Origin of the sequence: Devosia geojensis (genome assembly GCF_000969415.1) — a bacterium.
Taxonomy (GTDB): Bacteria; Pseudomonadota; Alphaproteobacteria; order Rhizobiales; family Devosiaceae; genus Devosia; species Devosia geojensis.
In genome coordinates this window covers 1-50,167 of record NZ_JZEX01000105.1, presented here as the reverse complement: position 1 = coordinate 50,167, position 50,167 = coordinate 1, and the positions used below count along the sequence as shown (strand labels likewise).

The 50,167-nt window shown below is 66.7% G+C and carries 48 protein-coding genes; 14 read left to right on the top strand and 34 right to left on the bottom strand.

What is annotated here, in order from left to right; all coding sequences use genetic code 11:
- Nucleotides 1–42 precede the first annotated feature (42 nt).
- From VE25_RS10310 to VE25_RS10295, 4 genes are all read right to left on the bottom strand, one after another.
- Nucleotides 43–441 (bottom strand): YciI family protein, encoded by a 399-nt coding sequence (locus VE25_RS10310; RefSeq protein ID WP_046108537.1) that lies wholly within the window; start codon nucleotides 439–441, stop codon nucleotides 43–45.
- A gap of 64 nt (nucleotides 442–505) precedes the next feature.
- Nucleotides 506–1,237 carry a copper homeostasis protein CutC gene (locus VE25_RS10305; RefSeq protein ID WP_046108536.1) on the bottom strand — a complete coding sequence of 244 codons (732 nt, stop codon included), beginning with the start codon at nucleotides 1,235–1,237 and terminating at the stop codon, nucleotides 506–508.
- Nucleotides 1,234–2,148 (bottom strand): ROK family protein, encoded by a 915-nt coding sequence (locus VE25_RS10300; RefSeq protein ID WP_046108535.1) that lies wholly within the window; start codon nucleotides 2,146–2,148, stop codon nucleotides 1,234–1,236. Before VE25_RS10300 ends, VE25_RS10305 begins: the two co-directional genes overlap by 4 nt.
- Before the next feature lie 8 nt (nucleotides 2,149–2,156).
- Nucleotides 2,157–3,308, bottom strand: coding sequence for an ROK family transcriptional regulator (locus VE25_RS10295; RefSeq protein WP_046108534.1), 1,152 nt, complete (start codon nucleotides 3,306–3,308; stop codon nucleotides 2,157–2,159).
- A gap of 190 nt (nucleotides 3,309–3,498) precedes the next feature.
- Between VE25_RS10295 and VE25_RS10290 the strand changes: the two genes are divergently transcribed.
- Entirely contained in the window at nucleotides 3,499–4,932 is a 1,434-nt protein-coding gene (locus VE25_RS10290; RefSeq protein ID WP_046108533.1) for a M81 family metallopeptidase, read from the top strand.
- A 117-nt stretch (nucleotides 4,933–5,049) separates the two neighbouring features.
- Here VE25_RS10290 and VE25_RS10285 read toward each other — a convergent pair whose 3' ends face one another.
- Nucleotides 5,050–6,093 carry a LacI family transcriptional regulator gene (locus VE25_RS10285; protein ID WP_046108532.1) on the bottom strand — a complete coding sequence of 348 codons (1,044 nt, stop codon included), beginning with the start codon at nucleotides 6,091–6,093 and terminating at the stop codon, nucleotides 5,050–5,052.
- Nucleotides 6,094–6,207: 114 nt separating this feature from the next.
- Here VE25_RS10285 and VE25_RS21820 point away from each other — a divergent pair, with 114 nt between their 5' ends.
- Both VE25_RS21820 and pcaD read left to right on the top strand, forming a co-directional pair.
- Nucleotides 6,208–6,822 (top strand): DnaJ domain-containing protein, encoded by a 615-nt coding sequence (locus VE25_RS21820; RefSeq protein WP_052731874.1) that lies wholly within the window; start codon nucleotides 6,208–6,210, stop codon nucleotides 6,820–6,822.
- Nucleotides 6,823–6,829: 7 nt separating this feature from the next.
- Nucleotides 6,830–7,642, top strand: a complete 813-nt coding sequence (gene pcaD, locus VE25_RS10275; protein WP_046108531.1) for a 3-oxoadipate enol-lactonase — start codon at nucleotides 6,830–6,832, stop codon at nucleotides 7,640–7,642.
- A gap of 95 nt (nucleotides 7,643–7,737) precedes the next feature.
- Here pcaD and VE25_RS10270 read toward each other — a convergent pair whose 3' ends face one another.
- Nucleotides 7,738–8,514 (bottom strand): SDR family NAD(P)-dependent oxidoreductase, encoded by a 777-nt coding sequence (locus tag VE25_RS10270; RefSeq protein ID WP_046108530.1) that lies wholly within the window; start codon nucleotides 8,512–8,514, stop codon nucleotides 7,738–7,740.
- A gap of 239 nt (nucleotides 8,515–8,753) precedes the next feature.
- Nucleotides 8,754–9,002, bottom strand: a complete 249-nt coding sequence (locus VE25_RS23345; RefSeq protein ID WP_244466904.1) for a hypothetical protein — start codon at nucleotides 9,000–9,002, stop codon at nucleotides 8,754–8,756.
- Here VE25_RS23345 and VE25_RS10265 point away from each other — a divergent pair.
- Both VE25_RS10265 and VE25_RS10260 read left to right on the top strand, forming a co-directional pair.
- Nucleotides 8,907–10,757 (top strand): autotransporter assembly complex protein TamA, encoded by a 1,851-nt coding sequence (locus VE25_RS10265; protein WP_439328904.1) that lies wholly within the window; start codon nucleotides 8,907–8,909, stop codon nucleotides 10,755–10,757. The two genes, VE25_RS23345 and VE25_RS10265, sit on opposite strands and share 96 nt — an antisense overlap.
- Nucleotides 10,757–15,118, top strand: coding sequence for a translocation/assembly module TamB domain-containing protein (locus VE25_RS10260; protein ID WP_052731873.1), 4,362 nt, complete (start codon nucleotides 10,757–10,759; stop codon nucleotides 15,116–15,118). Before VE25_RS10265 ends, VE25_RS10260 begins: the two co-directional genes overlap by 1 nt.
- A gap of 248 nt (nucleotides 15,119–15,366) precedes the next feature.
- Here the strand turns inward: VE25_RS10260 and VE25_RS10255 are convergent, their stop codons facing one another.
- From VE25_RS10255 to VE25_RS10230, 6 genes are all read right to left on the bottom strand, one after another.
- On the bottom strand, nucleotides 15,367–17,229 hold the full coding sequence (locus tag VE25_RS10255) for an extracellular solute-binding protein (protein WP_046108528.1): 1,863 nt from the start codon (nucleotides 17,227–17,229) through the stop codon (nucleotides 15,367–15,369).
- Nucleotides 17,230–17,297: 68 nt separating this feature from the next.
- Nucleotides 17,298–18,905, bottom strand: a complete 1,608-nt coding sequence (locus VE25_RS10250; protein WP_046108527.1) for an ABC transporter ATP-binding protein — start codon at nucleotides 18,903–18,905, stop codon at nucleotides 17,298–17,300.
- A complete protein-coding gene (locus VE25_RS10245; RefSeq protein ID WP_046108526.1) occupies nucleotides 18,902–19,408 on the bottom strand; it encodes a type II toxin-antitoxin system VapC family toxin in 507 nt (168 codons plus the stop codon). Before VE25_RS10245 ends, VE25_RS10250 begins: the two co-directional genes overlap by 4 nt.
- A complete protein-coding gene (locus tag VE25_RS10240) occupies nucleotides 19,408–19,647 on the bottom strand; it encodes a hypothetical protein (RefSeq protein WP_046108525.1) in 240 nt (79 codons plus the stop codon). The genes VE25_RS10245 and VE25_RS10240 overlap by 1 nt, the downstream gene beginning before the upstream one ends.
- A 43-nt stretch (nucleotides 19,648–19,690) precedes the next feature.
- Nucleotides 19,691–20,827: an ABC transporter permease gene (locus tag VE25_RS10235; protein WP_046108524.1), complete on the bottom strand. Its 1,137-nt coding sequence runs from the start codon at nucleotides 20,825–20,827 to the stop codon at nucleotides 19,691–19,693.
- On the bottom strand, nucleotides 20,824–21,930 hold the full coding sequence (locus tag VE25_RS10230; protein ID WP_046108523.1) for a microcin C ABC transporter permease YejB: 1,107 nt from the start codon (nucleotides 21,928–21,930) through the stop codon (nucleotides 20,824–20,826). Before VE25_RS10230 ends, VE25_RS10235 begins: the two co-directional genes overlap by 4 nt.
- Nucleotides 21,931–22,152: 222 nt before the next feature.
- Here VE25_RS10230 and VE25_RS10225 point away from each other — a divergent pair, with 222 nt between their 5' ends.
- Entirely contained in the window at nucleotides 22,153–22,485 is a 333-nt protein-coding gene (locus VE25_RS10225) for a cupin domain-containing protein (RefSeq protein WP_046108522.1), read from the top strand.
- Nucleotides 22,486–22,632: 147 nt separating this feature from the next.
- Here the strand turns inward: VE25_RS10225 and VE25_RS10220 are convergent, their stop codons facing one another.
- The gene (locus VE25_RS10220; protein WP_046108521.1) at nucleotides 22,633–23,259 is read right to left on the bottom strand and encodes a hypothetical protein; all 627 of its coding nucleotides are present in this window, start codon (nucleotides 23,257–23,259) and stop codon (nucleotides 22,633–22,635) included.
- A 111-nt stretch (nucleotides 23,260–23,370) separates the two neighbouring features.
- Between VE25_RS10220 and VE25_RS10215 the strand changes: the two genes are divergently transcribed.
- The 3 genes from VE25_RS10215 to uxuA all read left to right on the top strand — a co-directional run bounded on the left by VE25_RS10215 (nucleotide 23,371) and on the right by uxuA (nucleotide 25,764).
- On the top strand, nucleotides 23,371–23,826 hold the full coding sequence (locus tag VE25_RS10215) for a hypothetical protein (protein WP_046108520.1): 456 nt from the start codon (nucleotides 23,371–23,373) through the stop codon (nucleotides 23,824–23,826).
- 7 nt (nucleotides 23,827–23,833) lie between these two features.
- The gene (locus VE25_RS10210) at nucleotides 23,834–24,451 is read left to right on the top strand and encodes a trimeric intracellular cation channel family protein (protein ID WP_046108519.1); all 618 of its coding nucleotides are present in this window, start codon (nucleotides 23,834–23,836) and stop codon (nucleotides 24,449–24,451) included.
- 98 nt (nucleotides 24,452–24,549) lie between these two features.
- On the top strand, nucleotides 24,550–25,764 hold the full coding sequence (uxuA, locus tag VE25_RS10205) for a mannonate dehydratase (RefSeq protein ID WP_046108518.1): 1,215 nt from the start codon (nucleotides 24,550–24,552) through the stop codon (nucleotides 25,762–25,764).
- A 202-nt stretch (nucleotides 25,765–25,966) separates the two neighbouring features.
- Here the strand turns inward: uxuA and VE25_RS10200 are convergent, their stop codons facing one another.
- The 5 genes from VE25_RS10200 to VE25_RS10180 form a co-directional block, all read right to left on the bottom strand.
- Nucleotides 25,967–27,109, bottom strand: a complete 1,143-nt coding sequence (locus VE25_RS10200) for a succinylglutamate desuccinylase/aspartoacylase family protein (protein ID WP_046108517.1) — start codon at nucleotides 27,107–27,109, stop codon at nucleotides 25,967–25,969.
- Nucleotides 27,110–27,115: 6 nt separating this feature from the next.
- Nucleotides 27,116–27,850, bottom strand: coding sequence for an ABC transporter permease (locus VE25_RS10195; RefSeq protein WP_046108516.1), 735 nt, complete (start codon nucleotides 27,848–27,850; stop codon nucleotides 27,116–27,118).
- Entirely contained in the window at nucleotides 27,850–28,698 is an 849-nt protein-coding gene (locus VE25_RS10190; protein WP_052731872.1) for an ABC transporter permease subunit, read from the bottom strand. The genes VE25_RS10195 and VE25_RS10190 overlap by 1 nt, the downstream gene beginning before the upstream one ends.
- 198 nt (nucleotides 28,699–28,896) lie before the next feature.
- Nucleotides 28,897–29,649, bottom strand: coding sequence for a transporter substrate-binding domain-containing protein (locus tag VE25_RS10185; protein ID WP_046108515.1), 753 nt, complete (start codon nucleotides 29,647–29,649; stop codon nucleotides 28,897–28,899).
- A gap of 30 nt (nucleotides 29,650–29,679) precedes the next feature.
- Nucleotides 29,680–30,477, bottom strand: coding sequence for an ABC transporter ATP-binding protein (locus VE25_RS10180; RefSeq protein WP_046108514.1), 798 nt, complete (start codon nucleotides 30,475–30,477; stop codon nucleotides 29,680–29,682).
- Between the two features lie 220 nt (nucleotides 30,478–30,697).
- On the opposite strand from VE25_RS10180, the gene VE25_RS10175 reads away from it, so the two are divergent.
- Nucleotides 30,698–30,895, top strand: coding sequence for a CsbD family protein (locus VE25_RS10175; RefSeq protein WP_046108513.1), 198 nt, complete (start codon nucleotides 30,698–30,700; stop codon nucleotides 30,893–30,895).
- A 66-nt stretch (nucleotides 30,896–30,961) separates the two neighbouring features.
- On the opposite strand, the gene VE25_RS22345 is transcribed toward VE25_RS10175, so the two are convergent.
- Both VE25_RS22345 and VE25_RS10165 read right to left on the bottom strand, forming a co-directional pair.
- Entirely contained in the window at nucleotides 30,962–31,126 is a 165-nt protein-coding gene (locus tag VE25_RS22345) for a DUF1328 domain-containing protein (RefSeq protein ID WP_046108512.1), read from the bottom strand.
- 117 nt (nucleotides 31,127–31,243) lie between these two features.
- Nucleotides 31,244–32,038 carry a response regulator gene (locus VE25_RS10165; protein WP_046108511.1) on the bottom strand — a complete coding sequence of 265 codons (795 nt, stop codon included), beginning with the start codon at nucleotides 32,036–32,038 and terminating at the stop codon, nucleotides 31,244–31,246.
- Nucleotides 32,039–32,181: 143 nt separating this feature from the next.
- Here VE25_RS10165 and VE25_RS10160 point away from each other — a divergent pair, with 143 nt between their 5' ends.
- Complete coding sequence (locus VE25_RS10160) at nucleotides 32,182–32,391, top strand: NepR family anti-sigma factor (protein ID WP_160299977.1); 210 nt, start codon at nucleotides 32,182–32,184, stop codon at nucleotides 32,389–32,391.
- A 7-nt stretch (nucleotides 32,392–32,398) separates the two neighbouring features.
- Nucleotides 32,399–32,950, top strand: coding sequence for an RNA polymerase sigma factor (locus VE25_RS10155; protein ID WP_046108510.1), 552 nt, complete (start codon nucleotides 32,399–32,401; stop codon nucleotides 32,948–32,950).
- On the opposite strand, the gene VE25_RS10150 is transcribed toward VE25_RS10155, so the two are convergent.
- The gene (locus VE25_RS10150; protein ID WP_046108509.1) at nucleotides 32,938–33,315 is read right to left on the bottom strand and encodes a response regulator; all 378 of its coding nucleotides are present in this window, start codon (nucleotides 33,313–33,315) and stop codon (nucleotides 32,938–32,940) included. The genes VE25_RS10155 and VE25_RS10150 overlap by 13 nt on opposite strands.
- Nucleotides 33,316–33,450: 135 nt before the next feature.
- Between VE25_RS10150 and VE25_RS10145 the strand changes: the two genes are divergently transcribed.
- Together VE25_RS10145 and VE25_RS10140 are read left to right on the top strand one after the other, a co-directional pair.
- A complete protein-coding gene (locus VE25_RS10145) occupies nucleotides 33,451–34,206 on the top strand; it encodes a Crp/Fnr family transcriptional regulator (RefSeq protein WP_046108508.1) in 756 nt (251 codons plus the stop codon).
- Between the two features lie 100 nt (nucleotides 34,207–34,306).
- Nucleotides 34,307–35,809 carry a sensor histidine kinase gene (locus VE25_RS10140; RefSeq protein ID WP_046108507.1) on the top strand — a complete coding sequence of 501 codons (1,503 nt, stop codon included), beginning with the start codon at nucleotides 34,307–34,309 and terminating at the stop codon, nucleotides 35,807–35,809.
- Between the two features lie 14 nt (nucleotides 35,810–35,823).
- Here the strand turns inward: VE25_RS10140 and VE25_RS10135 are convergent, their stop codons facing one another.
- The 12 genes from VE25_RS10135 to VE25_RS10090 form a co-directional block, all read right to left on the bottom strand.
- Complete coding sequence (locus tag VE25_RS10135) at nucleotides 35,824–36,261, bottom strand: hypothetical protein (protein WP_046108506.1); 438 nt, start codon at nucleotides 36,259–36,261, stop codon at nucleotides 35,824–35,826.
- A 4-nt stretch (nucleotides 36,262–36,265) separates the two neighbouring features.
- A complete protein-coding gene (locus tag VE25_RS10130; protein ID WP_046108505.1) occupies nucleotides 36,266–36,619 on the bottom strand; it encodes an ElaB/YgaM/YqjD family protein in 354 nt (117 codons plus the stop codon).
- A gap of 195 nt (nucleotides 36,620–36,814) precedes the next feature.
- Complete coding sequence (locus VE25_RS22340) at nucleotides 36,815–36,973, bottom strand: DUF3309 family protein (RefSeq protein ID WP_083988857.1); 159 nt, start codon at nucleotides 36,971–36,973, stop codon at nucleotides 36,815–36,817.
- A gap of 40 nt (nucleotides 36,974–37,013) precedes the next feature.
- Nucleotides 37,014–37,172: a hypothetical protein gene (locus VE25_RS22980; RefSeq protein WP_160299976.1), complete on the bottom strand. Its 159-nt coding sequence runs from the start codon at nucleotides 37,170–37,172 to the stop codon at nucleotides 37,014–37,016.
- A 136-nt stretch (nucleotides 37,173–37,308) separates the two neighbouring features.
- Entirely contained in the window at nucleotides 37,309–38,187 is an 879-nt protein-coding gene (locus VE25_RS10125) for a transglutaminase family protein (protein WP_046108504.1), read from the bottom strand.
- Nucleotides 38,188–38,192: 5 nt separating this feature from the next.
- Nucleotides 38,193–40,598: a circularly permuted type 2 ATP-grasp protein gene (locus VE25_RS10120; RefSeq protein ID WP_152664580.1), complete on the bottom strand. Its 2,406-nt coding sequence runs from the start codon at nucleotides 40,596–40,598 to the stop codon at nucleotides 38,193–38,195.
- Between the two features lie 10 nt (nucleotides 40,599–40,608).
- Nucleotides 40,609–43,968 (bottom strand): transglutaminase family protein, encoded by a 3,360-nt coding sequence (locus tag VE25_RS10115; protein WP_046108502.1) that lies wholly within the window; start codon nucleotides 43,966–43,968, stop codon nucleotides 40,609–40,611.
- A gap of 272 nt (nucleotides 43,969–44,240) precedes the next feature.
- Nucleotides 44,241–45,824: an FGGY-family carbohydrate kinase gene (locus VE25_RS10110; protein WP_046108501.1), complete on the bottom strand. Its 1,584-nt coding sequence runs from the start codon at nucleotides 45,822–45,824 to the stop codon at nucleotides 44,241–44,243.
- Nucleotides 45,825–45,832: 8 nt separating this feature from the next.
- Complete coding sequence (locus VE25_RS10105) at nucleotides 45,833–46,525, bottom strand: HAD family hydrolase (protein WP_046108500.1); 693 nt, start codon at nucleotides 46,523–46,525, stop codon at nucleotides 45,833–45,835.
- A gap of 189 nt (nucleotides 46,526–46,714) precedes the next feature.
- Nucleotides 46,715–48,193 (bottom strand): mannitol dehydrogenase family protein, encoded by a 1,479-nt coding sequence (locus VE25_RS10100; protein WP_046108499.1) that lies wholly within the window; start codon nucleotides 48,191–48,193, stop codon nucleotides 46,715–46,717.
- A gap of 11 nt (nucleotides 48,194–48,204) precedes the next feature.
- On the bottom strand, nucleotides 48,205–49,209 hold the full coding sequence (locus VE25_RS10095; RefSeq protein ID WP_046108498.1) for an ABC transporter ATP-binding protein: 1,005 nt from the start codon (nucleotides 49,207–49,209) through the stop codon (nucleotides 48,205–48,207).
- Nucleotides 49,210–49,219: 10 nt separating this feature from the next.
- Complete coding sequence (locus VE25_RS10090) at nucleotides 49,220–50,050, bottom strand: carbohydrate ABC transporter permease (RefSeq protein WP_046108497.1); 831 nt, start codon at nucleotides 50,048–50,050, stop codon at nucleotides 49,220–49,222.
- Nucleotides 50,051–50,167: the final 117 nt, after the last annotated feature.

Below are 50,167 nucleotides of genomic sequence, written 5' to 3'. Positions count from 1 at the left end.
CCCCTCAAGGGGGAGGGGAGCCGGGGACATCGCGGCAAATCCTCAAGCCGCCGAGCGGTCGCCGACCTTGGCCGGCAGGGCGCTGGGGGTGAAGAAGCCGACGGGGCGGATTTCGTAGGAACCCGAGCCGGGGTTGGCTTCGGCGAGCTGGCGCACGAAGTCCTCGACTTCCTCCATCGTCTCGCAATCGACGACGTAGAAGCCGAGGAACTGCTCCTTGGTCTCGGCGAATGGGCCGTCGACGACCAGCGGGCGCTCGCCATTCTTGCGCAGTGTGCGCGCTTCGGTGGTGTTCTTGAGCCGCGCGACCGGACCAAGCTTGCCCTTGGCCTGCATTGCACCGGTCACGACCTGCAGACGCGCCATGCAGGCGTCGTCCTCCTCCTTGGTCCAGGTCGAGACGGCGTTCTCATCGTTGTAACAGAGCACGGCGTAAAGCATGGAGTCCTCCTCGGATCGAGGTTGGTGAGTATGCGCAAAAGTGTGGCGATGACCAGCCCCTCTTTCACGCTGCTGTGATCGCGTCCAGCCTTTCGCGCAGCGCCCGCACCTGCGCGGTGCTGGTGATGCCGCGGGTGGGAGTGGCGAAGCCGAAGGCAACGGCGGCGGGATTCTGCGCGATTGGCAGGGCGCAGGAGGCGTGAACTTCCGTCAAGGGCACGGCCGCCAGCAAATCGGCGACGTTGCCGGCGCGCACGCCGGAACCGGCCATGATGGAGATACGGCTGCCCGCCTTGTCATGCAGGCGTGCGAGGGCGGGTAGGCCATCCATGGCGCTTCTGGCACCGCCGGAGGTGAGAATGCGCTCGAAGCCAAGGGAGACGGCGGTTTCGAGAGCTGCGTCGATATCGGGCGCCATGTCGATAGCGCGGTGGAGCGTGGTGCCGAGGCCGTCCGCTGCGCCGACAAGGCGGGCGAGGAGGTCGCGATCGAGGGCGCCGTCCGGACGGGAGGCGCCGAGGACGACGCCGGCCAGACCTGCCGCCCGCGCCGCTTCGATGTCGGTAAGCATGATCCCGGCCTCGCGCTCATCGAAGACGAAGTCGCCGCCGCGCGGACGGATCATGACATAGACGGGGATGGGCGCGCTCGCCGCTCGCTGCATCAGGCCGAGGGAGGGGGCGAGGCCGCCAAGCTCCAGCGCCGAGCAGAGCTCGATGCGGTCGGCGCCGCCTGCGATCGCCGCATCGAGGCTTTCGGCATCGGCGACGCAGACTTCGAGGAGGATACGGGTCATGCGGCGGCTCCAGCAAAGCCGAGGAGGGCGGCGCCGATGAGGCCGGGTTCGGTGCGGCAGGTGCCGGGCACGACCAGCGGTGCCACGGCCTTGCGCAGGATCCGGGCGCGCACGGCTTCGTCGAGCGCAGCAACGAACCGGGTGGAGTTGGCAAGACCTCCACCGACTGGAATGACGTGGGCGCCGACGACGTTGGCAACGAGTGCCAAGGGGCCGGCGAGCAGGTCGACCTGCACCTCGACCGTGCGGGCAGCGGCGGGGTCGCCGGCGTCCCAGGCGGAAACGATCTCGCGGCTGGCAAGCTCGATGCCGTGCAGGTGCCTGTGCAGCCGCTCCATGCCGCGGGCGCCGCCGATCGTGTCGACGCATCCGGCAAGCCCGCAGCCGCAGGGCAGGCGCGGGATATCGACCGGCGGGTCGCCAGCGCGGGTGGCGGCGACGGGGCCGTGGCCCCACTCGCCGGCAAAACCGCCGGCGCCGGTGACGAGCCGCCCGTCGATGACGAGGCCTCCGCCGACGCCCGTGCCGAGGATGGCACCGAAGACGATGCGGTACCCGCGACCGGCGCCCATGCCGGCTTCTGCGAGCGCGAAACAGTCGGCGTCGTTGGCGATGTGCACGGGCCGGCCGAGGCGCTCGGCGAGGAGATCGGCGAGCTTGAGGCCGTCGATCGCGGGGATGTTGGCGCATTTGATGATGCGCGTATCCGGATCGACGACGCCGGTGATGGAAATAGCGACGGGGGCGTCGGCGGGTGCATCGGCGTCGGCCAGGGACACCGCGAGAGAGGCGACGAACGCATCAAGATCGCCGAGCGGCGTCGGGCGTCGGCCGAGCATTCTGAGGTCGCCGGGGCTCGTGGCGGTCGCCGTCTTGATGGCCGAGCCGCCGATGTCGAAGCAGACGATCATGGGTGTCCTCAATCGGGCACGAAGAACTTGTGGGCGGCAACGCTCGCGGCGGTCTGCGACCAGAAATCGCCGGATACGCGCGAGAAGACGAGGCGAAGCGACGCGCCCATGTCCGGCAGCACGTTGGCGGTGACGGTCTGCTGGACGAGGGTGCGGATGAGCGTGCCGACGGCGGCGCTGGTGTCGATGACGAACACGGCCTCCGGGTCGTTGACCTGCACCAGGTGGGCGATGACGCTGCCGAGCGTCGCGCCGGCCTTGTGCAGCACGTCGAGGGCAGCCGGATCGTTGCGGGCGGCGAGCATTTCGATCTCGCCGATCGTCGAGATCTTGAGGCCGGCATTGCGGGCCTGCAGCAGGATCGCGCCGGGAGCGGCCACCGTATCGAGGCATCCGCGCTTGCCGCATTTGCAGGGGCGCCCGCCTGGCTCGACGGTGGTATGGGCGATCTCGCCGGCGCCGCCATTGTGTCCGCGCCGTAGCTTCCCGTCGATGAAACTGGCGCAGCCGACGCCGTCGCCGATGGTAATGACGGCGAAGTCATCGAGCGGCCGCGCCTCGCCGAAGAGCTTTTCGCGCGTCGCGGCCGTCTTGGCGTCGTTCTCGAGATAGGCGGGCAGCCCCGTCTTGTCGCGGATGAGGCGGGCGAGTGGCACGTTGTGCCAGTCGAGGTGAGTGGAGTTGAGGCAGGTCTCGTGTGCCGCGTCGACGAGGCCGGAGACGGCAACGCCGATGCCAAGCAGGCGCTCGCGGGCGATGCCGGTATCGGCAATGAGGCTGTCGACCCCGTCAGCGATTTGCGTCGCGACCGTCTCGGGATCGCGCGAGAACGGCAGCTCCAGGCGCGCGGTGACGTGGCCGGTCAAATCCACCAGCACGAGCACCGGCTGCTCCAGGGTGATGGAGACGCCGGCGAAGTAGCCGTATTCCGGATTCATGGCGAGCAGCATCGAGGGGCGGCCCTGGCGCGGCTCGTCGGCCTCCTCGCGCGCCTCGAGCACGATTCCGGCCTCGATCAGCGTGCGGGTCAAGGCCGTGAGCGCAGGCTTGCCGACGCCGAGCGCGCGTGCAAGCCGCGTGCGGCTCAGGGGGCCGGCCGTCGCGATGAGGTGGATCATCGCCTGCTGCGACGCATTGAATCTGTGCGCCGTCGCGCGCATCTCGCGCCTCCATTGCCGATCTCGTGAACTTATCGCCCAGAATTCGATCGGCGAGTCAACTTATATCAGCGAGCCGGCGCTAGGTAGGCCTCTTAGTTCATCAAGAAAACAAATCTGGCGGCTGCTCTTCGTGTTGACACGCCTAAATGCCGTGACACTATCGGGCAAATCCTGCCCGAAAGAGGTTCCCATGCGCATCGCCGTTGCCGGGCTGCACACCGAGTGCAGCACCTACAACCCTGTCCTCATCCGCGAGCCGGAGTTCCGCGTGCTGCGAGGGGAGGCGATGGCCAAGGATGGCTATTTCGAGTTCCTGACGCATTTTCCGGCTGAGTTCGTGACGATCCTCCACGCGCGCGCCATTGCCGGCGGGCCGGTGGAGCGCGGCATCTATGAGACGTGGAAGGCCGAGATTCTCGCAGGGCTGAAGGCCGCGCTCCCGGTCGACGGCGTCTACCTCGCCATGCACGGCGCGATGTTCGTCGAAGGCATGTTCGATGCCGAGGGCGACTTCATCTCGGCAGTGCGCGAGGTCGTCGGGCCCGACGTGCCGATCTCGGCGAGCTACGATCTCCATGGCAATGTCAGCCAGAGGATCGTCGACAGCCTCGACATGTTCTCGACCTACCGCACGGCGCCGCATATCGATACGCCCGACACCATGCGTCGCGCCGTCAACATGCTGGTGCGGGCGCTGCGCACCGGGGTCAGGCCGAAACTCGTCTGGGCGCCGGTGCCGGTGCTGCTGCCGGGCGAGCGCACCAGCACGCAGGACGAGCCGGGCCGCAGCTTCTATGCGCGCATGAGCGAGATCGAGGAGCCGACCGGCATCTGGGATGCCTCGTTCCAGGTCGGCTATGTCTGGGCCGACGAGCCGCGCGCCACCGCCGCCGCCCTTGTCACCGGCACTGACCTCGCCTTGCAGGAGAAGATCGCCAGGCAATTGGCGCAGGACTACTGGGACATCCGCCGCGCGTTCGTCTTCGGCACGACCACCGGCAGCATCGAGGAATGCGTGGACACTGCCGTCGCCTCGAAGACCCATCCGGTGGTGCTCGCCGAATCCGGCGACAACCCGACCGGTGGCGGCGTTGGGGACCGGGCCGAGGTATTGGCCGCGCTGGTCGAGCGCAATGCGCAGGGTGTGGTCTTTGCCGGCATCACCGACCGCGCCGCGACGGACGCCTGCTACGCCGCCGGCGTCGGGGCCGAACTCGACCTGAAGATCGGCGCCAGCCTCGATACGTCGAGCAAGCCGGTCCACGCCCGCGCCAGGGTCAAGTTCCTGTTGCCGGTCGAGGACACCTTCTTTCGCGAGGCGGTCGTCACCGTCGGCGGCATTGATCTGGTGCTGACGGCCCGCCGCCGCCCGTTCCACAACATCGTTGATTTTACGAGGCTTGGGCTCGATCCGAAAGCGGCGCGCATCGTCGTCGTCAAGTCGGGGTACCTCTCGCCCGAGCTTGGGCCGATCGCCAATCCGAGCCTGATGGCGCTCTCGACCGGCGTCGTCGACCAGTTCGTCGAGCGCCTGGAGCGCCGGCACAAGCAGCGTCCGATTTTCCCGTTCGATGACGCATTCGAATGGTCGCCAAAGGCGATCCGGTCGGCGCTGGCGGGGTAGGGACTAAAGGCCCCCTCACCCGGCGCTACGCGCCGACCTCTCCCTTGGGGGAGAGGTCGGCCTCTATTGGGGCCGGGTAAGGGCTTTCCTTCTTCCATGAGAGAGGAAAGAGCCTCCTCAGCTCCGCCAATGCGGCTGCGGTTCCCCCAGGGTCTGCAAATCGCCCGCCGGCTCGCCGGCTATGCGCCGCATGAGGAGGCGCGTGAGTTCGATCCCCGCCGCCCGCACGTCTTCCGAGAGCGTGTCGACGGTGGGGAAGAACGTCGGTAGGATGTCCGAGGTCTGCTTGGCGATGACCTCGATGTCGCGGCCGAGCACGAGCCCTGCATCCTGCAGGCCGCCTATGAGGGCGATGGCGCCCATTTCGCTGTCGCAGATGATGCCGTCCGGCCGCTCCCTGGCGGTTGCCAGCGTGCGGCCATAGGCGCGCATCTCGGCGGTGCGCTGGTGGGGGATTTCGGCATCGATGATGCTGCCGGCGATGCCGCGCTCGGCGGTGATGGTGCGGAAGGCGTCGATCAGGTTGAAGTAGTTGTTGGTGGTGGATTCGCCGAGCACCAGGAGCTGCCGGCGCCGCCCTTTGGCGGCGAGGCGGTCGACGGCCATGGCGACGAATTTTTCCGCGTTGAAATCGTGGTAGGCGTGCGGCTCGCCGAAACGGGTGCGGCCGTGGCTGACGAAGGGGAAGCCCGCTTCCATCATCAGCTTGACCCGCCTGTCCTCGGGCGCGGTGTGGGTGATGATGACGCCGTCGGCGGTGCGGTTGCCCAGGATATAGCGGATGGTGTCGACGGAGGCGGTCGGGTTGAACTCGGGCGCGACCGTCAGGTGGTAGCGCGTGCCGCGGATGGCTTCGCCGATGCCCTGGATCATGTGGCGGGCGAAATCGATGGATTCCTCGCCGCTGTCGAGCACCAGCGTGATGACGTTGGTCTTGCCCGTGCGCAGGCGCACGCCGGCGCGGTCGGGAACGTAGCCGACCTGAGCGGCCGCTTCCGCCACCCGGCGGCGGGTCTCTTCCTTCAGCGCCGCGCCGCCCCGCAGCGAGAGCGAGACGGTCGAGAGGCTGAGGCCGGTGATTTCCGCAATGGTCTTGAGCGTGGCGCGGCGTTTTTCGCCCGGGCGTTGCTCATCGTTTTGCGTTTGGGTATCTGTAGCCATGGTCCCTCGCTCTTGCCACAATTCTACACTGGCTTGGAGCAAATCCAATTGCTGCCGCGCGTTTGGCGCGGGGCATGGCGACGACCGGCAGATTCTTTATCCACAAGCGGGCCCATGACCGACTTCGATCCCTATAGCGTACTCGGTGTCGAGCGCACCGTCGGCCACGGCGCCATCAAGGCCGCCTACCGGTTGCGCGTGCGCACCGCCCACCCCGACCGTGGGGGCGATCCCGACGAGTTCATGACCATCGTGCGGGCGTTCGACGTGCTCTCCGACCCCGACGCGCGGCGCATGTACGACGAGACGGGCGTCGTCGATCCGGAAGCGGCGGTGAAGCTCAGGAACGACGTCGCAGTGGTGCTGGCCGACATGTTCGATGCGGCCGTGCGCACCGCCGTCGACACCGGCCTGCCGCTCGACGGAGTCGATTTCATCGACATGATGACGAGCGCGGTCGGCGCCAATGCCGCGGATGCGCGCGTCCTCGCCGAGCGGCTGGAGGGCGAGATGGCCGCGCTCGGCACCCTCAAGCAGCGCATCCGCCGGCATGACGACCATACCAACATGTTCGCCGAGCGGCTCGACGAGCAGATCGCGGCCAAGACCGAGGAGCAGGCGCAGCTGCGCCGGCGCGTCCACGTGTTCGAGATCGCCATGGTCGAGCTCGGCAACTACGATTCCGAGGTCGAGCTGATATCGGCGCTCGAGACCGAAGCGACCGGCTGAGGTTTTCATGCAGTTCGTGCGTATTGGGGGCGTGGCGCTTCACTACCAGATGATCGGCGATCCCGCGGCCAAGCCCCTCATCGTCTTCGTCAACGCGCTCGGAACGGATTTCCGCATCTGGCGGGACGTCATCGTGCGGCTCGTGGGGGACTATGCCATCCTCGCTTACGACAAGCGCGGCCACGGCCTGTCCGACGTCGGCGCCACCCCCTACACGATCGAGACGCATGCCGAGGACCTGGCGGGCCTTCTCGACCATGTCGGGGCACGAGGGGCGATCGTCTGCGGCGTCTCCGTCGGCGGCATGATCGCACAGGTGCTGTCGGCCCGCCGCCCGGACCTCGTGCGCGCGCTGGTTCTCTGCGACACCGCCCACAAGTCCGGCACGCCGCAGATGTGGGCCGAGCGCACCGCCGCCGTCGAGGCGGAGGGGATCGCCTCCATCGCTGACACCATCCTCGAGCGCTGGTTCACGCCCGAGTTCCGCGAGACGGCGGAGTGCGCCGGCTACCGCAACATGCTGGTCCGCCAGCCGGCCGCCGGTTATGCGGCGACCTGCGCGGCGCTGCGCGATGCCGATCTCACCGAGATCGCCCGAACCATTTCGGTCCCCGCCATCTGCATCGTCGGCGAGGCGGACGGCTCGACACCGCCCGCGCTCGTCGCCGAGTTCGCCAGAATGGTGCCCAACGCCCGCTTCGAGCTCATCAAGCGCTGCGGGCACCTGCCCTCGATCGAGCAGCCGGAGACGCTGACGCAGATCATCCGCGCGTTCCTCGCGCTCGTGACGGACGCGGAGGCGGGCGCCGTCCGGCATTAGACTCTGTCATGTTTTGACGGAAGCACGAGCCGGAGGGCTCCCCTCAAGGGGGAGGGATGCGCAGGAACTGCTGATTCCGATAAAGTCTGACACGCCTAATCCTCGCGGAAGATATCGAACGGGGCGAAGGCCTGGGTCGTCGCCATCATCTGGATGCGGTTGATGTTGACGTGGGCGGGCATGACCGTCGCCCAGAACACGGCCTCGGCGATGTCCTCGGCGGTCATGGCCTGCGTACCCTCATAGGGCTTGGAGGCGCGGCCGGCATCGCCTTTGAAGCGCACCAGCGAGAATTCGGTCTCGGCGAGGCCCGGCTCGATGTTGGTCACGCGCACCTTCTTGCCCTGCACGTCGGCGCGCAGGTTGAGGGCCAGTTGCTTGACGAACGCCTTGCTCGCCCCATAGACGCTGGCGCCCGGATAGGAATAGTCGCCGGCCACCGACCCCATGGTGACGATATGGCCGCCGCCACGCGCGATGAGGCCGGGCAGCAGGGCGCGCACGGTGTACATCAGGCCCTTGACGTTGGTGTCGACCATCGTTTCCCAGTCTGCGATGTCGATATCGGCCGCCGGCTGCAGGCCGAGCGCCAGCCCCGCGTTGGCCAGCACCACGTTGATGGCGTCGAACGGGGCGGGGATGGCGGCGACCACGTCGCTGGTCGCCCGCCAGTCGCGCACGTCGAGCTCGACGATGTGGCAGGCATCGGCGCCGAGTTCGGCCTTGAGCGCCTCGAGCCGGTCCCGGCGCCGGCCGGCGGCGACGACTTTTGCACCCGCACCCGCATAGCGCCGGGCGGCAGCCAAACCGAAGCCGGAGGTCGCGCCGGTGATGAAGACGGTGAAGTCGCGCGGGTCGAGCGTCTGGTACATTTCGGGCTCCGAGGGTGGGATGGAAAGCGTTGTTCCCGTTAACACGGTTCGTCCGGCAACGCATTGGCGTTTCGCGACAATTCCGCCGCCCACACCCGCCGATCTGTGGCCGCCGCGCCACTACATGCGGCCTCAAGCAGCAATTTTATGCAGTTGCGGTATCCAAAGCCGCCCGCCCGCCGTAAACTCCTCGCCGAGGATATCGAAGAGGGCAGCGGCAGGTGCCGCGATCTTCATAATTAACGGAATCTTCTGGCCTTTCTGCGCCAGATGAGGGCTACCGCGTTCCGGGCGCGGCCAGTAAAACCGATGGGAACAGACAACTGACCCTCGCGCGCGTAATCTATTGCCTGGGCGTCCTGAGTATCGCGGCGCCCGTCGGCGGCGTCCGACTGGCGCCGCACGCGGCTGCGTTCGAGCTCTTCGGCATCCGCTTCTTCGAAGACCAGGCCGACCGCGACGCCGATGCGGTCATCGTCGATCCGCACACCTACAGCGCCGAGATCGTGACGGGTGCCACGGGAGCGCTCGAAGGCGCCATCCGCAACGCTTCGGCGCTGGTTGCCGACCAGGACGAGCCGGCATCGGGCGCTGCCGGGCTTCTCGCCAAGGCGCGGGGCGACTACCGGCGCATCACCGCCGCCCTTTATGGCGAAGGATACTACGGCGGCACGGTCAACATCCTCGTCAACGGGGTCGAGGCGGCCAACATCCCGCCCGATGCCAGGCTCCCCAATCCGGCCGCGATCCAGATCCATGTCAGTCCGGGGCCGGAATTCCGCTTCAATCGTCTCGTCATCGTCAACCAGGCGCCGCCGACCCTCGATCCGGGCGACGAGGTGCCGGAGCCGACCACGCTCGGCTATGCTAACGGCGCGGTCGCGCGCTCGGGCGTCGTCACGCGCGCTGAGGCCTCCGCGATCGAAGCGTGGCGCCAGCAGGGCTATGCCAAGGCCGAAGTCGCCAGCCGCGAGGTGGTGGCCGACCATGCCAACAACACCGTCGACGTGACCATCACCATCGCACCGGGCCGCCCGGCGCGCTTCGGACCGATCCGGGTGCAGGGCACCGAGCGCATGGATCCGGCGTTCGTTGCCCGCCAGACGGGATTGACCGAAGGCGAGGAGTACGATCCCGACGAGCTCGCGCTCGCCCAGAAGCGGCTCGACCGGCTGGAAGTGTTTCGCGCCGCCCGGCTCGAGGCGGCGCGCGAGATCGGCGCCGACGGGCTGCTGCCCTATACGCTGATCGTCCAGGAGCAGCCGGGGCGCCGGTTCGGCGTCGGCGCGAGTTTTTCGACCGTCGACGGGCTCGGCGTCGAAGCCTACCACCTCTGGCGCAACCTCTTCGGCCAGGCCGAGCGGCTGCGGCTCGACGCGCGGGTGGCGGGCATCGGCTTTCCGGTCGAGACCGAGGAGTTCGACTATTTCTTCGGCGGCACCTTCACCAAGCCGGGCATGTTCACGCCCGACACCGACCTCGTCGCCACCGTCTCGGCCGAGCGCACGGTGCTCGATACCTACACCGAGACCTCGGCCGGCGGTCGCGTGGGGCTGACGCATATCTTTTCCGACCACATCACCGCCGAGGCGGGGGCGCTGGTCGAGGTATCGCGGTTCGACGACGATTTCGGCACGCGCGATTTCACCATCGCCGGCGCCTATGGCGGCATCACCTTCGACAACCGCGACAATCCGCTCGATGCCACCGAAGGCTTCTACGCCTCGGCGCAGATCGAGCCGTTCTACGAATTCAACTACGGCAATCCGGCCGCCCGCGCGATCATCGAGGGGCGCACCTATTTCGGCTTCGGCGACAATGACCGCGTCGTGCTCGCCGGCCGTATCCGCGCCGGAGCCCTGCTTGGTCCAGACCTCGAGGAGATTCCACCCGACAGGCTCTTCTTTGCCGGCGGCGGCGGTTCGGTGCGCGGCTATGCATTCAAGTCCATCGGCGTCGACGGGCCGGGCGATATCGTCACCGGCGGCAGGTACCTGCTCGAAGGCTCGATCGAGGCGCGCGTCAAGGTCACCGGCGACATCGGCGTCGTCGGCTTCCTCGACGGCGGGTATGTGGCCGCCGATACGTTCCCCGGCATCGAGGACCTGCGTCTCGGCGCCGGCATCGGCCTGCGCTATGCGACCGGCCTCGGGCCCATCCGCGCCGATCTCGCCATTCCGCTCAACAAGCGTGATGGCGATCCGGACTACGCGCTCTACATCGGCATAGGGCAGGCCTTCTGATGCTCGCGCGCCTCAAATCGCTGCCGCATCGCCTGCTGGCCTTCGCGCTCGCGGGGCTGGCCTTGCTCGTCGCCGTCCCCCTCGCCATCACCGTCGCGCAGGATGGCGAAGCGTATCAGGAGATGACGGACAACGAGCAGAAGGACTGGCTGACCCAGTTCGTCCAGGATCGCCTCTCGACCCCGGAGCGGCAGATCAGCCTCTCCAACATCGACGGCATCCTCGGCTCCGATGTCTCGGTGCGGCTCATCACCATCTCCGATTCCGAGGGCGTGTGGCTGCGCATCAACAATGCGCGCCTCAACTGGAACCAGGCGGCGCTGTTCACCGGCCGGCTGGAGGTGCGCTCGCTGACGGCCGACTCCATCGAATATACCCGCAACGCCGTGCCGAGCCGCGACGCGCCGCCGGACCTGCCCGCGCCCGAGGCGGGCGGCCTGCAGATACCGGAGTTTCCCGTCGCCATCATCATCCAGGAACTCTCGGTGCCGCGCGTCACGTTCGGCGAGGGGGTCTTCGGGCTCGGCTCCGAAATCTCGCTTGCCGGGGCATTCACCCTCGAAGGGGGGAACCTCGATACCACGCTCGACATCGAGCGCCTCGATGGTCCCGGCGGAACGCTCGATCTCGATGTGGCCTATACGCGCGCCGACCAGAACGTCGATATCGACGTTTCCCTGACCGAGCCGCCCAACGGGATCCTCGCCAACCTCCTCAACATGGAGGGGCGCCCGGCGGTGGAGCTGACGCTCGCCGGCAGCGGCCCCGTCTCCGACCTCGTGACCGAACTGACCTTCGTCGCGAATGGACGCACGGCGCTTTCGGGTGCGGCGACCATCACGCAGGCGCAGGAAGGGTTCGTCATCGGCGCCAACCTTACCGGCGCGCTGGCCGACCTTATGGCCGAGCCTTATCGCCCGTTCTTCGGCGAGCAAACGCGGCTCACCGCCGATGCGCTGCTGCGCACCGAAGGCGGCCTCAGCATCTCCAACCTGCAGCTCTCGGGCGGGCAGGTTTCGCTCTCCGGCAACCTCGAGACGACGCCGGACAATTTCCTGCGGCGCATGACGCTCGATGCCTCCGTTGGCGGCCTTGCCGGCGAGCGCGTGATCCTGCCGGTGCCGGGCGCCGATACCAGCATCGATGCGGCGCGGGTGACGGTCGACTACGGCGCCGACAATTCGGAGAACTGGACGGCGGGCCTCATCGTCGACGGTCTTTCGACCGGCAATGGTTTTTCCGCCGAGACGGCGACGCTCAACCTCTCGGGCGTTGCCGCCAATCTCGACCATCCGGCCAGCCGCCGCGTGACCCTCAATGGCGACGGCGCCATCGCCGGCATTTCGGCCACCGAAGAGGTCGAGGCCGCGCTCGGCGATTCCATCGGGCTCGGCGTAGCGGGCCTGTGGGAAGCGGGCCAGCCGATCCAGGTCGCGGAACTGCGCATCGCGGGTCAAGCGCTCTCCATGGCGCTTACGGGCACGCTCGACGATTTCGTCTTCAACGGCGACATCGGGCTCGAAACCGCCAATATCGCGCCGTTCTCGGACCTCGCCGATCGCGAGCTCTCCGGCGCGCTGAATCTGACGGCGAACGGCTCCGTCAGTCCGCTGATCGGCGGCTTCGACCTGATGCTCGACGGCACCGGCACGGGGCTTTCCATCGGCGACGAGATCGCCGACCGGCTGCTTGAGGGTGAGGTCGCGCTCTCCGGGCGCGTGGCGCGCACCGAGACGGGGCTTGCCGCTGAGGGCTTCCGGCTGGGCAACGACCAGCTGCTGCTCACCGCCGACGGCACGATCGCGACGGGCACCGCCGATTTCCGCTTCGATCTCGCGCTCGCCGACCTCGCGCTCCTCTCGCCCGATGCGTCGGGGCAGATGAGCGTTACCGGCACCGCACGCGGCACCGAGGGCACCATAGCGCTCGATCTCAATGCCTCCGTGCCGCAGGGTGAACTCGTCGGCCGCCCGCTGCGCGATGCCCGGTTCGGCTTCGAGGGCACGCTGGTCGAGGCGGCAATCGCCGGCGATATCTCGGGCGCCGCCATGCTCGACGGTCACGCGGTCAACCTTGCCTCGAATGTCGCCGTCAACGCCGAAGGCACGCGGCTGACCGACATCGCGTTCGAAACGGCAGGCACGCGTATCGGCGGCGATCTCGCGCGCACGCCCGACGGGCTTCTTTCCGGAGCACTCTCGGTCGATGCCACCGACATTTCCAATGCCGCCGCGCTGGCGCTGATGCAGGCGAGCGGCGCGGTTGACGCCGACGTGCAGCTTTCCGTCGTCGATGAGACGCAGGCCGCCGAGATCGCCGGCACCATCCGTGATCTCTCGGTCGAGGACATCCGCATCGCATCGGCCGATATCTCGGCCACGGCGAGCGATCTCTTCGGTGTGCCAGCCGTCAATGGACGGATCACCGGCAGCGGGATTTCCGCGGCCGGCGTCGACGTGCGCCAGCTCACCGCCACGGCAAGCCAGAGCGGTGAGACGACGCGCTTTACCGCGCAGGCCAACCTTGCGACGGGGACCGACGTCGACGTTGCCGGCTCGCTGGCGCCAGAGGGTACGGGCTACCGCCTCGCGCTCGAGCGCGCCAACCTCGTGCAGGGTCAGCTTTCGGCGCGCCTCGCCAATCCGACAGTCCTTGTCGTCGACGGTTCGTCGGTTAGGCTCGATGCGGTGCGCTTCAATGTCGGCTCGGGCAGCATCATCGCCTCCGGCACGGCGGGCGAGGCGCTTGCCATGGACGTTGCGATCAATGCGTTGCCGCTCTCGATCGCCAATGCGGTCGCGTCCGATCTCGGCCTTGCCGGCACGCTCAACGGGCGCGCGCAGATCACCGGCTCGGGCAGCGATCCGCGCGTCAGCTTCACTGCCGAGGGCACCGGGCTCAATGCTGCCGCCATCGGCGATATCGGCATCGCGCCGCTGACGGCTTCGGTCAACGGGAGCTTCGCGCGCAACACAGTCACGCTCGCGGCGCTGCGCGCCAACGGCGCGGGTGGCTTGCAGGTCTCGGGTTCCGGCACCGTGCCGCTCGCGGGGCAGGGCCTTTCCCTTGCCCTCACCGGTTCGGCGCCGCTCTCGCTCGCCAACCGGTATCTCGCGGATCGCGGCGGGCAGGCCTCGGGCGTCGCCAATCTCGATGCGCGCGTGTCGGGCAGCCTTTCCAACCCGCAGTTCAGCGGCACGGTCACCACCAGCGGCGCCGAATATGTCGATCCGGAAGCCAATCTGCGCCTCGTCGGCATCAACGCCCGGATCAGCCTCGACGGCACGCAGGCGCGGATCGAAAGCCTCTCGGCCAACCTTGCGACCGGCGGCAGCATCTCGGGCTCCGGCACGATCGGGCTTTCCGGGCAGTTCCCGGCCAATCTGTCGCTGGCGCTGAATTCTGCCCGCTATGCGGACGGGCACCTCTTCGTCGCCACCGCCTCGGGGGACCTCACCGTCACCGGCAACCTCATCGGCAATCCGCTGATCTCCGGGCGCGTGCTCATCGAGGAAGCCAACATCACCGTGCCCGAAAACTTCGGGGGCGGCGCGGCGCTGATCGATGTGGAGCACATTCATACGCCCCGGGCGGTCGAAGCGACGCTTGAGAGGGCGCGGATCGACGAGCGCGGCGCGCCGACGCCGCGCACCCGCTCGCCCGGCGTGTTGCTCGACATCACCGTCGATGCGCCCAACCAGATCTTCATCCGCGGGCGCGGGCTCGACGCGGAAGTCGGCGGCTCGGTGCGCCTGACCGGGCCGGTCGACGACATCCAGCCCGTCGGCAGCTTCGAGATGACGCGCGGGCGCCTCGCGATCCTCGGCCAGCGCATCACCTTCGAGACGGGATCGGTCACGCTGCTGGGCAATCTCGATCCGACGCTCAACTTCGTTGCCCGCACCGAGGGCGACGGCATCACCGTGTTCGTCACCATTTCCGGGCGCATTTCCGAGCTCGACATCAGCTTCACCTCCAATCCCGCCCTGCCGCAGGACGAGGTGCTGGCGCGCCTGATCTTCAACCGGTCGGTGGGCGAGCTGACGCCATTGCAGGTGGCGCGCCTCGCGGCGGCCGCCGCCGAGCTTGCCGGGGGCGGCGAGGGTGGCGGGCTTCTCGGATCGCTGCGCGAAGGGGCGGGCCTCGCCGACCTCGATATCGTCACCGACGAGGAAGGCAATGTCGGGCTCGCGGCCGGCACCTACATCCAGGACAACGTCTATCTCGGCGTGCAGACGGGCACCGGCGGGCAGAGCCGCGTCACCATCAACCTCGATGTGACCGACGACCTCAAGATCACCGGCGCCGCCGGCGCGGACGGAGATTCGAGCCTCGGCGTGTTCTACGAGCGGGATTATTAGGGTTCGTGCCACGAGGGCGTGGCACGAATCTCACCCCGCCCCCCGCTGTCATCCCGGCGAAAGCCGGGACCCAGTAAACGACGCCGCTGATGCTTTTGCCGTGAAGCTGATGAGCCCTCTTGCGCATAGGCACTGACCTCGGCGCTTACTGGGTCCCGGCTTTCGCCGGGATGACAGCCGGTGGGCGGGGGATCGTGCTGCCACGGGCACGATCGGCCTCCCTCCCCTCAGAGGAGAGGGAGCAACGTTTACCGAGCCACCCCGGTGCGTGCGGCCTTCTCCTCGTCGTACCACCAGATGGTCGGGAACCCCGATGAGTACTCCGGCAGGGTCTCGGGCCGGCTGTAGCGATCCCAGAGCGCCATCCAGGAAGCGCCGCGCATGTAGCTCGGGATGATGATGTGGTGGGCCAGCAGCACCCGGTCGAGCGCGCGGGTCGCGGCTTCCAGCGTCTCGCGATCGTCGGCGAAGATCACCTTGTTGATGAGCGCATCGACGCCGGGATCGGCGAGCCCGGCATAGTTGCTCGAGCCCTCCTCCTCGGCCGAGCTCGAGCCGAAGAAGAAGCGCTGCTCGTTGCCGGGCGAGGCCGACTGGACCCATTGCTGGTAGAGCAGCTCGTAATCGAAGCTGCGGATGCGGTTGACGTACTGGGCCGAGTCGGCGGTGCGGATGGTCGCCGCGATGCCGATCTGGGCGAGGTTGTTGACGAGGTTCTGGGCCACCGGTTCGATCGTCGCGCCCTGGAGCAGGATCTCGATCGTCAACTGCTGTCCGTTGGCGTCAACGAGCTGGGTGCCCTGCAGCGTATAGCCGGCCTCCGTCAGGAGATTGAGCGCCGTGCGCAGATTGTTGCGCAGCGCCGCGGCATCGGGGCTCGTCGGATTGACGTAAGGCTCGGTGAACACCTCGGGCGGCACAAGATCGCGCACGGATTCGAGGATTTCCAGCTCCTCGCCCTGCGGCAGGTCCCTCGACGTCAGTTCGTCGATCCCCTGGAAGAACGAGCTGATGCGTTCGTACTGCCCGAAGAATTGGGTGCGGTTCAGTTCCTCGAAGTTGAAGGCGTAGTTCAGCGCCTCGCGCACCAGCGGGTTCTGGAACTTCTCGTCGCGCAGATTGTAGATGAAGCCGACCATCACGCCGCGACCGGCATAGTCCTGCGGGAACTCTTCCTTGATCACGCGGCCGTCGTTGACGGCGGGGAAATCGTAGGCGGTGGCCCAGCGGCGCGCCTCGTTCTCCGGCCACATGTCGATGCGGTCGCCCTTGAAGGCCTCGAACTCGACGTTGAGGTCGAGGAAATACTCGTAGCGGATCTCGCCGATGTTGTTCTGGCCGACCTGGGTGGGGTGGTCGAGCCCCCAGTAATCCTCGACGCGCTCGTAGGCGACGGTGCGCCCGGCCTCGAAGCTCTTGATGCGGTAGGGGCCGGAGCCGAGCGGCGGCTCGAGGGTCGAGCGGCGGATATCGCGCTGGTTGCCGTTGGCGTCCGTGCCTTCCCACCAGTGCTTGGGCAGCACGATGAGCTGGCCGAGGATCTTGGGCAGCTCGCGGTTGCCGGTCTCGTCAAAGCTGAACGTCACCTCGCCGGGCGCTGTTTCCTCGACGCCGGTGATGTTGGCGTAGTACTGGGCCCGGTCAGGATTGATCTCGACCAGCGTCTCGAACGACCAGATCACGTCCTCGGCGGTCACCGGCTCGCCGTCGTGCCAGCGCGCATCGGGGTTGAGCCGGTAGGTGACTGAGGAATAGTCGTCGGGCCAGCTGATCGCTTCGACCAGCACGCCGTAGTCGACGAGCTGGTTCTCGTCAAGAGAGGGCGTCGTCAGCGTCTCGTAGATGAGCCCCAGTCCGGAAGCCACCTCTCCCTGCGGCAGGAAGGGATTGAAGGTGTCGAAGCTGCCCATGGCTCCGAGCCGCAGCAGGCCGCCCTTGGGGGCGTCGGGATTGACGTAGTCGAAATGGGTAAGGCCCTCCGGGTACTTCGGCTCGAGGCCGAGGCTCGTGGCATGGTGCCAGACGCGCTCCTCGTCCTGCGCGAAAGCCGGCGCGGCGAAGGCGAACGTCGCAAAGGCGAGCGTGGCGAGGGTCGGGAGGGCGGCTTTCATCGGGAGTCCTGAAGCTATCTGTTCGTTGAGCCGAGTTTAGTGCATGGGCCGGCACTGTCCACAGGCGGTCACGTGCGGGCAGCCTCGACCACGGCAAGGTCGAGGGCGGCGGCGAGGAGGGCTTTGGTGTAAGCCTCGCGCGGCCGCTCGAAGATGTCGGCGGCCGTGCCCTCCTCGACGATCCTCCCGTCCTTCATCACCACCACACGGTTGGCGAGCGCGCGCACGACCTTCAGGTCGTGGGAGATGAACATGTAGGTCAATCCCTTGGCCGCCTGCAGGTCGCGCAAGAGGTCGACGATCTGGGCCTGGATCGAGACGTCGAGGGCCGAGGTCGGCTCATCGAGCACGAGGAACCTCGGAGCGAGCACCATGGCGCGGGCGATGGCGACGCGCTGGCGCTGGCCGCCGGAGAACTCGTGCGGGTAACGGTGGCGAGCCTCGGGATCGAGGCCAACGTCCCTCAGCGCCGCGATGACACGTGCCTCACGCTCGGCCGCGCCGATCCCCGGCGCATGGACCTTGAGGCCTTCGGCGACGATGTCGTCGACGGACATGCGCGGGCTCAGCGACCCGTAGGGGTCCTGGAAGACGATCTGCATGTCGGCGCGCAAGGGCCGCATGGCCTTCCAGGATTTGCGCTGCACGTCGTCGCCGAGGAGGACGATCCGCCCCTCGGAGGAGACAAGCCGCAGCAATGCCCGGCCGAGCGTCGACTTGCCCGAGCCGCTTTCGCCGACGATGCCGACCGTCTCCCCCTCGCGGATGGTGATGTCGACGCCGTCGACGGCTTTGACATGTCCGACCGTGCGGCGCAGCAACCCCGCCTTGATCGGGAACCAGACCTTGAGGTCGTTCGCCTCGACGATCATGCGCTCGCCGGCGGCAGGTGCCGGCCGACCCCTGGGCTCTGCGGCCATCAGGTGGCGGGTATAGGCGTGCCGGGGTTCGGCGAAGATCGCCTGCGTCTCGCCGGCCTCGACGATCTCGCCCCCGGTTATCACGCAGGTGCGGTCGGCGAGCTTCCTGACGATCGAAAGGTCATGGGTGATGAACAGCATAGCCATGCCGAGGCGCTGCTGCAGGTCCCGGAGGAGGGTGAGTATCTGCGCCTGTACGGTCACGTCGAGCGCCGTCGTCGGCTCGTCGGCGATCAGCAGGTCCGGCTCGTTAGCGAGCGCCATGGCGATCATCACCCGCTGGCGCTGGCCGCCGGAGAGTTGGTGCGGGTAGGCTCCGAGGCGTCTTTCGGGATCGGGAATGCCGACCTGCGTCAGCAATTCGATGGTCCGCGCCCGCGCCGCGTTGGGTCTGAGGCCCCGGTGGACGGCGAGTACCTCGCCCACCTGCCGCTCGATGGTGTGGACCGGGTTGAGCGAGGTCATCGGCTCCTGGAAGATCATCGAGATGTCGTTGCCGCGCACCTGGCGCAGCTCCGCCTCGTTCGCCTTCATGAGATCCCGACCCTTGAAGCGGATTTCGCCCCTTGGGTGCGAGGCCGCGGGGTAGGGCAGGAGCTTGAGAACAGAAAGCGCCGTCACCGACTTGCCCGAGCCGCTCTCGCCGACAAGGGCCACGGTCTCGCCGGGCATGACGTCGAACGACACGCCCTTGACCGCTTCGGTCTCGCCAAAGCGCACGTGGAGGTCGCGGATCGAAAGGAGGGGATCGGTCATTTGCCAGCCAGACCGGCGATGATGCCGCGCACGACATCCGTTTCCGGGCGAAGGACCGACAACGATGCGGTGCGGTGGGATGTGCCGTGCTCGGCGGGAGCGAGATCATAGCTCTCCCGGATGCCCGTATCGGCCGTCAGCAGATGAGAACAGCCATGTCCGAGCGCCGTGGATAGGTGAATGGCGTCGGGCAACTTGATCGACTTGTAGCGCGCACGAACACGTGCGGATGTCCTCAAGACCTCACGCGTGACCGGTTCGACCGAAAGCCACCGGCTCGGGACCAACCAGCCATCGTATTCCTCGGCGATCTGCTTTCGTCCATCGGACAACGGCTTTGTCAACAGCTCGGCAAGCGTCAGCTCGCTCGTGACCAGGAATGGGCGGTCATCCAGCGGTACCGCAGCGATCAAGTCGACCAGCAGTTGTCCGATTTCGCCTCCAGTTTCCTTAAATGCGATGAAGATGTTGGTATCGAGATAAAGCCGCGATATGGCAGCCATCAATCATCCCACTCGTCACGCAGGGACCGGACCTCAGCAACGATTTCCGCGAGAGTGCGGCCCTGTTCGGCGGTCATGCGTTTCTTTTCTTCTCGCAGTTGCGCCACCAGTGCGTCTCTATCGAGGGGCGAACGTTCCCGCTCGATGGTAAGGGTAACCCGCCCCTCGTGACCGACGGCCGCCTTGAGGTCGTCGGGCAGTTTTTCGACCGGGTAATGTTCGAGCACGATCTTGTTCATTTCCCGACTCCACTGGGTGCCGCTCGTACCAATATATCACAACTCACCGCAGGGTCTTCCTCGGGTCGAAGGCGTCGCGCACGGCTTCACCGATGAAGACGAGGAGGGTCAGCATCACCGATATGGTGACGAACCCGGTGATGGCGAGCCAGGGCGCCTGCAGATTGTTCTTGCCTTGCGCAAGCAGCTCGCCGAGCGATGGCGAGCCGAGCGGCAGGCCGAAGCCGAGGAAATCGAGGGAAGTAAGCGTCGCCACCGACCCCGAGAGGATGAAGGGCATGAACGTGAGCGTCGCGACCATCGCGTTGGGCAGGAGGTGCCGCAGCATGATGGTGGCGTTGGAGACACCGAGCGCGCGGGCCGCCGCGATGTATTCGAAATTGCGACCGCGCAGGAACTCGGCGCGCACGATCCCGACGAGCGCCACCCATGAGAAGAGCAGCAATATGCCCAAAAGCACCCAGAAGCTCGGGGCAATGACGCTCGAGATGATGAGCAGCACGTAGAGCGAGGGGATCGCCGTCCAGATCTCGATAAAGCGCTGGAAGACGAGGTCGGTCCAGCCGCCGAAATAGCCTTGCACCGCGCCGGCGGCGACGCCGATGACCGAGGAGATGATGGTCAGCGTCAGGCCGAAGAGGATCGAGATGCGAAAGCCGTAGATGAGGCGCGCCAGCACATCCCGCCCGCTGCCATCGGTGCCCAGCCAATGCATGTTGCCGTTGATGCAGAGCGGGTCCGCGAGCCCCATGGGCAGGGCCGAGCAGTTCTCCTCCCAAGTCATCGTCCAGGAGGGCGGGGAGGGGAAGGGCACGGGCACCTGGCTGTCGACGGTGCCGTAGGAGAAGCGGATGGGCGGCCAGATCATCCAGCCATTGGCCTCGATTTCTTCGTAGTTGAGGGGATTGCGGTAGTCGGTGAGCGCGAGGAACCCGCCGAACTTGGCTTCCGGATAGTTGATGAAGGCGGGCACCAGCAGCTCGCCCTTGTACATGGCGATGATCGGCCGGTCGTTGGCGATGAATTCGGCGCCGAGCGTCACGAGAAAGAGCGCAAGGAAGATCCAGAACGACCACCAGCCGCGCCGATTGCGGCGGAAGTTCTCCTGCCGGCGCCGGTTGATCGGCGAGAGCCAGCCGGCGGGGCGGGCATCAGTGGGGCGTGTCGCGACCTCGTTCATACTTCGCGGCTCTCGAAGTCGATGCGCGGGTCTACCCACATATAGGCAAGGTCGGAGATCAGCCCGATGACCATCCCCAGGAGCGAGAAGATGTAGAGCGTGGCAAAGACCACCGGATAGTCGCGGCTGGTGATCGCCTCGAAGCCGAGGAGACCGAGCCCGTCGAGCGAGAAGATCGTCTCGATGAGGAGCGAGCCGGTAAAGAACGCCGAAACGAACGCGGCCGGGAAGGCGGCGATGATCAGCATCATGGCGTTGCGGAAGACGTGGCCGTACAGCACCTGGCGTTCCGTCAGCCCCTTGGCGCGGGCAGTGACGACGTACTGCTTGCCGATCTCGTCGAGGAAGGAGTTCTTGGTCAGAAGCGTGGTCGTGGCGAAGGCGCCGAGCGCCATTGAGGCGATGGGCAGCACCAGGTGCCAGAAATAGTCGAGCACCTGCTGGTGCCACGGCATGGTTTCCCAGCCCGAAGAGGTGAGCCCGCGCAACGGGAAGATCGACCAGAAGCTGCCGCCGGCAAAGAGCACGATCAGAAGGATCGCTATGAGGAATCCGGGAACGGCGTAGCCGACGACGACGATCGTCGATGTCCACACATCGAAACGCGTACCGTCCTTGACCGCCTTCCTGATCCCCAATGGGATCGAGATGCCGTAGGCGATGAGCGTCATCCAGAGGCCCAATGAGATCGAGACGGGCATCTTCTCGAGAATGAGGTCGACGACCGAGATATCGCGGTAGTAGCTGCGGCCGAAATCGAAGCGCAGATAGTTGCCGATCATCGCAAAGAAGCGCTCGAGCGGCGGCTTGTCGAAGCCGAACTGGGCTTCGATGCGGGCGATCAGCTCGGGCGAGAGCCCGCGCGAGCCGCGGTAAGCGCTGGAGCCGCCGATGTTCTGGCCTGGCTGGGCCTGCCCGGCGAAATCGCCCGCGGAGCTGCCCGTCACGCGCTCGGTGGCGCCGACGGCCGTGCCGCTCATGCGGGCAATGGTCTGTTCGACCGGACCGCCGGGGGCGAACTGCACGATGACGAAGGAGACGACCATGATGCCGAAGAGCGTCGGGATCATCAGGGCCAGGCGGCGCAGGATATAGGCGGCCATCGTTTCTCCGGCCCGGCCAGTCCGGGCATTGACCCTCCTGAAGCCTCGCGCCGGCGGCGCGGCGGAGGCAAATCACCATGCGGTGAGGGGCTTTGCCCGAATGCACCATGTTCGTTCCGCCTTGGCAAGCGCGCGGCGAATTGGTGTTACAACCTCGCTGGCATCCGGCTCGCCAGCACGCCTCCGATATGCTACCCGCCTTAGGAGAGACGGAGGAAACGTATGACCACGAAGCTCGTCGCGCAACCCGAGGAAACCGCCTGGACCGAGCTCGGCAATGGCAACCGCCGCCGGGTGCTCATCCATACGCCCGAGCTCATGCAGGTAGAGTTCGGGTTCGACAAGGGCGCCGTCGGCGCGCTGCACTCGCACCCGCACATTCAGGTGAGCTACGTGGCCGAGGGCCGGTTCGAAGTAACAATCGATGGGCAGACGCAGGTCGTCGGGAAGGGCGGCAGCTTCATCGTGCCTTCAGGGCTCGAGCACGGGGTGGTGGCGCTGGAGGCCGGGCGGCTCGTCGACGTCTTCACGCCGCATAGGGCGGATTTCCTGTAGCCGGCCAGCAGGGTGCCACGCCCTCGTGGTTCGAGGCGCCTGTGGCGCACCTCACCATGAGGGCTACTGGGCCTCTCCGGAACCTGCAACAGCCCTCATGGTGAGGTGCGAAGCGAAGCGGAGCCTCGAACCACGAGGGCGTGCACCTCAGCCCGCATCCACCTCCCGCAAAATCTCCGCATACTCCGCGCTGTGGTCCCCTGCAGCATTCTCCATCCCCGGTTTCGTCAGCCACCCGCGCCGGGGCGGGATGAAGCTGTAGATGCCGCGCTTGCGGGTTTCCCGCCAGCCGAGATTGAAGGCGGCGTAGTGGGGGAAGAATTCCATGTCGTCATAGGGCAGGTGGTCGTGCACCCACCAGGCCATCGCCTCCCAGTGGCCGGTGCGCTGGTAGTAGGGGATGAAGCTGTTGACGACGACGCAGGCGGTGGCGCCCATATTGCCGTCGGCGTCGCGCCGGTCCCAGATGTGGCCGGCGAAATTGCTCTCGTTGCTGCCGCAGTTCAATTTGTTCTCGTTGCCGAAGCGGTTGACCGCCGGCGAGCGGTAGGACGAGCGGATGGAGATGCGTCCGAACCGCGCCTGCAGCGGCTCCAGCAGCTCCTCGCAGAGCCGGATGCCCGCGACGATGGCGAGGTCCGGGTCGTCGGGGATGTTGGGGATCGAATGGACGGCCGAGATTTCCGAATAGAGGAAATCGCGCATGAAGAAGCTCTTCGACAGGCGCACGCGCCCAAAGGTTTCGAGCGACCTGACGCTTTGCGGTTTGCGCATGGCTTTCCTCCGGTCTTAACCGCTTGCCCGCAGCAAGGCTGTACCGCCTGCCAATAGGAGATATAAGGGCCGAAAGGGCAAACCGGTTTTGACGACGCGTTCGGGGGCATCATGGGCAAGTTCATCGGCGGGATCATCGTTGCGGGCATGTTGCTGGCCGCTTCGCTGACGACGGCGAGCGCCCAGAGCGTCGAGGACGTCAACGGGCGGATCGAGTCCCTCCTCGGCGGCAGCGACACGTTTGCCGCCGCGTTCGAGGTGCTTCAGGATGCGGTCGAGACGCAGGACAAGGCGACGGTCGCCTCGCTGGTGCGCTATCCTCTCAACATCACCCTCGACGGGCGCCGGATCGCGATCGCGGGCGAGGAGGAGTTCGTCGCGCGTTACGACGAGATCGTCACGCCGGAAGTTGTCGAAGCCGTCACGAGCCAGGTCTACGCCGATCTCTTCGTCAATGCCGACGGCGTGATGTTCGGCGACGGCGAGGTGTGGATGAACGCCTATTGCACGGACCGCTCGTGTGCGGTCACCTATTGGCTCGTCCGCGCCATCAACATTCCCGAATAGCAGGATCATGCTGCTCACAGTCATCTTCTATGTCGGGATCACCGTCGAGGCCATGAGCGCCGCGCTCGCGGCCGGCCGGCGCAAGATGGACTGGTTCGGCGTCGTCATCCTCGCCTGCGTCACCGCGCTCGGCGGAGGCACCATGCGTGATATCCTGCTCGACCACTATCCGCTGACCTGGGTGCGCAATCCCTATCTGCTGATGATCGTGGGCGGAGCGGCGCTCTTTACCATCGCGATCGCCCGCGTGGCGCACCGGTTGCGCTGGCCGTTCCTGCTGCTCGACGCGCTGGGCCTCGTCGCTTTCTCCATCATCGGCTGCAACGTGGCGATGGAGGCGGGGCATCATCCGATCGTCGTGATCTTCTCGGGCATGCTCACCGGCATCACCGGCGGCATCCTGCGCGACGTGCTCTGCAACGACATCCCGCTGGTGTTCTCGAGCGAGCTCTACGCCACCGTCTCGATCGTCACCGGCATCGTCTACTATGTCGGCCTGCAGTGGGGTCTGCCGACCGACCTCGTCGTCATCATCGCCATCCTCGTCGGCTTTCCGCTGCGCGTCGCGGCGCTGGTCTTCAAGTGGGAGATGCCGAAGTTCGTCTACGACAAGGACATGCGCTAGGACCAATCGCCATCAGCTGAACGGCGATTGGGCGTAGGGGCTTCCCGACACGCTGCGGGTATGGCAAGCATCTGCCATACAAGAGGAGGCATAGTCCCGTGAAGCAGACATGGCGGTGGTTCGGACCGCATGACCTGACCAGCATCGACGACATCACCCAGGCGGGAGCGACGGGGGTGGTCAGCGCCCTTCACCACGTGCCCAACGGGCAGGTGTGGACCCCCGAGGAGATCACCAAGCGCCATCGCGAGATCGGCACGCGCAAGGACGGCACGCCCTCGGGCCTCACTTGGGACGTGGTTGAGAGCCTGCCGGTTTCGGAGGACATCAAGAAGCAGAAGGGCGAGTGGCGCGCCCATATCGAGGCCTGGAAGGTCTCGATGCGCAACCTCGCCCAAAGCGGCATCGAGGTCATCTGCTACAACTTCATGCCGGTGCTCGACTGGACGCGCACCGATATCCGCTGGCAACTGCCCAATGGCGGCTCGTGCATGCGCTTCGACATCGCCGATTTCGCCGCCTTCGACATCCACATCCTCGAGCGCCCCGGCGCCGGCGCCGATTTCAGCAATGCGGTGGCGGACGAGGCAGGCCGGCGGTTCGCCGGCATGGACGACGAGGCCAAGAAACAACTCTCGCGCAACATTACCATGGGCCTGCCCGGTTCGACCGAAGCGATGACGCTCGACGACGTGCGCGGGCACTTGAGCGAATATGACCGCATCTCGCCCGAGCGCCTGCGCCAGCATTTCATCGATTTCCTCGAGGCCGTGGTGCCCGATGTCGAAAAGCTTGGGCTGCGGCTCTGCTGCCATCCGGATGATCCGCCGTTTCCGCTGCTCGGCCTGCCGCGCGTCATGTCGACGGAGGCGGACTATGCCGCCATCCTCGATGCGGTCGAAAGTCCCGCCAACGGCATGACGTTCTGCTCGGGCTCGCTCGGTGCACGGCCGGACAACGACCTTCCGGGCATGATGCGCCGGTTCGGCGACCGGGTGCATTTCCTGCACCTGCGCAACGTCAAGCGTGACGGGGCAGAGGTCGCGGGATCGTTCTACGAGGCCGAGCATCTGGGCGGCGACACGGACATGGTGGCGCTCATCGCGGAGATCGTGCGCGAGGAAAAGCGCCGCAAGGCCGCCGGCCGGAAGGACCACCAGATCCCCATGCGCCCCGATCACGGGCAGGACATCCTCGACGACCTCAACCGCCGCGCCCAGCCGGGCTATCCGACCATCGGGCGGATGAAGGGGCTGGCGGAGCTGCGCGGGGTGATCACGGCGCTGGAACACGCGGAGTATGGGGTGAACTGAGGCTAGCGTTGGCTCCCTTCCTTCTCCCCTTGTGGGAGAAGGTGGCGCGGAGCGCCGGATGAGGGGGCTGCGATGCGGCGTTAAGCACGAGATTTATGGTTCGACCCGAACCGGCCCCTCATCTGCCCTGCGGACACCTTCTCCCAGGAGGGGAGAAGGGGAGGTGCTCACCGCCTGCGGCGAGATACTCCGTAGTGCCGGCTCAGTCCTCCAACAAATACCCGCCCGCCCTCGACGCGAGCGGCTGTGTCCCCACGATCTTGGCGATCGATCCGCCGCGCGGCACGTACTTGCTGAGCGCCCGCGAGAGCACGAAGCCATCCGTTCCCGCCAGCACAGGCGTGCGCACGATGAAAGCGCCCGGTCCGTCCATGGCGATGAGGTCGGCGATCGGCTGGCCCTTCGTCACCTTCTGCCCGAGCTCGACGCGATAGGCGAGGAGACCGGGGCGGTCGACGCGGACCACTTCGGTGGCGTCGAACGGCGTTGCGGCCGGAGCAGGCACTGGACGAGGGCCGGGGTCGGCGCCGATGAGGCCGCGGCTGGCGAAGAACCCGAAGAGTGCCTTGGCGTCGGCGAGCCCCACATCGTCGAAAACGTCGGCCTGCCCGCGGTATTCGAGGGTCGCCGTCTCGACAGCCATGGGGAGGGGCCTATCCGGGTTGGCGCGGGCCGCCTTGCGATAGAGCTGCGGCAGCATCTCGTCGAAGGAGCCGCCGCCGCTGTCCTCGGCGGTCAGGGTCGCGGAGACCTGCATCCAGTCGGCGAGGTCCTGCAGGCCGGGCATCAGCTCGGGAGAGGTGAAGATGTGCTTGAGGCTGTCGCTGTCGCAGTGGAGGTCGAGCACGATGTCGGCGTCGTGGGCCGAGCGGAGCACGGCGAGGCGCAGTTCCTCGGCGGCGGTGCCGGGCTGCTGGGCGTCAAGCCAGTCGCCAACCGCCTTGCGCAGCAGCGCGACATTTGCGTCGGGGTCGTCGGTGAACCGACCTTCGACCGCCTCGGCGACAAGCTGATAGAGGTCGGGCCAGCGCCGGTTGTAGTTGACGCCGGTGACGAGATCGTAGCGCCCGATATGGGTGCGCAGCGTCCGCGTCGCGAGACCCAGCGGATTGACCGAGGGGAAGACGGTAAAGCGGGCGCGAAGCTGTCCCTTCTCATCGGCATCGCGCAGCATCGGCAACAGATGGTGCAGGGCCATGGTGCCCGGCTGCTCGTCGGCGTGGAGCGCGGCCTGCAGGTGCACCTTGACCTGCGCGTCCTCGGGGCCAGCGGTATAGGAATAGAGGGTCGCGTGCGTGCCCGGCGTATCGCCGGCAAGTGTCAGGACGTGCTGTTCAAAGGCCATGTGCGGTCAGCGGATCCATTTGGGGGCATAGCGCATCTTCGGGGCGCGTTGCAGGTGGCGCACCAGCCGCTCATAGATGCGCCCGAAGACGAAGAAGACCACCAGCGAGACGGCAAGGAAGTAGAGCGCGGCCACGGGGAAGTGCAGATAGGCATTGAAGTCGCGCTCGAAGAGCTCCTTGGCGCGGATCATCAGGTCCTTCTGCTCGCCGATGACCGGCAGGGCAAGATAGACGATGGCCGTCGCGTGGAAGAGGAACACGACCTCGTTGGTGTAGGCCGGCCAGGCGAGGCGGATCATGTGCGGCCAGGTGACGGAGCGGAACTGCTGCCAGGGACTCATGCCGTAGGCGCGGGCCGCCTCGAGCTCGCCGTGCGGCACGGCGCGCAAGGCCCCATAGAAGATCTCGGCGGTATAGGCGGTGGTGTTGAGCACCAGCACCAGCGGTCCGAGGAACAAGGGATGCAGCACCAGCCAGTCGATGCCCATCGGTTTCCAGTGCGTGACGTTCATCGAAAGCGCCAGCGAATAGAACATGAAGAGCTGGATGAAGAGCGGCGAGCCGCGGAACGCGTAGATATAGCCGCGCGAGAGCGCCGAGATCAGCGGATTGCGCGAGGCCTTGCCGAAGGCGAAGAGGATGGCGAGGCCGAAACCGAGGGGGATCGAGGCGGCGGCGAAATAGATGTTGAAGAGCGCGGCCGGCGCGAACAGCACGATCTCGTTGAGGATGACGTCCATCAGCCGCGCGCCTCGTTGAGCATGCCGCGCCCGGCCCGGCGCATCAGCGCCTCAAAGCCGCGCTCGGAGAGCCAGGTGACGAGGATGTAGAAGATCAGCAGCACCAGGTAGTAGCGCCAGCGCCAGTCGCCATGAACCAGTCCGACGGCGGGCAGGAAATTGGGCGCGCCCAGCCGGTCGGCCCAGAGCACGATATCGGCGATCTGCAGCAGCGAGAGCAGCGAGGTCGCCTTGACGAGCAATAGCCAGACGTTGGAGAGGCCGGGCAGGGCATAGACCCACATCTGCCGGATCTGGAAGCGCCAGAAGACCTGCGCATCCGAGAAGCCATAGGCGCGGGCCGCCTCGAGCTGGCCATGCGGCACCGCGCGCATGGCGCCGTGGATCACATTGGTGGCGAAGGCCCCGTAGACGAGGCCGAGCGAGACGCTGGCCAGGATCAGGTATTCGGTGGTGCCGAGGAACCAGTTGGCCTCGCGGCAGGGTGGCCAGGGCGAGGTGCTCGCGGCGATGGTCTCGGGGGTGCAGACCTGCGTTGCGACGAACCACTCGACCGTCTGCTCGAAGGCGAGCGGGAAGAAGAGAAAGAAGAGCACGTCCGGCACGCCGCGCACGATAGCCGAATAGAAATCGCCGATGGCGCGCAGCGGCAGGAAGCGCGAGCTCTTGAGCCCGGCGCCGACGAGGCCGAAGACGAGCGCGAGGGTCCCGCCCAGAAGGGCGGCGAAGATGGTGAACTGGAAGCTCGCGTACCAGGCGAGGTGCTTGCCGTTGGTCAGGTACCCGATCCAGAACGCGGCATCGTCGCCGATTCCATCGCGCATCCATTCGGGCAGGAGGTCGAGCATCGGCGCGTTCCGAATCTAGAGCCTGTTGAAGACTCGTATATGCCCCGGAGCCCCCCACTCACACCGGGTCATCCCCGCGAAAGCGGGGACCTCCGTTTTCCCATCGGCTTGGCAAACAGAGGTTCCCGCTTTCGCGGGAATGACCCGGTGAATGGAATCGTATGATGCCAAGCCCAAACTCCGGTCAGGACAAGGCAACTATTCGCTGAAGAACGGGCCCATGCCGTCGAACCACTGGGCGATCAGCCCGTCGACGGTACCGTCGGCCTTGAGGGCGTCGAGCGCGGTGTTCCAGGTTTCGATCAGCTCGGCATCGCCCTTGCGGATGCCGGCGCCGACGCCGTCGCCGATCAGTACTTCCTCGCCCACGAACTCGATGGCCCCGTTCGAGGCGTCCACCACCGGCTGGAGATAGGCGCCGTCGGCCAGGATCGTGTCGAGATTGCCGGCGGCGAGGTCGGCCATGGCCTGGTCGGCGGTGGAGAAGGCGACGATGGTGTTGTTGGCGCCGAGGTTCTCTTCGGCCCAGCCCGCCTGAATGGTCGCGCCCTGCACGCCGACGCGCGCGCCGGTGAGGTTGGCGAAATCGAGGTTGGAGCCGGGAGCGGCGACGAACCGCGACGGATCGGGCGGGAAGTAGTTGTCGGAGAAGTCGATGGTCTCGAGCCGCTCCTCGGTGATCGACATGCCGGCCATGATCACGTCGTAGTTGCCTGCGAGCAGGTTCGGAATGATCGAATCCCAGTCGTTGATGACGATCTCGCAGGTGATGCCGGCCTCTTCGCAGATGGCGTTGGCCAGGTCGATCTCGAAGCCGGCGGGCTCGCCCGCGTCGTTGAGGAAGTTCCAGGGCGCGTAGGCGCCTTCGGTGGCGATCCGCACGGTCTCCTGGGCGGTGGCGGGCGCCGCGAACGCTGCAAGTGCCGCGCCCACGATGATGAGTTTCTTCATTTCTTGTCGTCTCCTTGTGGTCTTCATGGCTCAGCGATGGTCGCCGGCGCTGAGGAACTGGCGCAGCCGCGCCGATCTCGTGGCTCCGAACACCTCGTCGGGTGTGCCTTCCTCCTCGATGCGCCCTTCGTGCAGGAAGATCACCCGGTCCGAAACGGTACGGGCGAAGTCCATGTCGTGGGTGACGAGCAGCATGGTGCGTCCCTCGTCGGCGAGGAGCTTGATGACGCGCAGCACCTCGACCTCGAGCTCGGGATCGAGCGCCGAGGTCGGCTCGTCGAAGAGCATGACGCGCGGGCGGATGCAGAGGGCGCGCGCGATCGCGGCGCGCTGCTGCTGCCCGCCGGAAAGCTGGGCCGGGTAGCTCTCGGCCTTGGCGCCGATCCCAACCTTGTCGAGCAGCGCCCGGGCTTCGGTTTCGACCTCGCGGCGGTCGCGCTTCTGCACGCGCAGCGGCGCCTCCATCACGTTGTCGAGGACGGAAAGGTGGGTCCACAGGTTGAACGACTGGAACACCATGCCCAGCTCGGAGCGGATATGGCGGATCTGCCGTTCGTCGGCGATGGTGCGGTGCGGCGGCTTGCCCTTGAGGCGTATCTCCTCGCCGTCGATCAGCACCGATCCGGCGTCGGGCACCTCGAGCATGTTGATGCAGCGCAGGAGCGTCGACTTGCCCGAGCCCGATGAGCCGATCAGCGAGATCACCTCGCCCTCGCGGGCCGAGAAGGACACGCCCTTGAGCACCTCGAGCGTGCCGAAGGACTTGTGCAGTTCGCGAATCTCGACGACCGGCGCGGCCGCGGTCCGCAGGGCTTGCGCGTGCGACATGCTCACCTGTTATGCCCGCCCGGTGGGCGAACTCCTGACCTTTCGTTGCCTCTTGCTTGTGCGGGCAACTTCGATGCCTCAAACAAATGCAAAAGCCGGTCCTTGGCAAGTGAAATTGACGCAAACGTCATCCGGGCTGGGGAACGATGGAGTCGGAAGGAACGTTCTGCCTGCATCACCGCCTTTGCGGCGGACGTTCAAACCGAGGAGGTGAAGACCCATGAACTGGAACCAGATCGAAGGCAACTGGACGCAATTCAAGGGCCGGGTGCAGTCCCAGTGGGGCAAGCTCACCGACGACGACCTCGATGTCATCGAGGGCGACCGCAAGCAGCTCACCGGCAAGCTCCAGGAGCGCTACGGCAAGGCCGAAGAGGAGGTCGATCGCGAGATCGACGACTGGCTGCGGCGCAACTGACCGGTCCCCGGACGCAAGAAAACGCCCCGCTCGCCGAGCGGGGCGTTTTCTTTTGCCTTGTCCAGGTCATGTGCGCCGGATGAAGCCGACGACGAGCGAGATGACGAGGAAAGCGAGGAAAAGGAAGAACAGGATCTGCGCGATGCCGGCCGAAGCGCCGGCGATGCCGCCGAACCCGAGCACGCCCGCAATGAGGGCGATGACGAAGAAGACAAGGGCATAGTAAAGCATTGGAGCCTCCTTACAATTTGCCTCGTCGTTAAAACGGGTTGCCGGGTGGGCGGGTTCCTGCCGGGCAAAAGAAAAGGGCCGGACGACGGTCCGGCCCCGGCATGCCTATCGGTCTTTTCAGGCCGCCGCGCGTGATCCCTCGTTGAAGAACAGCGCCTGGCTGATGAGGGCCTTGACCATGTCCGGATTGAACGGCTTGGTGACGAGGAAGGTCGGCTCGGGCCGCTCGCCCGTCAGCAGCCGCTCCGGGAAGGCGGTGATGAAGATCACCGGCACGGAATGGAAGTTGAGGATGTCGTTGACCGCATCGATCCCCGAGCTGCCGTCGGCGAGCTGGATGTCGGCGAGGATCATCTTGGGGTGGGTGCGGTTGAAGAGGCTGACCGCTTCCTTGTGGGTGCGCGCCACGCTCACCACCTTGTGGCCAAGGCTCTCGACGAGCTGCTCGATGTCCATGGCGATCAGCGGCTCGTCCTCGATGATCATGATTTCGGTCGCCACCTGGCGCGAGATCTCGACGGAGGCTTCGTCGAGGAGCGCGCCGAACTCGGCGTCCGACACATCGAGCACCTCGGCGGCCTGGTTCGGCGAGAAGCCTTCGACGGCGACGAGCAGGAACGCCTGGCGGGGCAGGGGCGCAAGGCTTGCGAGGTTGCTCGCGGCCTGCTGCTCCCAGCTAATGGCCGAGACCGCCGGGGGCGTTTCGACAGCCGAGGAGGAAAAGAGTGCTGAGAAGAGCTTATAGAGCGCGATCCGATCGTTCGAGGCTTCCGGGAAGAGGGAGACGTCGGCGATGAGCGCTTCGAGGGTGGCAGCCACATAGGCGTCGCCGGAATTTTGCGAGCCGGTCGCCGCGCGGGCAAAACGGCGCAGATAAGGCAGGTGCGGAGCGATCCGCGTAGACAATGTCATGAAGTGACTCCCCTGGGACGCTTTTCGGTCGTGAACCCCTTCAACGACCCTATGTTAACAATAGTTCCGTCGAGGTTGGAACTTTCTGGGCATTGAAACATTCTGTCCCCCAACGAAAACATGGTTTCAGACGGCTAGGCTACATGATCAAGGATAAGATGACGGTCCACCGCCGGGGACGGCTCCACTCCGGACGGCAGGACGAAGGGCTGGGCCCCAATACGGATATCGGCTCGCGTTTGCGTGCGCTTTACGGCTCGGTGCAGGAGGAGGTGGTCCCCGATCGCCTGCTCGAACTGCTCGAAAAGCTCGATAGTGCGGAAGCGGCCCAGCGCGCCGCCGATACGGAGTAGGCCGACCATGGCGGAAACCCCCTCGTTCAAAAGGGAAATGCTTGCCACGTTGCCGAGCCTGCGCGCGTTTGCCGTCTCGCTGACCGGCCGGCACGACAAGGCCGACGACCTGGTGCAGGACACCATCATGAAGGCCTGGGCCAAGCAGGAAAGCTTCGAGATGGGCACCAATATCAAGGCCTGGCTCTTCACGATCCTGCGCAACGAGTTCTACAGCCAGATGCGCAAGCGCGGCCGCGAGGTCCAGGACAGCGACGGGGTCTTCACCGAACGACTGTCCGTGCACCCCTCGCAATACGGGGCCATGGATCTCGAGGACTTCAAGAAAGCCCTCGATTCCCTGCCGGCCGACCAGCGCGAGGCGGTGATCCTCATCGGCGCTTCCGGCTTCTCCTATGAGGAGGCGGCCGAGATCTGCGACTGCGCCATCGGCACGATGAAGAGCCGGGTCAGCCGCGCGCGCGTGCGCCTGCAGGAGCTGCTCGACATCAACGGGGAGTCCGACTACGGCCCCGACGCGGTGTCGGCGCAGGTCACCAGCCATCCTCATTCGGCCTGAGGCGCGCTCCGGCGCGCCAGGGCCGATCGCACGGCATCCAGCAATTGTTCGCGGCTGAACGGTTTGGCGAGAAGCGGCAGGTGCGCGACGTCGGGCAGGCCCTGGCGCGGGTCGTGGTCCGCGCTTGTCAGGATACAGGGCGTGCCGAACGAGTCGAACCTGCGGGCGAGCTCGGCGCCGTCCTCTTCGCCAGGGGCGATCTCGACGATGGCGATATCTGCCTGCGGCAGCGATCCATCGAGGATTTCCCGGCTCGAGCGCGCGAAGATGATGTTGTTGGCGTTTTCCTCGGCGAGGTCGCGCTGAATATCGAGGGCGATCAGCACCTCGCCTTCGACGATAACTACAGTCTTGTCTTTGAGCATGTGTCCGACTCGGTTGAGCGGTACACTAAGTACGTAGGAGCGGCGGGTGTCATTTAAGTTTGACGTACCGCGGCATGCTCGTCACGTTTGGGGGCCGGAAGGGCGCGCTTCCTGGCTGGAAAGAGTCGTGAGGCGATGAACCAGATCTTTCGGAATACGGCCCTGCGGGTGTCGTGCGACCAGTGTCCCCTTCGCGTGCTTCCGCATTTTCGCGAATTCAGCCAGCCCGAGCTCGATTTCGTCTCGTCGTTCAAGACGGCCGAACTGGTGGCCGAGCCGGGCACCGTTCTCCTGGCGGAGGGCATGCACAACGCCCACCTCTACACGATCCTTTCCGGCTGGGCCTTCCGCTACAAGACCCTGCCGGACGGGCGCCGGCAGGTGCTCAACTACATGCTGCCGGGCGATCTCATTGGACTTCAGGGTACGGTCATGGGCGAGCTCGACCATTCCGTCGAAGCCCTGACGCCGCTCATCCTCTGCATCTTCCAGCGCGACCGGCTGAACGAGCTCTTCGTCAACTACCCGAGCCTTGCCTTCGACGTCACCTGGCTCGCTTCGCACGAGGAGCGCATGCTCGACGACCATCTCTTGAGCGTGGGCAGGCGTTCGGCGCTGGAGCGGGCGGCCTATCTCATCGCGTTCCTCTACAAGCGCGCATTGGCGGTCGGTCTCGTCAGCGACGGGCGGGCGCGCCTGCCCATCACGCAGAACCTCGTCGCCGATACGCTCGGACTTTCGATCGTCCATACCAACAAGACCTTGCGGCGGCTCGTGACGCTCGGCCTTATCCGCTGGCAGGGCAGGGCCTGCGAGGTGCTCGATATCGAGGCCCTCGTCGATGTCGCCGGTTGGGAGCAGGCGCCGGAGAAGAAGCGTCCGTTTATCTGACGCAAGACCTTGGAACGATGGGGCCGGCGCGGCGTTTCGCTCCCCAACTAGCCAAAAACAAGCATGTATGTGACGAACGGCGAGACCTCCAGTGACTGAAATGCGTACCCTGTTCCCGGACCCGGTCAGGGACGTGGTGGAGGATGTGTCGCGACGGGAAGTCCTTGCCGCGCTCGAGATCGTCGACACCGGCGACGATTCCGATTTCGACCGGCTGACGCGGCTGGCCAGCCGGCTCATGGATACCGAATTCGCCCTCATCACCCTCGTCGACGAGAACCGGCAGTGGGCCAAGTCCCGCATAGGTCCGGACGAGCTGCAGGAATTGGCGATCGAGCATTCGTTCTGCGCCCATGCGCTGGCCGCGCTTGAGGCCGACTACATCGTCGTGCCGGACCTGACGCGCGACCAGCGGTTCGCCCATCACCCGATGGTCGTCGGGCCACCAGGACTGCGCTTCTATGCCGGCGCGCCGATCATCGTGCGCGGGCAGCGGCTCGGCACGCTCTGCGTCCTCGACCGTCAGGCGGACCGTCCCGTCAACGAGGCCGAGCTCGCCCAGCTCGTCGATCTCGCCGGCATGGCTGCCACCCTCATCGAGCTCAAGGACGAGGCGCGGGTGCGCGCCCGCACCGCCGCCGAACTGATGCGCGAGGAGTGGCGGCATGCCCTGACGCTCGAGGCCGGCAAGGTCGGCAGCTGGGTGTGGGACGTGCGCAGCGACGACGTCTCGTGCAACGATACCTTCCGGCGCATGCACGGCCTGCACGAGACCGGCGCCATATCGTTCGAGGCCGTCCTCGCCACCGTCGATACGGCCGACCTCGCACGCGTGCGCGAAGCGATCGGGGCGGCGTTCGAGACGGGCGTCGACTATGCGGCCGAGATGCGTATCGCCGAGACGAGACGGTGGGTGAGCGTGCGCGGACGCGTCTACCAGCGCGACGCCTCGGGCAAGCCGCTGATCATGATGGGCGCCAGCCTCGACGTCACCGAGTCCCGTGAGTCGGCCGAGCGCATGCGCCTGCTGCTGCGCGAGCTCAACCACCGGGTCAAGAACACGCTGGCGGTCATCCAGTCGATCGCGCGCCAGACGATCGGGCGCAATCCCGAACCACAGGAATTCCTCGCAACCTTTTCGGGGCGGCTGCGCACGCTTTCGGACGCGCATACCCTGCTCGCCGACCAGGACTGGGAAGGGGTGCACCTCCACGACGTCATCGCCGGCCAGCTCGGCCCCGATTTCCTCACCAAGCCCGACCGCGCCAACGTCGTCGGCGAGGATATATTGCTGCCGGCCGACCATGCGCTGGGTCTCGGCCTCATCCTCCATGAACTGACGACCAACGCGCATCTGCATGGCGCCTGGTCGGGCGAGGAGGGGGTCGTCAACATTTCATGGGAGGTGCGTGCGGGGCCCGAGCGCGGGCTCCATCTCACCTGGAAGGAGACTGGCGGACCGGCCGTCGCGGCGTCGCCGCCGCAGGGGCTCGGTACGCGGCTCATCGAGCGCAGCCTCTCTAAGGTCATCGACAGCCGCGTCGATCTCGCCTTCGAGGCCGATGGCGTGCGCGCCGACATATGGATGCCGCTGCCGGCGTGACCGGCCGGCAAGGCTCAATCGTCGGCGCGCGTCTCGCTGGAATCGCGCAACAGCATGAAAGCCAAAAGCGCCGCTAGCGGCACCAGCGTCTTGCCGAGCGGCGAGCGCAGCAGGACGGGCGCAGCCGTCGCCGCGGCGGTCGCGATCAGCGCCGTCGTCTCGCCCTTGCGCCGCCGCTCGCGTTCGCGCTGCACGCGCTCGCGGGCGCCGATCCGGCTGCCGAGATAGACGGCGAGCGCGAAGAGGAACGCCGCGCCGGCGATGATCACGGCGGCAATGAGCGGATCGGTGGCGGCCGAGAGGGCGACATAGGCGGCAACGAGCAGGAAGGCGACGCCGATCAACACCAGCAGCGCGATCGAGCCATTGACGATCGCGCTGCGCCGGAGCTGGTCGGAAAGCGCCTCCACCTCGATGCCGAAGATCCCGGCAAGCGTGGTGAGGAACGCCATGGGACTACCGGCGCGTCAGGAGGGCCAGGAGGAAGCCGATGCCGACGGCGCTCGCAACGGCCGTCAGCGGGCGCTCGCGGATGGTGCCCTTCAGCTCGGACTCGAAGGCGCTCGCCTGGCTCTGCACGTCGTCGATCACGTGCTGGGCCTGGCGCTGGAGATGGCGAACCTCGCCCTTGGCGGTGTCGCGCGCCTCGGCCACCTTGTCGCCGCTGATGCGTGCGAGCGTATCGGCAATGCTCTTGAGGTCGGCCTGGAGCTGGCTGACCTGGTCTTCCAGGCTCTTCTGCTTGCCGGCGGTCGCGCGCGGCGTACCGTTGCCGCTCTTGCGGGTCGTGGTGGGGGTGGCATCGGCCATGGTTTGTCTCCTTGAGCTTGTTCCGCCCGATCAACGCTTTGGTCGCGCCCCGGTTCCGGCGGTAAAAGATCGCCCCGGCCGGTCAGGGCCGGAGCGATCGGTTGCGGGCGGTAGGGGGGCGACCTAGGCCCGCCTGAGAGCGCTGGTCCCGTGCGTGGGAGCCGGCGGATGCCGGCGGCGCCCTGTTCGGTTGCGTCAGATCCTGCCCATCAGCACCAGGATCAGCACGATGACGAGGATCACGCCGAGGATGCCGGAGGGGAAGTAGCCGAAGCCGCGCGAGTAGCCCCAATTGGGCAGCGCGCCGATCAGCAGCAGGATGAGGATGATGATGAGAATGGTGCCCAACGTCATGGGAACTCTCCTTTTTTACGACGCTAAAGTTCCTGGGGGGTCAGGTCAGTGCCAGCATGACAGCGACTGCGGCGGCGAGCGTGATGGCCGCCGGAGCGAGGCTGAGCAGAAGTTCGTAGGTTCCGGGGCGGGTATCGTAGGCGACTTGCACCTCGTCGGCGCGGTGGCGGACTGGCGTCCAGGATTGCGATTTGTCCATCTCAGGTCTCCCTGGACAGTAACCGGCGCTGCATTCAGCCGGCATCGTCCGTTTCGGCCGCAGCTTTACTGGGCTGCACCGGGGAAACGGCCATAAAAGGAAATAGTTCCAGCCAGATGCCGGCTGCGGGATGCCGCTATTCTACGCGCACCACGTCGACAGCTTGCTTGGCCTCGTGCGAGCCGCTGGTGCGCAGCACGCCGACTATGGGCGAGATGTCGGCATAGTCGCGCCCATGGCCGATGGTGATGTGGTCGGGGCCGGCGAGCATGGCGTTGGTCGGGTCGAACTCGATCCAGCCGACGTCGAGCCCGCACCAGGCGCGCACCCATGCGTGCATGGCGTCGGCGCCTTCGAGACGCGGCTTGCCCGGCGGCGGGTTGGTGCGCAGGAACCCGCTGACATAGCCGGCCGGGATGCCGACGCCCCGCAGGCCCGCGATCATCACATGGGCGAAGTCCTGGCAGACGCCCTTTTTCAGGGCGAAGGCCTCGGCCGGCGTCGTCTCGACGTCCGTCGCGCCGCTCTCGTAGACGAAATCGCGGTTGATGGACATGCAGAAGTCCGTCACCGCCGCCTGCACCGAGATGGTGCGCTCGACCGACTGGCGCGCGTATTCGGTCATCGCCGGGCTGATCTCGATGCGCGGGGAGGGGGCGAGGAAATGGTGGGGCGAATCCGGGGTCAGCGACCAGGTGCGCGCGATGTCGTCCTTGAGCCGCTCGAGCGGCGGCGAGAGGTCGGCGGGCGGGTGGATGTCCTCGACCAGCACGCGGGCGGAGAGGCGGATGTCGAGAGTGTCGTGCGCGTCCTGGAAGACGATCGAGGTGACGTGATTGCCGAAGAAGTCGACGAACTGGCTCTCGACCACGGGCCTGGGGTCGTAGCGCAGCGTCGCGGCAATGACGCGTTGGATGCCGGGGATGGACGCGGGGGTGACGCGCACCAGGTGCCGCCCGCCCTGCACGGGGGCGTCGTAGTCGTAGTGCAGTTCGAGGCGCACGTCGTAAAGCATGGGCGTCAGGTGAAATAGGCGCTGGCGACGAGGCTTGCCAGCATGCCGATGTCGCTGGCGAGCTTGTCGAGGGCTGCCGGGGTCATGTCGCCGGGCTCGGCGATGACGAGGTCGGTGTGAAGCTCGAGCGCGAGCTTTGCCGCCGGCGAGAGCTGCCCGTCCTCGATGCCTCCGGGGAGCGTTTCGAGCTGCACGCGCAGTTCGGCGAGCTGGAAGATCGCCGAGCGCGGGTTGAGGGGGTCGAGCACGAGAAGGTCGATGGCGCTCTGCGTGCCCGCGCTCACCGAATAGCGGCGGCGGTGCGACATGACGCTGTCGCCGATCTCGAGCAGCATTTCGAGCGCCCCATCGGGCGCATCCTTGCCGGTGAACCAGCCGGTGACCCGCGCGATCTGGATGCTGCGCTCCAGCCGGCGGCCGATCTCGAGGAATCGCCAGCCGGCAAAGCGGTACATGTTCTCGTGGACGAGGCCGGAAAAGCCGGCGAGCTTCCTCAGCAGCACCGTCATCGCCCGCGTCGCGTCGTCTCCCGAATGGATGCGCGTGCCGAAGCGCTGCGCGGTCTTCTGCAGGTCGTTGAGGGCGAGCCAGCCGTCCGGCGAGAAGCGGTCGCGGATCTGGCTGGCGCTGAGGACCGCGCTGTCGATCGCCTGCAGGAGCCCGAGCGGCAGGGCTTCGGTTGCGTCGACATCCACCGCTTCGAGGTAATCGCGCGTGTGCTTCAGAAGCGGGATATCCGGGTTGGAGAGCTCGGCGACGCGCGCGTTGTAGGCGCGCAGGATGCGCACCGTCGCCTCGCAGCGCTCGGCATAGCGGCCGAGCCAGATGAGGTTGTCGGCAGCCCGGCTCGGCAGGTTTCCGGCAGGATTGCGCACGAGCTTCTCGCCCTCGCGGGGCAGCAGCGAGACCCGCTCGACGGGGGTGGAGCTCACCACCCAGACGTCCGCGGCCTGTCCGCCGCGCTGCATGGCGATTGCCGAGGTATCGTGCGAGGAGCCGACGCGGGCGAACCCGCCCGGCATGATGGTCCAGCCGCGCTCGGTACGCGCCGCATAGACGCGCAGCGTGATCGGCCTCGGCTCGAGCTTGCCCTCGACATAGACCGGCGCGGTCGAAAGGCGCACCGGCTCCTGGCCGACATAGTCGGCGCCGTGGGCCGCGATCCGGTCCTTCAGCGCCTCTTTCTGGTGCTCGGGTATCGCCGAGCCGAGCGCGGTGCCGCGGGTGTCGTCGAACGGCAGGCTCATCGAGAAAGCCGGTCCGATCATCATCGCGTCGAAACTGTCGAGGACGTGCTGCCGTTCGGCGTCCTGCCCGCACCACCAGGTGGCGATCTCGGGCAGCAGCAGGTCCGTGCCGAGGACGGCGTTGGCAAGGCGCGGCATGAAGGCGGCGAGCGCGCGGGTCTCGAGGATGCCCGAGCCCACCGCGTTGATCATCGAGACGGTGCCGTTGCGCAGCGCCTCGACCATGCCGGGCGTGCCGATGCGGCTGTCGTAGCGCAGCTCCAGGGGATCGATGAAGGAGGCGTCCATGCGCCGCCAGAGGACGCTGACGGGCTGGAGGCCGGCGACGGTCCTCACCATCACCTGGCCGTCGACGACCACCAGATCCTCGCCTTCGAGCAGCATGATGCCGAGGTAGCGCGCGATATAGGCGTGCTCGAAATAGGTCTCGTTGTGCTGGCCGGGGGTGAGGATGCCGACGCGCCCGTCGAGGCGCTTGCCCTGCGCTTCCAGCGCATCGCGGAAATCGCGGAAGAACCCGGCGAGGCGGTGGATGTTCATGCCCGCATAGATGTCGGAGAGGGCCCGGGTCGTCGCCACGCGGTTCTCGAGCGCAAAGCCGGCGCCGGACGGGGCCTGCGTCCTGTCCCCCAGCACCCACCAGGTGCCGTCGGGCCCGCGCCCGAGCTCGAAAGCGCAGAAGTGGAGGTAATGGCCGCTGGCGGGCTTGATGCCGACGAGCGGGCGCATGAACTCGGGGTTGCGAGCGATAAGCTCGGGCGGCAGCAGGCCGCGCGCCACCAGCTCGTTGGCCCCGTAGATGTCGGCGACGACGCGCTCCAGCAATTCGGCGCGCTGCGTCAGCCCCTGGGTGATGGTCGCCCACTCGCTCTCGTCGATGAGCAGGGGAATGTGCGCCAGCGGCCAGGCGCGCTCCTTGCCCTCGGCCCCGTCATATTTGCGGTAAAAGACTCCGGCGTCGCGTAGGTACTGGTCGGCGCGCTCGAAGCGGGCGGCGAGCTCGTCGTGCCCCAGCGCGTCGAATGCCGACATCAGCGCGGCCCACCCGGCACGCACGTTGCCGTCCGGATCGATCATCTCGTCCGGCACGCCCGGCAACTGGGCGTAATCCTTTATGAGGCTGGGACGGCGGGGTATTTCTCCGCCCGTCCGTTGATTCCGCATGTCCATGCCTTCAGGTGAAGCGCGCCGGGCGACGCAGGTCAAGCGTTGTCGGGAATTCCTCCGATGGCTTTTCCGCAACGAGCGGGTAGCCGCCTGCCGAATAGTCCTGGGCCAGGAACCGCGCGAGCCGGCGCGCCTCAGCTTCGTTGCCGTTGACCGGGAACGTCTCGTAGTTGCGCCCGCCGGGGTGTGCCACATGGTAGACGCAGCCGCCGACGGGGCGTTGCGTCCACTTGTCGTAGATATCGAAGATCAAGGGCGCGTTGACCGGCAGCACCGGGTGCATGCCGGAGGCCGGCTGCCAGGCCTTGTAGCGCACGCCCGCGACTGCGACGCCGGCCGTGCCGGTTTTGCGCAGCGGCACCGGGCGCCGGTTGCAGGCGACGGCATAGCGTTCGGGGTCCGCGCCCTCGAGCCTCACCTGCAGCCGCTCGACTGAGGAATCGACGAAGCGCACCGTGCCGCCGATGGCCCCCTGTTCGCCCATCACGTGCCAGGGCTCCAGCGCCTGGCGCAGCTCGAGCTTCACCCCCTCGTATTCCACCTCGCCGCAGAAGGGGAAGCGGAACTCGAGCTGGGCGGCGAACCACTCGGACTCCAACTGGAAGCCATGGCGGGCGAGGTCGTCGAGCACGCCGAGGAAGTCCTGCCAGACATAGTACGGCAGCATGAAGCGATCGTGGAGGCTCGTGCCCCAGCGGGTGAATTGGCCATCGAGCGGGTCGGCCCAGTAGCGGGCGATGAGCGCGCGGATCAGCACCTGCTGGGCAAGGCTCATGCGCGCGTTGGGCGGCATCTCGAAGCCGCGGAATTCGACAAGGCCCAGCCGTCCCGTCGGTCCATCGGGCGAATAAAGCTTGTCGATGCAGATTTCCGAGCGGTGGGTGTTGCCGGTGACGTCGACGAGGAGATTGCGGAAGAGCCGGTCGACGAGCCATGGCACCGGCGCCTCCCCCGCGCCGGGCAGCGGCACCTGGGCGAGCGCGATCTCCAGTTCGTAGAGGCTGTCGTGCCGTGCCTCGTCGATGCGCGGCGCCTGGCTCGTCGGGCCGATGAAGAGGCCGGAGAAGAGGTAGGACATCGAGGGATGCCGCTGCCAGTGCAGCACAAGGCTCTTCAAGAGGTCTGGCCGGCGCAGGAACGGACTGTCGCCAGGCGTTAAGCCGCCGACGACCACGTGGCTGCCCCCGCCCGTGCCGGTGTGGCGCCCGTCGATCATGAACTTGTCGGCCCCGAGCCGGGAGAGCCGCGCTTCCTCGTAGATGGCGGTGGTCGTCGCCACGCACTCGTCCCAGCTCGACGCCGGATGGATGTTGACCTCGATGACGCCGGGGTCGGGCGCGACGCGGATCACGTTGAGGCGCGGGTCAGGCGGGGGCGGGTAGCCTTCGAGGTGGATCGGTAGGCCGATGTCGCGGGCCGCCGCCTCGGCCGCCGCGACCAGCTCGAGATAGTCTTCCAGCGCTTCCACGGGCGGCAGGAAGACGCAGAGCCGGTCGTCGCGCACCTCGACGGTGACGGCCGTGCGCACCTCGCCCTCGATCTCGCTGATCTCCTGCTCCACCCGCTCCTGCTGTTCGCCCGCTGCGGTGAACGAGGATTGCTGCTGGGCGCGCGGATCGGCCGAGAGCCCCGGTTCGGCATGAACAGGCGGGGCCGGCAGCTGGGAAGGGTCGGGCAGGGGGCCGCGCGGCACGCCGGGGTCCATGGGCACGACATGCGGATAGGCCGTCGGCTGCAGGTGGTTGAGCGAAGACAAGGGCAGGCGGTAGCCGGCCGGGGAATCTCCGGCGGCAAGGAAGAGTTTGCCGCGCCGGGTCTTCCATTTTTCTGTCACCCAGCGTCTGCCGGTCGCCAGCGCGTTCCAGCGCTGCACCGGCAGCACATAGCCGGTCGGGTTGGTCAGGCCGCGCTCGAACACCTTGGCTATGCGGGCGCGCGCTTCCGGATCCTGCAATTCGGAGTTGGCCGGATCGACATTGGCGGGCAGCTTCGCCTCCTTGAGCAGCCATTCACCCGGATCCTCGAATGCCGGGGCCACGGTGTCCGTGGTCAGGCCCAGGTTGCGGGCCATGCCGCCGATGAGCCGTTCAGCGTCCTCGGTCCTGGCCTGCGTCTTCCTGCCTTCGCGTGCGATCAGGTTTTCATCCTGCCAGACCGGCTTGCCGTCGCGGCGCCAATAGAGCGAGAAAGTCCAGCGGGGCAGGGTCTCGCCGGGATACCACTTGCCCTGCCCGTAGTGCAGAAGGCCGTTGGGGGCGAAGCGCTCGCGCAGTCTTCGGATCAGGTCGTCGGCGAGCTCGCGCTTGGTGGGGCCGACGGCGGCGGTGTTCCATTCGTCGCTCTCGAAGTCGTCGATGGAAACGAAGGTCGGCTCCCCGCCCATGGTCAGGCGCACATCGCCTTGGGTGAGCGCCTCGTCCACCCGGTGCCCAAGCGCATTGAGCCTTTCCCAGGCATCGTCCGAGAACGGCTTGGTGATGCGCGGGTGCTCGGCGACGCGCGTCACCTTCATGTCGAAGGCGAATTCGACCTCGGCAAAGCTGGTAAATCCGGAGATCGGCGCGGCGTTGCGGTAGTGCGGGGTGGCGGCGAGCGGCACATGGCTCTCGCCGGTCAGGAGCCCCGAGGTCGGATCGAGACCGATCCAGCCGGCGCCGGGCAGGTAGACTTCGCACCAGGCGTGGAGGTCGGTGAAATCGTGGTCGGTGCCGGGTGGCCCGTCGAGCGAGACGAGGTCGGGCTTCAGCTGGATCAGATAACCGGAAACGAACCGCGCCGCGAACCCGAGGTGCCGCAGCGCCTCGACCAGCAGCCAGCCGGTGTCGCGGCACGAGCCCTGGCCCCTCGCCAGCGTCTCCTCGGGCTCGTAGACGCCCGGCTCCATGCGCACGATATAGCCGATCTCACGCTGCAGGCGGGTGTTGAGGGCAGTGACGAAGTCGACCGTGTTGGTCGGTGTCCTGTCGATCGAGTCGAGAAACCGCTGCAGCAGCTGTCCGGCCGGCTGCGGTTTCCTGTAGATGGAAAGGTCCTCGCGCAGCTCTTGCGGATATTCGAACGGCCAGGTCTCGGCGCTCTCCTCGACGAAGAAGTCGAAGGGGTTGTAAACCGTCATGTCGGCGACGAGGTCGACCTCGATCTTCAATTCCATCACCGGCTCGGGAAACACGAAGCGGGCGAGGAAATTGCCGTAGGGGTCCTGCTGCACGTTGACGAAGTGCTTGGCGGGGGTGACCCGCAGCGAATGGCTCAGCACCTTGGTGCGCGAATGCGGCGCCGGCTGCAGGCGGATGATCTGGGGCTGAAGGATGACCGGGCGATCGTATTTGTAGTGCGTCAGGTGATAGACGGCAGCTTTGATCGACATGCTGACGCACGCTCGCTAATTCGGCCACAAAGCGCTTCCCGCAGAGGAGCTTACAGCGGGATTGGGATGGGGGCTAGGTAGCGCTTGAGATTGCGGTGCTCTCCTTGCGACGTTGAAATTGTGCCACGCCCTCGTGGTTCGAGGCCGCTTCGCGGCACCTCACCATGAGGGCTGATGTTGCTCCCGCGAACCAGTAGCCCTCATGGTGAGGCGGGAGCGCAGCGACCCTCGAACCACGAGGGCGTGGCACAATGCTGCCCTGCTCAGGAAACTCACCCCATCGCGTCGATCGCCTGCCGCTGCTTCAGCATTTCGAGGAAAATCCGGTAGTCTCGGCCGAACTGCGCCCGCGCCTCGGGTTTCGGCGCGCGTTCGCGCCCGCCCTGGTGCATGGCGGCGCAGGCGGCGTCGAGCCTCGGATAAAGCCCTGCGGCGGTTGCGGCCACCATGGCCATGCCAAGAAGCGTGGCGTCCTTGGTACCGGGCTCCACCACCGTGCAGTTGGTGGCGTCGGCATAGAGCTCCATCAGCAGCGGATTCTTGGTGTGGCCGCCGGTCACGTGCAGGGTGTCGATGGCGTAGCCCTTGGTGTTGAGCGTTTCGAGGATGTGCCGCACGCCCAGCGCGATCGAGACGGCGGTGCGCCAATAGAGCCGGCAAAGGCTGTCGAAATCGCTGTCGAGCGTCAGTCCTGAGATGACGCCCAACGCCTGCGGATCGGCCAGCGGCGAGCGGTTGCCGTGGAAATCGGGCAGGACGTGGAGGCGGTGGGCGAGGGCGAGGCCTTCGCCCGCGCGCAATTCCATCACCCGCTCGCAGATGCGCCGATGCATGGCTGCGTTCGGCTCGCCGCCGGCGCCATGGTAGCGGATGACATGGTCGAGCAGGGCCCCCGTCGCCGATTGCCCGCCTTCGTTGAGCCACGCGCCCGGCAGCACGCCGCCGAAGTAGGGGCCCCAGACGCCGGCGGTCGGCCGGGCCTCGGCCGAAAGCGCCATCACGCAGCTCGATGTGCCCGCAATCAGCGCCAGGTGCTTGTCGATGGTGTCGACATCTCCGGCGAATGCGCCGAGCACGCCGAGCGCCCCGGCATGGGCATCGATCAGCCCGGCGCCGACCCGGCAATTGGTGGTGAGCCCCAGTTCCTCGGCCGCCTTGGCGGTGAGGGACCCGAGGTCCGTGCCGACGGGTGTCGCCTTCTCGGGCAGGCGTCCCTTTTCGATAATGTCCTCGACGTCGACGGTCGCGAGGAAATCGCGCTGCCAGCCGGGTTCGAGGTGGCTGAGATACGTCCACTTGCAGGTGAGCGTCGATTGGCTGCGGGCGAGCGACCCGGTCGCCTTCCAGGAGAGATAATCGGCAAGGTCGAAGAGGTGCCCGATGCGCGCCCAGCTCTGCGGCAGGTTGCGCTTCAGCCACATGAGCTTGGGCACTTCCATCTCCGGCGACATCACCCCGCCGATATAATCTAGGACGAGGTGACCGGTGGCCGTGCACTCCTCGGCCTGCTTCAGAGCGCGATGGTCGAGCCAGACGATGGTGTCCCAGCGGTCCTCGCCGTTGGTCGAGACGGAAACGGGATTGCCGGCCCCATCGCGCACCACCAGCGAGCAGGTGGCGTCGAACCCGATGCCGGCGACGTCCTGCGGCTTTGCCCCGGCTTCGCGCATCGCGTTGCGCACGGCCGCGCAGACAGCCGCCCAGATCTGCTCGCTGTCGTGTTCGGCGAAGTTGGCGTCCGTGCGGTTCATGGAGATGGGGTGTTCGGCGCGCCCCAGCAGTTCGCCACCAGGCGTCACCACGCCGGCGCGCGCACTCCCGGTGCCGACGTCGACGCCAACCAGCAGATTGTCCATGAGCTCCCTCAGCCTGCCGTCTTCTTGATTTTGCCCGACCCTATAAGATCGGGAAGCGTCTGCATATCGTCGAAGATGAGGTCCGGTCCCAGCGCTTCGAGCGCGGCGCGCAACCCCGCCGGCTCGGCATGGCTGCCGCCGAGAAAGCCGAAGACGCGCATGCCGGCGGCCTTGGCCGCTGCGATCCCCGCCGGGCTGTCCTCGATGACGAGGCAGCGCGCCGGGGCCGCCCTCATGGTCCTGGCCGCATGGAGGAAGAGGTCGGGCGCGGGCTTGCCGTTCTCGACCATGGTCGCCGAAAAGATGTTGGGCGCGAAATAGTCGATGAGCCCGGTAAGCTCGAGGCTCAAGCGTATGCGCTCGGGCTGACTGGACGAGGCGACGCAGAACGGTACCTCGAGCCGTGCGAGCGTTTCCACCATCCCCGGCGTCGGGCGCAGTTCCTGCCGGTAGAGCGCGTAGAGCTCGCCGCGCATCGCCTCCAGCGCCTCGGCCGCAAGCGCCATGCCATGGCTGGCTTCTAGGCTCTTGGAGATCGTCGCGAGCGAGCGGCCGAGATATTCGCGATAGGCGTGGTCGGCGTCGATGGTCAGCCCCTGCCGGGCGACAGCGGCGATGAGCGTGCGCATGGCCAGCGGCTCGCTGTCGACCAGCACGCCGTCGCAGTCGAAGATGATGAGATCAGTGGATTTTTGAACCATCGCCGTCACACACCCACCGCTGTCATCCCGGCGAAGGCCGGGATCCAGTAAACGGCGCCGTTTCGGCTCGCGCCGAGTTGCACCGGTTTGCAACATCGCCGCGCAAAACTCTGGTCCGGCGTGTACTGGGTCCCGGCTTTCGCCGGGATGACATCATCGGTGAAACAGCCATCCCGCCTTCTTTCGAACTCAGAGCCTGCCGGCTAAATACCTCTCCAGCGTCTCGCGCGTGCCGACCTGCCAGAGCGTCTTCAGCGCGTGCGAGAACGCTTCGACATAGCGCGAGTCGCGGCCGACATCGCCATGGATATCAGCCATCTCCAGCCACGCGGCCGGGTTTTCCCGCGCCCGTTTGGCCTCATGCGTCAGCCGGTCCCAGCTCGGATCGTTCGGCTCGATCACCGCGCCGCTGTCGGTCGTGCCGTAGCAGTAGCGGCACCAGAGCGCGCCGACGAGGGCGAGGCCGGTGATCGGAGCGCCGGCCTTCAGCCGGTCGGCGACCGAGGGCAGGATGAACTTGGGCTGTCGGTTCGACCCGTCGAGCGCAAGCCGGCGCACTGTGTCGCCGATCTTGGGATTGGAGAACCGCCGCTGGCAGAGCGCGTGGTAGGAGTCGAGGTCCGTGTCCGGCACCGGCGGCACGACGGGGATGATTTCCTCTTGCTCCACCTTGGTCAGGAAGTCTCGCACCAGCGGTTCTTCCATCGCCTCGTGGACGAAGTGGATGTCCATCAGCCCGGCCGGGTAGGCGATGGTCGCATGCCCGCCGTTGAGGATGCGGATCTTCATCAGCTCGTAAGGGGAAACATCCGGCACGAACTGCACGCCGACCTTCTCCAGCGCCGGCCGCCCGGCGGGGAAATTGTCCTCCAGCACCCATTGCTTGAATGTCTCGCAGAAGACCGGCCAGCCGTCCTCGATGCCGAAGTCATCGGCGAGGATTTTCCGCTCGCGCTCGCCGGTCGCCGGCGTGATACGGTCGACCATGCCGTTGGGGAAGGCGACATTGTCCTCGACCCAGCGGGCGAGGTCCGGATCGAAGAGCCGCGCCAGCCCCGCCACGGCGTCACGCGTCACGCGCCCGTTGTGGGGGATGTTGTCGCAGCTCATGACGGTAAAGGGCTCGATGCCCGCCGCCCGCCGCCGCATCAGCCCGGCAAGGATCAGCCCGAAGGCGGTTTTCGGCGCTTCGATATGCGCCGCATCGTAGGCGATTTCCGGATCGGCGGGATTGAACTGCTGCGTTGCCGCGTCGATGAAATACCCGCCTTCCGTGATGGTCAGCGAGACGATGCGGATGGCGGGATCGGCGAGCTTGTCGAGGATCGCGGCGGCATCGCCCGGGCGGATGTAGTCGATCATCGCGCCGGTCACCCGCGCGCTGCTGCCATCCGCCTCCTGCTCGACGACTGTCGTCAGCCAGTCCTGGGCCTTGAGCTTTTCACGCATCGCCTCATCGGCGGCGCGCACGCCCGAGCCGACGATCGCCCAGTCATGCCCCTCGCCGAGGTTGAAGAGCGCGTCGAGATAGACCGCCTGGTGGGCGCGGTGGAAGTTGCCGACGCCGAAATGGAAGATGCCGGGGGAGAGCGCGTCGCGGCGATAATTCGGCACGCTGGCCCGGGAGGCGATCTGCGGCAGGGCGGCGGCGGCAAGTCTGGTGGTCATGTCGGAGTCCTTCAGGCCGCGAGCGCTTTGCCGTCGACGCCGAAGCGGTAGATGCGGTTGGGGTCTGGGGTCAAGTAGACGGAGTCGCCGTGCCCATAGGCTTCCTCGCCGCCCGTGCGGACCGTAACGAGCCCCATGCCGTCGACATGGACGTGGAGGAACGTGTCGGAGCCGAGCTGCTCGGCGACCCCCACCGTCCCCCTCCAGGCGCCACCCTCTCGCGAGAGCGAGAAGTGCTCGGGCCTAACGCCGATCGAATGGGCGTTGTGCTTTGCCGCCTCGGAGCCGTCGACGAAATTCATCTTGGGGCTGCCGATGAAGCCGGCGACGAACCGGTTGGCCGGCGTGCGGTAGAGCTCGAGGGGCGTGCCGAACTGCTCGACCGTCCCGGCGTTCAGCACGACGATGCGGTCGGCCATGGTCATGGCCTCCACCTGGTCGTGGGTGACGTAGATCATCGTCGTCTTCAGCTGCTGGTGCAGCTCGGTGATCTCGAGGCGCATGTTGACGCGCAGCGCCGCGTCGAGATTGGAGAGCGGCTCGTCGAAGAGGAAGGCTTTGGGCTCGCGCACGATGGCGCGGCCGATGGCGACGCGCTGCCTCTGTCCGCCCGAAAGCGCGCGCGGGCGCCGGTCGAGATAGTCTGAGAGGTTCAAGGTGCGCGCCGCATATTCGACCTTCTGGTCGATCACCTCCTTGGGGGCCTTGGCCATCTTCAAGGGGAAGGCGATGTTGTCGCGCACGCTCATGTGGGGATAGAGCGCGTAGCTCTGGAACACCATGGCGAGGCCCCGCCGGGCCGGCGGCGCGTCGGTCATGTCCTGCCCGTCGAGCAGGATGCGTCCGCGCGTCGTGTCCTCGAGCCCGGCGATGAGCCGCAGCAGCGTCGACTTTCCGCAACCCGACGGCCCGACGAAGACGATGAACTCGCCGTCGCGGATATCGAGCGAGATGTCCGGGATGACCTGCACCTCGCCGAAGGACTTGTTGACGTTCTCTAGGGTGATGGAGCCCATGTTTTGGTCCTTATTTCACGGCGCCGAAGGTCAGGCCGCGCACGAGCTGCTTCTGGCTGAACCAGCCGAGCAGCAGGATCGGCGCGATGGCGAGGAGCGATGCCGCCGAGAGCTTGGCGAGGAAGAGCCCCTGCGGGCTGGAAAACGAGGAGATGAAGGCGGTCAATGTGCCCGCCCGCCCGGAGGTCAGCGTGATGGTCCAGAACGCCTCGTTCCAGGCGAGGATGACGTTGAGCAGCAGCGTCGAGGCGATGCCCGGGATCGCCATCGGCACCAGCACGTGGACGATCTCGTTCCAGAGTTCCGCTCCGTCCATGCGGGCGGCCTCGAGGATGTCGACCGGGATCTCCTTGAAGTAGGTGTAGAGCATCCAGACGATGATCGGCAGGTTGATGAGCGTCATGATGACCGTCAGCCCATGCACCGTGTCGAGGAGCCTGAGGTCCCGGAAGATCAGGTAGATCGGGATGAGGACGCCGACGGCCGGCATCATCTTGGTCGAGAGCATCCACATCAGGATGTCCTTGGTGCGCTTGGACGGCGCGAAGGCCATGGACCAGGCCGCGGGGATGGCGATGGCAAGGCCGATGAGCGTCGAGCCCACCGAGACGACGATCGAGTTGATGGCGTGCTTGATGTAATCCGACCGGTCCTGCACCGCCTCGAAATTGTCGAGCGTGAAGGTCTGCGGCCAGAACGTCGGCGGCGAGGCGATGGCCTCGGCCTCGGTCTTGAAGGCGGTCAGCGCCGTCCACAGGATCGGCGCGAAGATGAGGAGCGCCACCGCCCAGGCGAGGACGGTGAAGCCGGCTTTGGTGGAGGTCGAGACGTTGCGGGCCATGGGTCAGCTCCTCGCCTCGGAACAAAGCTTTCCGCGAGCACGATCGGCCTCCCTCCCCCTTGAGGGGAGGGATTGAGGGTGGGGGTGGTTTTGTGAGTCGCCGATGGACCCCCACCC

What these genes read in the sequence shown, in the direction of transcription:
- VE25_RS10310 (WP_046108537.1), bottom strand. Translation starts at nt 441, where the DNA reads ATGCTTTACGCCGTGCTCTGTTACAACGATGAGAACGCCGTCTCGACC.
- VE25_RS10305 (WP_046108536.1), bottom strand. Translation starts at nt 1,237, where the DNA reads ATGACCCGTATCCTCCTCGAAGTCTGCGTCGCCGATGCCGAAAGCCTC.
- VE25_RS10300 (WP_046108535.1), bottom strand. Translation starts at nt 2,148, where the DNA reads ATGATCGTCTGCTTCGACATCGGCGGCTCGGCCATCAAGACGGCGACC.
- VE25_RS10295 (WP_046108534.1), bottom strand. Translation starts at nt 3,308, where the DNA reads ATGCGCGCGACGGCGCACAGATTCAATGCGTCGCAGCAGGCGATGATC.
- VE25_RS10290 (WP_046108533.1), top strand. Translation starts at nt 3,499, where the DNA reads ATGCGCATCGCCGTTGCCGGGCTGCACACCGAGTGCAGCACCTACAAC.
- VE25_RS10285 (WP_046108532.1), bottom strand. Translation starts at nt 6,093, where the DNA reads ATGGCTACAGATACCCAAACGCAAAACGATGAGCAACGCCCGGGCGAA.
- VE25_RS21820 (WP_052731874.1), top strand. Translation starts at nt 6,208, where the DNA reads ATGACCGACTTCGATCCCTATAGCGTACTCGGTGTCGAGCGCACCGTC.
- pcaD (WP_046108531.1), top strand. Translation starts at nt 6,830, where the DNA reads ATGCAGTTCGTGCGTATTGGGGGCGTGGCGCTTCACTACCAGATGATC.
- VE25_RS10270 (WP_046108530.1), bottom strand. Translation starts at nt 8,514, where the DNA reads ATGTACCAGACGCTCGACCCGCGCGACTTCACCGTCTTCATCACCGGC.
- VE25_RS10260 (WP_052731873.1), top strand. Translation starts at nt 10,757, where the DNA reads ATGCTCGCGCGCCTCAAATCGCTGCCGCATCGCCTGCTGGCCTTCGCG.
- VE25_RS10255 (WP_046108528.1), bottom strand. Translation starts at nt 17,229, where the DNA reads ATGAAAGCCGCCCTCCCGACCCTCGCCACGCTCGCCTTTGCGACGTTC.
- VE25_RS10250 (WP_046108527.1), bottom strand. Translation starts at nt 18,905, where the DNA reads ATGACCGATCCCCTCCTTTCGATCCGCGACCTCCACGTGCGCTTTGGC.
- VE25_RS10245 (WP_046108526.1), bottom strand. Translation starts at nt 19,408, where the DNA reads ATGGCTGCCATATCGCGGCTTTATCTCGATACCAACATCTTCATCGCA.
- VE25_RS10240 (WP_046108525.1), bottom strand. Translation starts at nt 19,647, where the DNA reads ATGAACAAGATCGTGCTCGAACATTACCCGGTCGAAAAACTGCCCGAC.
- VE25_RS10235 (WP_046108524.1), bottom strand. Translation starts at nt 20,827, where the DNA reads ATGAACGAGGTCGCGACACGCCCCACTGATGCCCGCCCCGCCGGCTGG.
- VE25_RS10230 (WP_046108523.1), bottom strand. Translation starts at nt 21,930, where the DNA reads ATGGCCGCCTATATCCTGCGCCGCCTGGCCCTGATGATCCCGACGCTC.
- VE25_RS10225 (WP_046108522.1), top strand. Translation starts at nt 22,153, where the DNA reads ATGACCACGAAGCTCGTCGCGCAACCCGAGGAAACCGCCTGGACCGAG.
- VE25_RS10220 (WP_046108521.1), bottom strand. Translation starts at nt 23,259, where the DNA reads ATGCGCAAACCGCAAAGCGTCAGGTCGCTCGAAACCTTTGGGCGCGTG.
- VE25_RS10215 (WP_046108520.1), top strand. Translation starts at nt 23,371, where the DNA reads ATGGGCAAGTTCATCGGCGGGATCATCGTTGCGGGCATGTTGCTGGCC.
- VE25_RS10210 (WP_046108519.1), top strand. Translation starts at nt 23,834, where the DNA reads ATGCTGCTCACAGTCATCTTCTATGTCGGGATCACCGTCGAGGCCATG.
- VE25_RS10200 (WP_046108517.1), bottom strand. Translation starts at nt 27,109, where the DNA reads ATGGCCTTTGAACAGCACGTCCTGACACTTGCCGGCGATACGCCGGGC.
- VE25_RS10195 (WP_046108516.1), bottom strand. Translation starts at nt 27,850, where the DNA reads ATGGACGTCATCCTCAACGAGATCGTGCTGTTCGCGCCGGCCGCGCTC.
- VE25_RS10190 (WP_052731872.1), bottom strand. Translation starts at nt 28,698, where the DNA reads ATGCTCGACCTCCTGCCCGAATGGATGCGCGATGGAATCGGCGACGAT.
- VE25_RS10185 (WP_046108515.1), bottom strand. Translation starts at nt 29,649, where the DNA reads ATGAAGAAACTCATCATCGTGGGCGCGGCACTTGCAGCGTTCGCGGCG.
- VE25_RS10180 (WP_046108514.1), bottom strand. Translation starts at nt 30,477, where the DNA reads ATGTCGCACGCGCAAGCCCTGCGGACCGCGGCCGCGCCGGTCGTCGAG.
- VE25_RS10175 (WP_046108513.1), top strand. Translation starts at nt 30,698, where the DNA reads ATGAACTGGAACCAGATCGAAGGCAACTGGACGCAATTCAAGGGCCGG.
- VE25_RS22345 (WP_046108512.1), bottom strand. Translation starts at nt 31,126, where the DNA reads ATGCTTTACTATGCCCTTGTCTTCTTCGTCATCGCCCTCATTGCGGGC.
- VE25_RS10165 (WP_046108511.1), bottom strand. Translation starts at nt 32,038, where the DNA reads ATGACATTGTCTACGCGGATCGCTCCGCACCTGCCTTATCTGCGCCGT.
- VE25_RS10160 (WP_160299977.1), top strand. Translation starts at nt 32,182, where the DNA reads ATGATCAAGGATAAGATGACGGTCCACCGCCGGGGACGGCTCCACTCC.
- VE25_RS10155 (WP_046108510.1), top strand. Translation starts at nt 32,399, where the DNA reads ATGGCGGAAACCCCCTCGTTCAAAAGGGAAATGCTTGCCACGTTGCCG.
- VE25_RS10150 (WP_046108509.1), bottom strand. Translation starts at nt 33,315, where the DNA reads ATGCTCAAAGACAAGACTGTAGTTATCGTCGAAGGCGAGGTGCTGATC.
- VE25_RS10145 (WP_046108508.1), top strand. Translation starts at nt 33,451, where the DNA reads ATGAACCAGATCTTTCGGAATACGGCCCTGCGGGTGTCGTGCGACCAG.
- VE25_RS10140 (WP_046108507.1), top strand. Translation starts at nt 34,307, where the DNA reads ATGCGTACCCTGTTCCCGGACCCGGTCAGGGACGTGGTGGAGGATGTG.
- VE25_RS10135 (WP_046108506.1), bottom strand. Translation starts at nt 36,261, where the DNA reads ATGGCGTTCCTCACCACGCTTGCCGGGATCTTCGGCATCGAGGTGGAG.
- VE25_RS10130 (WP_046108505.1), bottom strand. Translation starts at nt 36,619, where the DNA reads ATGGCCGATGCCACCCCCACCACGACCCGCAAGAGCGGCAACGGTACG.
- VE25_RS22340 (WP_083988857.1), bottom strand. Translation starts at nt 36,973, where the DNA reads ATGACGTTGGGCACCATTCTCATCATCATCCTCATCCTGCTGCTGATC.
- VE25_RS22980 (WP_160299976.1), bottom strand. Translation starts at nt 37,172, where the DNA reads ATGGACAAATCGCAATCCTGGACGCCAGTCCGCCACCGCGCCGACGAG.
- VE25_RS10125 (WP_046108504.1), bottom strand. Translation starts at nt 38,187, where the DNA reads ATGCTTTACGACGTGCGCCTCGAACTGCACTACGACTACGACGCCCCC.
- VE25_RS10120 (WP_152664580.1), bottom strand. Translation starts at nt 40,598, where the DNA reads ATGCGGAATCAACGGACGGGCGGAGAAATACCCCGCCGTCCCAGCCTC.
- VE25_RS10115 (WP_046108502.1), bottom strand. Translation starts at nt 43,968, where the DNA reads ATGTCGATCAAAGCTGCCGTCTATCACCTGACGCACTACAAATACGAT.
- VE25_RS10110 (WP_046108501.1), bottom strand. Translation starts at nt 45,824, where the DNA reads ATGGACAATCTGCTGGTTGGCGTCGACGTCGGCACCGGGAGTGCGCGC.
- VE25_RS10105 (WP_046108500.1), bottom strand. Translation starts at nt 46,525, where the DNA reads ATGGTTCAAAAATCCACTGATCTCATCATCTTCGACTGCGACGGCGTG.
- VE25_RS10100 (WP_046108499.1), bottom strand. Translation starts at nt 48,193, where the DNA reads ATGACCACCAGACTTGCCGCCGCCGCCCTGCCGCAGATCGCCTCCCGG.
- VE25_RS10095 (WP_046108498.1), bottom strand. Translation starts at nt 49,209, where the DNA reads ATGGGCTCCATCACCCTAGAGAACGTCAACAAGTCCTTCGGCGAGGTG.
- VE25_RS10090 (WP_046108497.1), bottom strand. Translation starts at nt 50,050, where the DNA reads ATGGCCCGCAACGTCTCGACCTCCACCAAAGCCGGCTTCACCGTCCTC.